The organism is Sorlinia euscelidii (genome assembly GCF_036452135.1).
GTDB classification, from domain to species: domain Bacteria; phylum Pseudomonadota; class Alphaproteobacteria; order Acetobacterales; family Acetobacteraceae; genus Sorlinia; species Sorlinia euscelidii.
The window spans coordinates 230,686-286,023 of the sequence record NZ_JAWJZZ010000003.1; the positions used below are offsets into that span (position 1 = coordinate 230,686).

General features: G+C 56.8%; 55 protein-coding genes and 3 tRNA genes (1 of these 58 only partly in view). 29 read left to right on the top strand and 29 right to left on the bottom strand.

Annotated features, from left to right (window positions below; genetic code table 11):
• On the top strand, nt 1–1,056 hold the 3' portion of the coding sequence (gene hisS / locus CGLAMM_RS06720) for a histidine--tRNA ligase (RefSeq protein ID WP_394820364.1). It extends 189 nt beyond the left edge of the window; only the last 1,056 of its 1,245 coding nucleotides appear in the window; the start codon falls outside the window, past its left edge; the stop codon is at nt 1,054–1,056.
• A gap of 3 nt (nt 1,057–1,059) precedes the next feature.
• Complete coding sequence (gene prfA, locus CGLAMM_RS06725; protein ID WP_418115499.1) at nt 1,060–2,121, top strand: peptide chain release factor 1; 1,062 nt, start codon at nt 1,060–1,062, stop codon at nt 2,119–2,121.
• A gap of 25 nt (nt 2,122–2,146) precedes the next feature.
• Here the strand turns inward: prfA and CGLAMM_RS06730 are convergent, their stop codons facing one another.
• A complete protein-coding gene (locus tag CGLAMM_RS06730; protein ID WP_394820365.1) occupies nt 2,147–2,554 on the bottom strand; it encodes a hypothetical protein in 408 nt (135 codons plus the stop codon).
• A gap of 85 nt (nt 2,555–2,639) precedes the next feature.
• Here CGLAMM_RS06730 and prmC point away from each other — a divergent pair, with 85 nt between their 5' ends.
• Both prmC and CGLAMM_RS06740 read left to right on the top strand, forming a co-directional pair.
• The gene (prmC, locus tag CGLAMM_RS06735) at nt 2,640–3,485 is read left to right on the top strand and encodes a peptide chain release factor N(5)-glutamine methyltransferase (protein ID WP_418115500.1); all 846 of its coding nucleotides are present in this window, start codon (nt 2,640–2,642) and stop codon (nt 3,483–3,485) included.
• Between the two features lie 108 nt (nt 3,486–3,593).
• Nucleotides 3,594–4,157 carry a DUF4167 domain-containing protein gene (locus CGLAMM_RS06740; RefSeq protein ID WP_394820367.1) on the top strand — a complete coding sequence of 188 codons (564 nt, stop codon included), beginning with the start codon at nt 3,594–3,596 and terminating at the stop codon, nt 4,155–4,157.
• Nucleotides 4,158–4,276: 119 nt separating this feature from the next.
• Here CGLAMM_RS06740 and CGLAMM_RS06745 read toward each other — a convergent pair.
• Nucleotides 4,277–4,351, bottom strand: a tRNA-Met gene (locus CGLAMM_RS06745).
• Nucleotides 4,352–4,562: 211 nt separating this feature from the next.
• Here CGLAMM_RS06745 and CGLAMM_RS06750 point away from each other — a divergent pair.
• The 3 genes from CGLAMM_RS06750 to CGLAMM_RS06760 all read left to right on the top strand — a co-directional run bounded on the left by CGLAMM_RS06750 (nt 4,563) and on the right by CGLAMM_RS06760 (nt 8,131).
• Nucleotides 4,563–5,774: a mechanosensitive ion channel family protein gene (locus CGLAMM_RS06750; RefSeq protein ID WP_394820368.1), complete on the top strand. Its 1,212-nt coding sequence runs from the start codon at nt 4,563–4,565 to the stop codon at nt 5,772–5,774.
• Nucleotides 5,775–5,866: 92 nt separating this feature from the next.
• Nucleotides 5,867–5,941, top strand: a tRNA-Val gene (locus tag CGLAMM_RS06755).
• Between the two features lie 642 nt (nt 5,942–6,583).
• The gene (locus CGLAMM_RS06760) at nt 6,584–8,131 is read left to right on the top strand and encodes a hypothetical protein (protein WP_418115501.1); all 1,548 of its coding nucleotides are present in this window, start codon (nt 6,584–6,586) and stop codon (nt 8,129–8,131) included.
• A gap of 205 nt (nt 8,132–8,336) precedes the next feature.
• Here CGLAMM_RS06760 and CGLAMM_RS06765 read toward each other — a convergent pair whose 3' ends face one another.
• Together CGLAMM_RS06765 and CGLAMM_RS06770 are read right to left on the bottom strand one after the other, a co-directional pair.
• Entirely contained in the window at nt 8,337–8,900 is a 564-nt protein-coding gene (locus tag CGLAMM_RS06765) for an SIS domain-containing protein (protein ID WP_394820370.1), read from the bottom strand.
• Nucleotides 8,897–9,127, bottom strand: a complete 231-nt coding sequence (locus tag CGLAMM_RS06770) for an MDR/zinc-dependent alcohol dehydrogenase-like family protein (RefSeq protein ID WP_394820371.1) — start codon at nt 9,125–9,127, stop codon at nt 8,897–8,899. Before CGLAMM_RS06770 ends, CGLAMM_RS06765 begins: the two co-directional genes overlap by 4 nt.
• 10 nt (nt 9,128–9,137) lie before the next feature.
• Between CGLAMM_RS06770 and CGLAMM_RS06775 the strand changes: the two genes are divergently transcribed.
• Nucleotides 9,138–9,383 carry a sugar-binding domain-containing protein gene (locus CGLAMM_RS06775; RefSeq protein ID WP_394820372.1) on the top strand — a complete coding sequence of 82 codons (246 nt, stop codon included), beginning with the start codon at nt 9,138–9,140 and terminating at the stop codon, nt 9,381–9,383.
• A gap of 260 nt (nt 9,384–9,643) precedes the next feature.
• Here CGLAMM_RS06775 and CGLAMM_RS06780 read toward each other — a convergent pair.
• From CGLAMM_RS06780 to gatC, 4 genes are all read right to left on the bottom strand, one after another.
• Nucleotides 9,644–9,736: transfer RNA gene (locus CGLAMM_RS06780), tRNA-Ser, on the bottom strand.
• Between the two features lie 92 nt (nt 9,737–9,828).
• Entirely contained in the window at nt 9,829–11,286 is a 1,458-nt protein-coding gene (gatB, locus tag CGLAMM_RS06785; protein WP_394820373.1) for an Asp-tRNA(Asn)/Glu-tRNA(Gln) amidotransferase subunit GatB, read from the bottom strand.
• A complete protein-coding gene (gene gatA / locus CGLAMM_RS06790; protein ID WP_394820374.1) occupies nt 11,283–12,761 on the bottom strand; it encodes an Asp-tRNA(Asn)/Glu-tRNA(Gln) amidotransferase subunit GatA in 1,479 nt (492 codons plus the stop codon). Before gatA ends, gatB begins: the two co-directional genes overlap by 4 nt.
• The gene (gene gatC, locus CGLAMM_RS06795) at nt 12,761–13,048 is read right to left on the bottom strand and encodes an Asp-tRNA(Asn)/Glu-tRNA(Gln) amidotransferase subunit GatC (protein WP_394820375.1); all 288 of its coding nucleotides are present in this window, start codon (nt 13,046–13,048) and stop codon (nt 12,761–12,763) included. The genes gatA and gatC overlap by 1 nt, the downstream gene beginning before the upstream one ends.
• A 72-nt stretch (nt 13,049–13,120) precedes the next feature.
• Between gatC and ruvX the strand changes: the two genes are divergently transcribed.
• Nucleotides 13,121–13,588, top strand: a complete 468-nt coding sequence (gene ruvX, locus CGLAMM_RS06800; RefSeq protein ID WP_394820376.1) for a Holliday junction resolvase RuvX — start codon at nt 13,121–13,123, stop codon at nt 13,586–13,588.
• 37 nt (nt 13,589–13,625) lie between these two features.
• Here ruvX and CGLAMM_RS06805 read toward each other — a convergent pair whose 3' ends face one another.
• From CGLAMM_RS06805 to CGLAMM_RS06825, 5 genes are read right to left on the bottom strand one after another with little or no spacing between them, the layout of a single operon-like run.
• Nucleotides 13,626–14,648: an isocitrate/isopropylmalate dehydrogenase family protein gene (locus tag CGLAMM_RS06805; RefSeq protein ID WP_394820377.1), complete on the bottom strand. Its 1,023-nt coding sequence runs from the start codon at nt 14,646–14,648 to the stop codon at nt 13,626–13,628.
• A 12-nt stretch (nt 14,649–14,660) separates the two neighbouring features.
• Nucleotides 14,661–16,436, bottom strand: coding sequence for an aminopeptidase P family protein (locus tag CGLAMM_RS06810; protein ID WP_394820378.1), 1,776 nt, complete (start codon nt 16,434–16,436; stop codon nt 14,661–14,663).
• A gap of 14 nt (nt 16,437–16,450) precedes the next feature.
• Nucleotides 16,451–16,960 (bottom strand): GNAT family N-acetyltransferase, encoded by a 510-nt coding sequence (locus CGLAMM_RS06815; protein ID WP_394820379.1) that lies wholly within the window; start codon nt 16,958–16,960, stop codon nt 16,451–16,453.
• Nucleotides 16,957–17,850 (bottom strand): 50S ribosomal protein L11 methyltransferase, encoded by an 894-nt coding sequence (locus tag CGLAMM_RS06820; RefSeq protein WP_394820380.1) that lies wholly within the window; start codon nt 17,848–17,850, stop codon nt 16,957–16,959. The genes CGLAMM_RS06815 and CGLAMM_RS06820 overlap by 4 nt, the downstream gene beginning before the upstream one ends.
• Nucleotides 17,847–20,057: an ATP-dependent helicase gene (locus CGLAMM_RS06825; protein WP_394820381.1), complete on the bottom strand. Its 2,211-nt coding sequence runs from the start codon at nt 20,055–20,057 to the stop codon at nt 17,847–17,849. The genes CGLAMM_RS06820 and CGLAMM_RS06825 overlap by 4 nt, the downstream gene beginning before the upstream one ends.
• Before the next feature lie 50 nt (nt 20,058–20,107).
• Here CGLAMM_RS06825 and CGLAMM_RS06830 point away from each other — a divergent pair, with 50 nt between their 5' ends.
• Together CGLAMM_RS06830 and CGLAMM_RS06835 are read left to right on the top strand one after the other, a co-directional pair.
• Nucleotides 20,108–20,788, top strand: coding sequence for a JAB domain-containing protein (locus tag CGLAMM_RS06830; RefSeq protein WP_418115502.1), 681 nt, complete (start codon nt 20,108–20,110; stop codon nt 20,786–20,788).
• A 346-nt stretch (nt 20,789–21,134) separates the two neighbouring features.
• Complete coding sequence (locus CGLAMM_RS06835; RefSeq protein ID WP_394820383.1) at nt 21,135–21,740, top strand: JAB domain-containing protein; 606 nt, start codon at nt 21,135–21,137, stop codon at nt 21,738–21,740.
• Here the strand turns inward: CGLAMM_RS06835 and CGLAMM_RS06840 are convergent.
• The 5 genes from CGLAMM_RS06840 to rpmE all read right to left on the bottom strand — a co-directional run bounded on the left by CGLAMM_RS06840 (nt 21,678) and on the right by rpmE (nt 25,263).
• The gene (locus CGLAMM_RS06840) at nt 21,678–22,817 is read right to left on the bottom strand and encodes a 5-(carboxyamino)imidazole ribonucleotide synthase (RefSeq protein WP_394820384.1); all 1,140 of its coding nucleotides are present in this window, start codon (nt 22,815–22,817) and stop codon (nt 21,678–21,680) included. The two genes, CGLAMM_RS06835 and CGLAMM_RS06840, sit on opposite strands and share 63 nt — an antisense overlap.
• Nucleotides 22,818–22,820: 3 nt before the next feature.
• The gene (gene purE, locus CGLAMM_RS06845; protein WP_394820424.1) at nt 22,821–23,279 is read right to left on the bottom strand and encodes a 5-(carboxyamino)imidazole ribonucleotide mutase; all 459 of its coding nucleotides are present in this window, start codon (nt 23,277–23,279) and stop codon (nt 22,821–22,823) included.
• 268 nt (nt 23,280–23,547) lie between these two features.
• Nucleotides 23,548–24,189, bottom strand: coding sequence for a DUF1013 domain-containing protein (locus tag CGLAMM_RS06850; protein ID WP_394820385.1), 642 nt, complete (start codon nt 24,187–24,189; stop codon nt 23,548–23,550).
• 206 nt (nt 24,190–24,395) lie between these two features.
• Nucleotides 24,396–24,875 carry an Hsp20 family protein gene (locus CGLAMM_RS06855; RefSeq protein ID WP_394820386.1) on the bottom strand — a complete coding sequence of 160 codons (480 nt, stop codon included), beginning with the start codon at nt 24,873–24,875 and terminating at the stop codon, nt 24,396–24,398.
• 154 nt (nt 24,876–25,029) lie between these two features.
• Complete coding sequence (rpmE, locus tag CGLAMM_RS06860; RefSeq protein WP_394820387.1) at nt 25,030–25,263, bottom strand: 50S ribosomal protein L31; 234 nt, start codon at nt 25,261–25,263, stop codon at nt 25,030–25,032.
• Nucleotides 25,264–25,450: 187 nt separating this feature from the next.
• Here rpmE and mscL point away from each other — a divergent pair, with 187 nt between their 5' ends.
• Nucleotides 25,451–25,891 carry a large-conductance mechanosensitive channel protein MscL gene (gene mscL / locus CGLAMM_RS06865; protein ID WP_394820388.1) on the top strand — a complete coding sequence of 147 codons (441 nt, stop codon included), beginning with the start codon at nt 25,451–25,453 and terminating at the stop codon, nt 25,889–25,891.
• 80 nt (nt 25,892–25,971) lie between these two features.
• Here the strand turns inward: mscL and secF are convergent, their stop codons facing one another.
• Nucleotides 25,972–26,907 carry a protein translocase subunit SecF gene (gene secF / locus CGLAMM_RS06870; RefSeq protein WP_394820389.1) on the bottom strand — a complete coding sequence of 312 codons (936 nt, stop codon included), beginning with the start codon at nt 26,905–26,907 and terminating at the stop codon, nt 25,972–25,974.
• Between the two features lie 6 nt (nt 26,908–26,913).
• Nucleotides 26,914–28,461, bottom strand: a complete 1,548-nt coding sequence (secD, locus tag CGLAMM_RS06875) for a protein translocase subunit SecD (protein ID WP_418115503.1) — start codon at nt 28,459–28,461, stop codon at nt 26,914–26,916.
• Between the two features lie 166 nt (nt 28,462–28,627).
• Here secD and CGLAMM_RS06880 point away from each other — a divergent pair, with 166 nt between their 5' ends.
• Nucleotides 28,628–29,632 carry a Gfo/Idh/MocA family protein gene (locus CGLAMM_RS06880; RefSeq protein WP_394820390.1) on the top strand — a complete coding sequence of 335 codons (1,005 nt, stop codon included), beginning with the start codon at nt 28,628–28,630 and terminating at the stop codon, nt 29,630–29,632.
• Here the strand turns inward: CGLAMM_RS06880 and CGLAMM_RS06885 are convergent.
• The gene (locus CGLAMM_RS06885; RefSeq protein ID WP_394820391.1) at nt 29,629–31,440 is read right to left on the bottom strand and encodes an ATP-binding cassette domain-containing protein; all 1,812 of its coding nucleotides are present in this window, start codon (nt 31,438–31,440) and stop codon (nt 29,629–29,631) included. The genes CGLAMM_RS06880 and CGLAMM_RS06885 overlap by 4 nt on opposite strands.
• Nucleotides 31,441–31,477: 37 nt before the next feature.
• The gene (locus CGLAMM_RS06890) at nt 31,478–32,230 is read right to left on the bottom strand and encodes a PhyR family response regulator anti-anti-sigma factor (RefSeq protein WP_394820392.1); all 753 of its coding nucleotides are present in this window, start codon (nt 32,228–32,230) and stop codon (nt 31,478–31,480) included.
• 156 nt (nt 32,231–32,386) lie between these two features.
• On the opposite strand from CGLAMM_RS06890, the gene CGLAMM_RS06895 reads away from it, so the two are divergent.
• The 9 genes from CGLAMM_RS06895 (at nt 32,387) to recQ (ending at nt 41,606) form a co-directional block, all read left to right on the top strand.
• The gene (locus CGLAMM_RS06895) at nt 32,387–32,884 is read left to right on the top strand and encodes a sigma-70 family RNA polymerase sigma factor (protein WP_394820393.1); all 498 of its coding nucleotides are present in this window, start codon (nt 32,387–32,389) and stop codon (nt 32,882–32,884) included.
• A 100-nt stretch (nt 32,885–32,984) separates the two neighbouring features.
• A complete protein-coding gene (locus CGLAMM_RS06900) occupies nt 32,985–33,563 on the top strand; it encodes a sigma-70 family RNA polymerase sigma factor (RefSeq protein WP_319807406.1) in 579 nt (192 codons plus the stop codon).
• A gap of 200 nt (nt 33,564–33,763) precedes the next feature.
• Nucleotides 33,764–33,943, top strand: coding sequence for a NepR family anti-sigma factor (locus tag CGLAMM_RS06905; protein WP_319807407.1), 180 nt, complete (start codon nt 33,764–33,766; stop codon nt 33,941–33,943).
• Nucleotides 33,944–34,003: 60 nt separating this feature from the next.
• Nucleotides 34,004–35,758 carry a sensor histidine kinase gene (locus CGLAMM_RS06910; RefSeq protein ID WP_394820394.1) on the top strand — a complete coding sequence of 585 codons (1,755 nt, stop codon included), beginning with the start codon at nt 34,004–34,006 and terminating at the stop codon, nt 35,756–35,758.
• A 94-nt stretch (nt 35,759–35,852) separates the two neighbouring features.
• Complete coding sequence (locus tag CGLAMM_RS06915; protein WP_394820395.1) at nt 35,853–37,532, top strand: ABC transporter ATP-binding protein/permease; 1,680 nt, start codon at nt 35,853–35,855, stop codon at nt 37,530–37,532.
• Nucleotides 37,529–38,248 carry an ABC transporter domain-containing protein gene (locus tag CGLAMM_RS06920; RefSeq protein WP_394820396.1) on the top strand — a complete coding sequence of 240 codons (720 nt, stop codon included), beginning with the start codon at nt 37,529–37,531 and terminating at the stop codon, nt 38,246–38,248. The genes CGLAMM_RS06915 and CGLAMM_RS06920 overlap by 4 nt, the downstream gene beginning before the upstream one ends.
• A gap of 107 nt (nt 38,249–38,355) precedes the next feature.
• Nucleotides 38,356–39,219 carry an amino acid ABC transporter ATP-binding/permease protein gene (locus tag CGLAMM_RS06925; RefSeq protein WP_408906689.1) on the top strand — a complete coding sequence of 288 codons (864 nt, stop codon included), beginning with the start codon at nt 38,356–38,358 and terminating at the stop codon, nt 39,217–39,219.
• A gap of 84 nt (nt 39,220–39,303) precedes the next feature.
• Nucleotides 39,304–39,690, top strand: coding sequence for an OmpA family protein (locus CGLAMM_RS06930; protein WP_394820398.1), 387 nt, complete (start codon nt 39,304–39,306; stop codon nt 39,688–39,690).
• 56 nt (nt 39,691–39,746) lie between these two features.
• Nucleotides 39,747–41,606: a DNA helicase RecQ gene (gene recQ / locus CGLAMM_RS06935; protein WP_394820399.1), complete on the top strand. Its 1,860-nt coding sequence runs from the start codon at nt 39,747–39,749 to the stop codon at nt 41,604–41,606.
• Between the two features lie 8 nt (nt 41,607–41,614).
• Here the strand turns inward: recQ and CGLAMM_RS06940 are convergent, their stop codons facing one another.
• The gene (locus tag CGLAMM_RS06940; RefSeq protein ID WP_394820400.1) at nt 41,615–42,109 is read right to left on the bottom strand and encodes a copper chaperone PCu(A)C; all 495 of its coding nucleotides are present in this window, start codon (nt 42,107–42,109) and stop codon (nt 41,615–41,617) included.
• 176 nt (nt 42,110–42,285) lie between these two features.
• Between CGLAMM_RS06940 and nrdR the strand changes: the two genes are divergently transcribed.
• From nrdR to thiL, 3 genes are read left to right on the top strand one after another with little or no spacing between them, the layout of a single operon-like run.
• A complete protein-coding gene (gene nrdR / locus CGLAMM_RS06945) occupies nt 42,286–42,795 on the top strand; it encodes a transcriptional regulator NrdR (protein ID WP_394820401.1) in 510 nt (169 codons plus the stop codon).
• On the top strand, nt 42,796–43,299 hold the full coding sequence (gene nusB, locus CGLAMM_RS06950) for a transcription antitermination factor NusB (protein WP_394820402.1): 504 nt from the start codon (nt 42,796–42,798) through the stop codon (nt 43,297–43,299).
• Nucleotides 43,296–44,276, top strand: coding sequence for a thiamine-phosphate kinase (gene thiL / locus CGLAMM_RS06955; protein ID WP_418115504.1), 981 nt, complete (start codon nt 43,296–43,298; stop codon nt 44,274–44,276). Before nusB ends, thiL begins: the two co-directional genes overlap by 4 nt.
• Here the strand turns inward: thiL and CGLAMM_RS06960 are convergent.
• A complete protein-coding gene (locus CGLAMM_RS06960) occupies nt 44,273–45,517 on the bottom strand; it encodes a hypothetical protein (RefSeq protein WP_418115505.1) in 1,245 nt (414 codons plus the stop codon). The genes thiL and CGLAMM_RS06960 overlap by 4 nt on opposite strands.
• A gap of 83 nt (nt 45,518–45,600) precedes the next feature.
• On the opposite strand from CGLAMM_RS06960, the gene CGLAMM_RS06965 reads away from it, so the two are divergent.
• Nucleotides 45,601–46,389: an SDR family NAD(P)-dependent oxidoreductase gene (locus tag CGLAMM_RS06965; RefSeq protein ID WP_418115506.1), complete on the top strand. Its 789-nt coding sequence runs from the start codon at nt 45,601–45,603 to the stop codon at nt 46,387–46,389.
• 98 nt (nt 46,390–46,487) lie between these two features.
• Nucleotides 46,488–47,459, top strand: a complete 972-nt coding sequence (gene glk / locus CGLAMM_RS06970; protein WP_418115555.1) for a glucokinase — start codon at nt 46,488–46,490, stop codon at nt 47,457–47,459.
• 172 nt (nt 47,460–47,631) lie between these two features.
• On the opposite strand, the gene CGLAMM_RS06975 is transcribed toward glk, so the two are convergent.
• The 5 genes from CGLAMM_RS06975 to CGLAMM_RS06995 form a co-directional block, all read right to left on the bottom strand.
• Nucleotides 47,632–48,414: an N-acetylmuramoyl-L-alanine amidase gene (locus tag CGLAMM_RS06975; RefSeq protein ID WP_394820406.1), complete on the bottom strand. Its 783-nt coding sequence runs from the start codon at nt 48,412–48,414 to the stop codon at nt 47,632–47,634.
• Between the two features lie 714 nt (nt 48,415–49,128).
• Complete coding sequence (locus tag CGLAMM_RS06980; RefSeq protein ID WP_394820407.1) at nt 49,129–50,511, bottom strand: CotH kinase family protein; 1,383 nt, start codon at nt 50,509–50,511, stop codon at nt 49,129–49,131.
• Nucleotides 50,508–50,849 carry a hypothetical protein gene (locus CGLAMM_RS06985; RefSeq protein ID WP_394820408.1) on the bottom strand — a complete coding sequence of 114 codons (342 nt, stop codon included), beginning with the start codon at nt 50,847–50,849 and terminating at the stop codon, nt 50,508–50,510. Before CGLAMM_RS06985 ends, CGLAMM_RS06980 begins: the two co-directional genes overlap by 4 nt.
• Nucleotides 50,839–52,191 carry a tail fiber domain-containing protein gene (locus CGLAMM_RS06990; RefSeq protein WP_418115507.1) on the bottom strand — a complete coding sequence of 451 codons (1,353 nt, stop codon included), beginning with the start codon at nt 52,189–52,191 and terminating at the stop codon, nt 50,839–50,841. The genes CGLAMM_RS06985 and CGLAMM_RS06990 overlap by 11 nt, the downstream gene beginning before the upstream one ends.
• A gap of 225 nt (nt 52,192–52,416) precedes the next feature.
• A complete protein-coding gene (locus CGLAMM_RS06995; RefSeq protein WP_394820410.1) occupies nt 52,417–53,664 on the bottom strand; it encodes a phage tail tube protein in 1,248 nt (415 codons plus the stop codon).
• A gap of 894 nt (nt 53,665–54,558) precedes the next feature.
• Here CGLAMM_RS06995 and CGLAMM_RS07000 point away from each other — a divergent pair.
• Nucleotides 54,559–54,831 carry a BrnT family toxin gene (locus CGLAMM_RS07000; RefSeq protein WP_418115508.1) on the top strand — a complete coding sequence of 91 codons (273 nt, stop codon included), beginning with the start codon at nt 54,559–54,561 and terminating at the stop codon, nt 54,829–54,831.
• On the top strand, nt 54,791–55,048 hold the full coding sequence (locus CGLAMM_RS07005; RefSeq protein ID WP_394820412.1) for a BrnA antitoxin family protein: 258 nt from the start codon (nt 54,791–54,793) through the stop codon (nt 55,046–55,048). Before CGLAMM_RS07000 ends, CGLAMM_RS07005 begins: the two co-directional genes overlap by 41 nt.
• Nucleotides 55,049–55,338: the final 290 nt, after the last annotated feature.

The window sequence follows — 55,338 nt, forward strand, 5'->3', positions numbered from 1 at the left end:
AAGGAAATGTATTCCTTCGAGGATCGCGGTGGGGAAAGCCTGACTCTGCGGCCCGAGGGCACGGCCGCGATATGTCGCGCCTTCGTCTCAAACGGTCTGACGCAGAAATTACCGCAACGTGTTTTCTATAATGGCCCGATGTTCCGTTATGAGCGCCCGCAAAAGGGGCGGTTCCGTCAGTTTCATCAGATTGGCGCGGAATATCTCGGCAGTTCCGACCCGCTGGTCGATGCTGAAACGATCGCCATGGCGCAGATGATCCTCCGTGAATTGGGGCTTGAACAAGATGTGTCGTTACAGATCAACACACTGGGGGATGTCGAGAGCCGTCTCGCATGGCGCAAGGCGCTGATCGCCTATTTTGTTGCGCATCAGGATGCGCTTTCTGATGAAAGTCGGGCGCGGCTGCATCAGAACCCATTGCGCATTATTGACAGCAAATCCAGTCAGGATCGCACATTACTGCAAAGTGCGCCGTCATACTCGGATTACCTCAATCCAGCATCGCGGGAATTTTACGATGGGCTGCGGCGCGGGCTGGACCTCTATGGCGTTGCCTACACCGAGAACCCCCACATCGTCCGCGGACTCGATTATTACAGCCACACCGCCTTCGAATTTGTGACGGAAAAACTGGGCGCGCAGGGCACGGTGCTTGCGGGCGGACGCTATGAGGGGCTTGTGGCCGAAATGGGCGGCCCGTCGATTCCCGCCATCGGCTGGGCAGGCGGGATCGAACGCCTCGCCCTCCTCATCGCGCCGCCGGAAAGTCACGGCAAATATGTTGTCGTCCTCCCCATGGGCGACGCCGGCCTGCCCGAGGCGATCTCCCTGTTGCAGAAACTGCGTGAAGGCGATGTGCGGGCGGAAATGGCGCATCATGGCGCTTTTAAGAAACGGATGGAGCGCGCCATCAAAGGGGGGGCGACGCACCTCATCCTGATGGGTGAGGATGAGCTGGCGCAAGGCCGCGTCATCCTCAGGGATCTCAGCCTGCGTGCGCAGCGGGACGTGCCGATTGATGAGGCATTGCGCTTCCTGAGTCACGGCGCCTGATCCATGGCGTTGGATGAACGGCTTGATCGCATTCTCGCGCGCCATGAAGAAATCGCTGCGATCATGGCAGAGGGGCAGGTGAATGGCGATGCGTTCTCCCGGCTCTCGCGGGAATATGCGGATCTCGACCCCGTCGTGCAGGCCGTACAGGCTTATCGAGATGCCGCGCAACGCATGGCGCAGGCACGTGAATTGCTGGATGACCCCGAAATGCGGGAGCTTGCTGAAATCGAAATCCAGGAAGCAGAAGCGAAATGTGATGAGCTGAAGCTTCAATTGCGGCTGGCGCTGCTTCCCAGAGATGAAGCCGATGCACGAAGCGCCATCCTCGAAATCCGGCCCGCAGCCGGGGGGGATGAGGCGGCGCTTTTCGCGGCGGAGCTTTTCGGCGCTTATAAACGCTATGCGGAGCTGAATCACTGGCGCTTCGAAATTGATGAATATGATGAAAGCGACCTTGCCGGGCTGAGAAGTGGTGTGGCGACGATCTCCGGGCGCGGTGTTTTTTCCAAACTCAAATTCGAATCCGGCGTGCATCGTGTCCAGCGCGTGCCGACGACGGAAACGCAGGGACGCATCCATACCTCGACCGTGACGGTCGCGGTCCTTCCCGAGGCGGAGGAGGTGGATGTCGATATTGATGAGACGGACCTGCGCATCGATGTTTATCGCGCCTCAGGTGCGGGCGGGCAGCACGTTAATAAAACCGAAAGCGCCGTGCGAATCACCCATCTCCCCTCCGGCGTCGTCGTCGCGATGCAGGAGGAAAAAAGTCAGCATAAGAACAAAGCCAAGGCGATGAAAATCCTACGTGCGCGCCTATATGAACAACAACGCGCCCAGGCTCATGCCGCCCGCTCCGCCGATCGTAAATCCCAGGTCGGGACGGGTGACAGGTCGGAGCGAATCCGCACTTATAATTTCCCGCAAGGTCGCGTCACCGATCACCGCATCAATCTCAGCCTGCATAAAATTGACCGCGTCATGCTCGGTGAATTCAACGAAATTATTGATGCGCTGGTGCAGGATGAGCAAACCGCTTTGCTCGCCGCGGAAGGGCTGTGATAGGATGGCGCGGCCCCGAAATGACTTAGCTGATCGGGCCTGAGCAGATCCCGGCTTTGCCTTTTTCATGCCGGGTTGCACCGGGTTCGGAGGCATCCATCAGATAGAAATCCCCCAGATCATCATCAGCGGCTGCGATGATGACATGGCCATCGGGCCGGAGGAGGATGCCTTCACTCTCCACCTGATGCACGACCCGCGCGCCTTCATGATCGATGACGATCATCTCACCGCAAAGCGCGTAATGATGGGCGCGGGGCGCATCTTTCACCGGGATGATTTTCTCATAAGAATCGAGACCGTCATGCAGGTGAATCACGGCGGCAAGCCTGCCATCAATATAAAGCCGCGTCGTCTCGGATATCTCATTCGGCGCGCGAGGATCCTGCAATTTGAAGGCGCCAGCCTGCGCGGCTGATGTTGCGATCAGCATCAAACAGGCGCAGAAAAGTAGAGTGCGAAATCGGGCAGGCATCATCTCCTTATAAAATGCGATCTACGGGAAAGTGTTAAATAAAATGCGCGTGCGTGACATTCTGGCAAGGGCGACCCTTCGATTGACGCAGGCAGGCGTTGAGGACGCGCGGGCGGAGGCGAGGCGTCTGCTGTGCTGGGCGGCGGGGATCGACCTCACCGCGATCGTCACCCTCCTGCGTCTTGATGACACGGCGCAGGCGCGGTTTGAGGACGTCATTGCCCGCCGCGCGCGACGGGAGCCCTACGCCTATATCACGGGCTCACGCGGTTTCTGGACGCAGGATTTCCTCACGAATGAATACACACTGATCCCGCGGGCGGATAGCGAGACGTTGATTGAAGCGCTGCGTCATCACAAGCCGCAGAGGGATAGACCTTACCGTATTCTGGATCTCGGCACGGGGACGGGTTGCCTCCTTCTGGCGGCGCTCAGCCATTACCCGAATGCGCGGGGCGTTGGCGTTGATATCGTGCCAGAAGCGACACAGCTCGCGCGGGAAAACGCGAAACTGAACCAGCTTGAGCGCCGCGCCCGGTTTGTCACCAGCCATTGGGGTGACGCTTTGACAGGGCGCTATGACATTATCCTGAGCAACCCGCCTTATATCAGAACCGGGGATCTGGCAGAGCTGATGCCGGAAGTGCGTTATTATGAACCGGCTTCTGCCCTTGATGGCGGGGCGTCGGGCTTGGACGCCTACGCCGCCATCCTGTCTGACCTTCCGCGCCTGATGCGCCGCGACGGGATTGCGGTGCTGGAGCTGGGCAAGGGGCAGGACCAGGAGGTGCGGCATCTGGCGGCGGAAAACGGGCTGGAAATGCGCGCTTGTTACAACGACCTTAACGGCATTGCGCGCGCCATGATTCTCGGTTTGGGCGCATATTAAAACTTGGCAGAGGTGAGGGGAGCTGCTAAACTCGCCTGCGAGGCTTTGTTCGATTGCGCTTTTAATGCGCATTTCGCTCTGCTGGAGACGGTATCGCGGTTATCGGTTATGACATTGTCAAACCTACGCGCTGTTTCCTCGCCCGACCTTCGACTTTGGAAAGCAAGGCAGGACATTTTCCACACTGCTTTGCCGATCATGAACCAGGCAGGGCTGAGCCTTGCCAGCAGGAAAGTCCCATTTAAATCCATGAACATCAAACGTATCAGAGGCCGTCATCATCGCTCCAACGGTGGGATGAGCGCGCGTCAGGGTAATAATCAGACGCCGCTTAACCGCAACCACGTGTTTGACAGTAACGGGCCTGAAATGCGTGTCCGCGGCACGGCGCAACAGCTTTTTGAGAAATATCTTCAGCTGGGTCGGGACGCGACCGGTGCGGGTGACCGAATCCTTGCGGAGGCGTATTTCCAGCATGCTGAACATTATTTTCGTATCATCAATGCCATGACGCAGGCGGCCCAGCAATCTCAGGCAGAACGTCAGGAGCGCCATCAGAAGCGCATGAAGGCGCAGCAGGCTGAGTCGGGGGAGGAGCGTCGCGGGCCTGAGGAAGCGGAGGGTGAGTCAGAAGGCGAGACCGCCCATGTTGCTGAGGATAACGCTGAATAAGAAAAGATCGATCGCGACCTCCGCCGAGGTCGCGTCTCGCCCGGGCTGGATAACATGATGCTTCATGCGGGGGAGGTCGCGCAGGGTCGATACGGCTATGATGGCTGACCCAGTCGGGATGGTAGCGGCGGACGGATTTGAACCGCCGACCAAGGGATTATGATTCCCCTGCTCTACCGCTGAGCTACGCCGCCATCGCGACTGGTGGGATGCAATTAAAGCCCCGGTGATATCGTGTCAACCACGTGCGCAATGATTTTGTGCGTGATATCAAAAAACTGCAATGGTGCCCGGCTGACGAAAAAAGGAAGCCGACCGGTCGTTGACCCGTTTCAATGAAAGCCTGTCTCCTGACCATCTACTGCTTTCGCTGGCCGCGGTCGTCCTGAATGGGTTGATGCCGACATGAGTTTCAAAACCTACTTTATCGCCTCCCTCCTCCAGTTTCGTGCGTATTTCGGGTGGTTGCCCGCATCGGTCGTGACGGTCATCATGCTCGTCACACTGGCATTGGTCGCGTTTTATGCCAGCCATTGGATGACGCGCTTCCTGCTCCGCCTGCTCAGTCGGGAGGGTAGCACGGTCGCGCGCAAAATCGTGCTGTCGACGCGTCGCTCCGTGCGGCTGATCATCGTGCTGGTTGTGGTGATTTCAGCCTTGCCCGCGGCTTCCGGACTTTCCTGGCGGACGACGCAGATTCTGCAGAAATCTTTCGTCTTCATCGCGATATTAATGGTGGGTTATAGTGCGATCAAAGCATTCCGTATTATGACGGAGGCTTATCTCAGTCGCATTTCGCTGAGTGAGCATCACGATGACATCATCGTCCGCTCGCACCAGACGCAAATCAAAGTTCTGCAACGCCTTCTTGAGATCCTCGTCGGTATCATCACCGTCGGGGTCGCATTGATGACGTTTGATTCCGTCCGCAATTATGGTGTGTCTCTCTTCGCCTCGGCTGGTGCTGCATCACTGATCGTCGGCTTGTCGGCACGCGGCCTGCTGACGAATCTTCTGGCAGGTGTGCAGATCGCCATTACCCAGCCGATCCGGATGGAAGATCTCATCATCATTAATGGCGACTGGGCGTGGGTGGAGGAAATCACGGCGACTTACGTCGTGCTACGCGTCTGGGACTGGCGGCGACACATCGTGCCGATCTCCTATTTTCTTGAAAACCGGTTTGAGAACTGGACACATAACTCAGCCGCCATCATCGGCATCGTCTATCTGTATCTCGATTACGAAGCCCCGATCGACGCGCTTCGGGAGGAATTACAGGAGATCGCGAAGACATGTCCTCTCTGGGATGGAAAGGTGCTCGATTTTCAGGTTGCGGATTGTGACGCTGTGACAATCAAGATCCGAATCATCGCCAGCGCCCGAAGCGCGCTCAAAAGCTGGGATCTCCGCTGCGACATTCGCGAGAAGATGATTAAACGCATTCGGGAGGATTATCCTGAAGCATTGCCGCGCCATCGGCTGGGGATGGTGACGGCGCATATGGTAAGGGAGGTCACTTCCATGGGGGAGGAAGAGATTTCGCCCCCGATTGACCGTCCGCCGCCACGCCCCCCTTCGAAACTGGCCAAACCATCCGGGCCAAAAGGCGGATGATGATGCTTGGAGCAGCGCGTGCGGCATTTTTTTTAAATTCCAGTCTTGTCAGTCGCGCTGATGAAGGTTAGAAGCACGCCCACGGACCAGATGGGCGCATAGCTCAGCGGTAGAGCACTACCTTGACATGGTAGGGGTCACAGGTTCAATCCCTGTTGCGCCCACCATTTGGTCCGTCACAGATTCCCCGATTTCAAGCTGATCGACGCGCGGCCCGCACCGCCTTATCGCCTGCGGGCACGGTGAATGCGAGATGCGCCTCTCTCAGCGAAGATGATGAAGCTCTCGATAGAGCGCCAGGCCGGATATCAGCGAGGCTCGTGACGTAAGTTTCAGTCCTCGATAAGCGGTGCCGTATGAGAAATCATGCAGCAACGTCGATCTCATCTTCCTGATGATTCGTGACCCGCAATGTTCCCGCGCATGACGGCGCGGACGGGGCGTTACCATGCGGGACAATCACATTCTCCTCCAGTGTCGCCGCTACTTGAAGCGGCGTGATGCTCCCATTTTGCGGCCGAGCGATGCACAGGCCGAACCCCGTACCACAATCTCCACCAAGATTATGTGAAACGATGGGTTGACGTCGCCCACGACAAAAAATTTTTCCACAGAGAAACAGGATTTCTCGACAATAAAATAAATTGAACTATTTAAATAAAAATTTATCAAGCCAAGATAATCTGACTTTTGCGCGAGTTATTGGTGGATCGTCGGTCCGGCTACCTCGCAGCTCGGAAATAAACATGTCTTCTCGACTTCCTCAAAGCTGAACGAGAAGGATTCATCGAAAAAGGAATCGTAGAACGATGGCAACGATCACCGTCCCGGGTATCACCGGTCAGAATTACCAGTTTGACGCGCCGGAGACGGCCACAAGCGCTTTGGCGCAGCAATATGCGGACGCAATCACTGCGGCCATCGCAGACGGTACGTTCGTCGCCGTCCCTCCCAATGTCTCAGCGTCGGATGTTTTTACCGTTGTTGAGGCGGACTGGATCGTCCAGTCCTTTGGGACGACCCTGGATAATCTGGCAGACGGCGTCACGCACCTTCTTGTCCATCAAGGTAATGCGACGGTGCCGTCAAGTTTTTCGATCGATGCCACGGAATCACGTCAGCTCTCCATCCTCGATGCATCAACTTCTCCGGGGAATTACATGATCTCCGGGGCAATTGGCGGGGCGATTTCCGTCCTGGAGGGCTCACGCTTTTCTGACTTCGGTAACGCGACGGGGGATTGGACGATTGCCGTCAATGCGGGCGGCGTTCCCAACTCACCTGTTGGCCCGTCCAGTCAGGAAGGCCTCAATGAACTTGTCAGCACGGCTTTGAATGTGGGCGGCAACGTCATCAACACGTCGAGTGGTGAAAATTATGTAACGGTAACAGGTGCGAGAAACCTCATTGGTCTCGGCCAAGGCAATAATTATCTCGTCTCTCAGGGCAATGACACTGTTTACGGTCAGGGTTTCGACGTCAACTACCTCACGGGCGCCGGGGGGTTGGATTACATCGTCACGGCAGGGACGACATATGGCAGGGATTTTGTGACGATCAATGGCGGTCGTGGGCAGTATGATCTCGGCGAAAACGCCGACGTCATCGATACGGCGACGGTAGGCAGTGTCATCAAGGTGAAGGCAAACAGCTCCATCTCGGGCGGTACCGGGTCAACCGTGACATTTGATAATGCAGGTGGGTCAGGGACGATTACCGGCGCTGTCGGTGACACGATTTCCGCGGCGGGAAATCTCTCCGTCTTTCAGGGGCAGGATCATGTCGTCAGTGTGGCCGGCGCATTGACCTTCCTCAACGGAACTGGAAACTCGACGATTTCAGGCGGTGAGAACAGCACGATCTGGGGAGGTGCGGGCCTCGATGCCATTGCGACGATGACGGGCTATTCCATCATCACCCTGAATCAACCGGGCTCCACCGGTAACCAGACGATCGACGCATCAAATTCAACCGGCAATATCGACTTCTGGTCAGGCGCGGGAGAGTCTCTCTTTACTGGCGGGACGGGTGACGATCACATGGTCTTCGGCACGGCGTTTTCAGGCGCGTCCGGTGACTCAATTGTCACGGTGACAGGCGGAGAGGGTGCAAATTCCTTCGGCGTCCTGGCAGGTCACAGTGGCGGCAATATCACCATCACGGATTTCGATGCCTCGAAGGGTGATTATTTCTTCCAATATTTCTACAACCCTGTGGATTCGGCGCTGGCGGTCCAGGATCTGCTGGCCACCGCCACGGTCTCAGGGGGGAATACGATTCTGCAGCTGGATAATAATATGCAGGTCACGTTCCTCGGGGTCGAGCATCTCGACGCCTCCGCCATCCATATCAGCTGATCCGACGGATAGGATTTGAGCTGGAAGGGTCAGTTTCGAACTGTAGATACGGGCCCTTCCATCCTCTTGCCTTATTCGTATCGTCGAAATTCCATGATTCGCCCGTGCTTCCGCCGCGTGCCGATCGACTTGATGTCGCAAATTGGACGACCGATGGGACAATGTTCGGGACGTTCGTGAAACGCCATCCCGCCGCGCAGACCCTTTACTGGAAATTCGTGTGACGGTGCGCCATTTCGGCCTCGGACACCTCGAATTCCTTTACGAGCTCTGCGAAAAGCGCATCGCAGGTCAGCAGAACGCCTTGCTCAAAAAGGCTGCCCGCAAATTGACGCGAGTCAGATGCGGGGATTTCAAGGGTGATGTCAGATAATTTCTGTAATGCATTTTCCCCCGCACAGGTGATCGCGATGATCTTCGCACCGACATCACGCGCGATCTCTCCGTAATGGAGCGTCACATGCGTGGCACCGGAGCCGGAAATTAATATCAGCACGTCTTCCGGCTGGATGGAGGGTGCTGAAGCTTCACCGATAAAATGCGTGTTAAGGCCAAGATGCATGAAGCGCATGGCCACCATCTGCGCGACCAGACCGGACCGCCCCTGACCGGAGAAAAACCACCGCGTTCCCGTCTTCCCGCCTTTGGAAATGGCAAGGCAGAGCGCGGCGACGGCCTCAAGCTGGGAGGGCGCGCTATCTCGCATGAGACGCGACGTCTCGTCCATGACGATCTGGAGACTGGCCTTGGCCGGGTTAACGGATCTCATAATGTCACCATTGGCTTGATCGAATGCGGGTCGCGCGATGCCTCAAGCGTATCCTGAACATGCACCAGGTCATAACGCGCCGTCACCATCGATGTCAGATCCACCTGATGGCGCGCGACCATCGAAATCGCGATTGGCCAGGTGCCGGTATAGCGGAAAACACCTGTCAGCCAGATTTCCCGCGTCTGAAGCTTAGTGAAGGGGATCGGCAGTTCGTCCGCGCCCATCCCAACGAGCATGAAGAAAGAGGAATGCCAACGATACGATGTTTCCAAGGCGGCGAACAGTCCCGAAATCGATTCGGCGAAATTCGTCTGTGAAATCTGCGCCATCCCCTTGGACGCGGCGGGCCAGCCATTGCAGACAGGCTTCAGCCGTCGGACAATGGGGGTCTCCTTCGACAGTTTGCGCAACATCCCCTCACGTTATCGCCGCAACTGGCGGCCCCGGCAAACAAAACGCCATCCTCGCCGCCCTTTGTAGTGGCGCCATAACGTCACGCGTTACGGATCAGCCAGCGGCCCGGTATTTGATGGGGGTGGGGTGAGGGAATGGAGGCTTGAAAGGGCGCAGATCGTGAAGACGAGGCAATGCCCCCACCCCTTTTTTGTGACTCCCAAAAAAACCCCCAATTTCGTGCGCTTGCATGACAAGGGGTGAGAAGCCGTGAGAGAAGTTTATGGCGGGAAACCGGGGAAAATCAAGGGTCGTGAGTGGGGATGAGAAGCCGTGATAACGGTTGCTGGCGGAGGGGATGGGATTCGAACCCACGGTACGGCTTGACACCGTACAACGGTTTAGCAAACCGCCGCCTTCAGCCACTCGGCCACCCCTCCGCCGTGAGGGACGTTGTTTACACGACGTTTGCAACTGTGCTTCTAGGGGGAATTGGCATGGACGTCAAACCCCCTTTGATGCTGAAACGTGATTATACCGCGAGTATTTTTTTCAGCAGCTCATTGACAAGGGCGGGGTTGGCTTTTCCCTTCATCGCCTTCATGACCTGCCCGACAAAAAACCCGAAAAGCTTGTCTTTTCCGCTGCGATATTGGGCCAGCATGTCCGGATTTGCCTCCAGCACCGCCGTGATCGCGGCTTCAATCGCGCCCGTATCTGTGACCTGCTTCAGCCCGCGCTTATCGACGATGTCGCTTGCGGAAGCCTCTGACGTGAACATCTCCTCCAGAACTTCCTTCGCGATCTTGCCATTAATCGTCGAATCCTGAATCAGCTTGAGCAGACCCGCGAGGCGTTGCGCCGAGATCGGGGAGCGGTCAATTCCGACGCCGAGTTTATTCAGGCCGGCGAAAAAGTCGCCCAACATCCAGTTGGCTGCCAGACGCGGCTCCGTTTCTTTCGCGAGGGTCTCATAGAAATCCGCCACGGCCTGCTCCGTGGTCAGAATACCGGATTCGTAACGGCTGACGCCATATTGCGCCTCCAACCGGGCACGTTTCGGCTCGGGGAGTTCCGGCAGGTGATCACGCAGCGATTCGACCCATTTTGCGTCGAGAACCAGCGGCAAAAGGTCCGGGTCCGGAAAATAACGGTAGTCATGCGCATTTTCTTTGCTGCGCATGGAACGCGTCTCACCGCGCGTGTGGTCGAAAAGCCGCGTCTCCTGCTGCACCTCGCCACCCGATTCCCAGACTTCCACCTGGCGTTGCGCTTCAGCCTGAATCGCCTGCATGACGAAGCGGATCGAATTGACGTTTTTGACCTCACAGCGTGTGCGATAGGCTTCCCCCGTCTTACGCACGGAGACATTGACATCCGCACGCATGGAGCCTTCTTCCATATTGCCGTCGCACGTGCCGAGGTAACGCAGAATCTGCCGAAGCTTCCGCAGATAGGCCCCGGCTTCCTCCGGGGAGCGCAAGTCGGGCTCACTGACGATTTCCATCAGCCCGACACCGGCGCGGTTGAGGTCAATCAAAGTAAGTTCCGGGTCCTGATCATGGATGGACTTGCCCGCATCCTGCTCAACATGCAGGCGCGTGACGCCGATTTTCCGCGTCTGCCCATCGGCAAGCTCAATCTCGATCTCGCCTTTCCCGACAATAGGGTGCTCAAACTGGCTGATCTGATATCCCTGCGGCAAATCGGCGTAAAAGTAATTTTTGCGGTCAAAACGGCTGAAAAGATTGATCTGCGCATTGAGTCCGAGGCCCGTTCGCACAGCTTGCGCGACGCATTCCTCATTCAAGACCGGCAACATCCCGGGGAAGGCAGCGTCAACCAGACTGACCTGCGTATTGGCCTCAGCCCCGAATGCTGTCGGCGCGCCGGAGAAAAGTTTGCTCTGACTGACGATCTGGGCATGGACTTCCAGCCCGATCACGACTTCCCAGGCGCCGGTCGCGCCCTCAATAGCATAAGTGCTCATGACAGCCCCTCCGCAAAATGAGCAGGGCGATGCGCAAATGACGCCGCGTCCTCCAGCACCCGACCGGCTGCAAACATGGTTTCCTCCTCAAAGGCGCGGCCGATCAGTTGCAGCCCGAGCGGCAAACCTTCTCCATTGAGACCTGCCGGCAGGGAAAGGGCCGGCAGGCCGGCCAGACTGGCGGGCACCGTGAAAATATCGTTCAGATAGACCTGCACCGGGTCGCTTGGCTTCTCATCCTGTGCGAAGGCGGCGCTGGGTGCTGTTGGCGTCAGAAGCACATCAACATCCGCGAAAACAGCATCAAAATCGCGTTGGATCAGCGTGCGCACTTTTTGCGCGTGCAGATAATATGCGTCGTAATAACCGGATGAAAGCACATGCGTCCCCATCAGGATGCGGCGGCGGACCTCCTCCCCGAAACCCGCGCGCCGCGACGCTTCATAAAGCCCGTCCAATGAGTCAGCGGTGACTCGTGTCCCGAAGCGCACCCCGTCATAGCGCGCAAGATTGGAGGAGGCCTCGGCAAGGGCGACGATATAATAAACGGGCAAGCCATATTGCGTGTGGGGCAGGGAGACATCGATGATGTGCGCCCCGGCTTCTCGCAGCCAGGCGATCCCCTGGTCCCAAAGCGCCTGGATTTCCGCGGGCAATGTGTCGGGGCGATATTCTTCGGGGATGCCGACGCGCAGCCCCTTCACGCCGCGATTTAACGCGTCTGCGTAAACAGGTACGTCGCGCTGCGCGGAGGTGCTGTCATGCGGGTCGAAACCAGCCATGGATTGCAGCAGCAACGCGCAATCCGCAAGATTGGCGGCCATGGGGCCCGCCTGATCGAGTGAACTCGCGAAGGCGATCGTCCCGAAGCGAGAGCATCGACCGTAACTTGGTTTGACACCGGTAATGCCGCAGAAGGCCGCGGGCTGCCGGATGGAGCCGCCTGTATCCGTGCCCGTGGCGCCCAGTGCCATCCCCGCCGCAACCGCGGCCGCTGACCCACCGGATGAACCACCCGGCACGAGGCGCTGTTCGGACGAAGCGCGTTTCCAAGGATTGGTCACGGGGCCGAAATGGGAGGTCATGTTCGTTGACCCCATCGCGAATTCGTCCAGATTGGCCTTGCCTAGAAAAACAGCGCCGTCCTGCAGAAGATTTTTTGTGACCGTACTTTCATAAGGTGGCACGAAGTCTTTCAAAATCGCACTTGCTGCCGTGGTCCTGACCCCTTTCGTGCAGAAGAGATCCTTGACAGCCAAAGGTAAACCATCAAGCGGCAGGGCCTCACCCTTTGCGCGACGCGCGTCGGAAGCTTTTGCCTGGGCCCGCGCGCCCTCCGGGTCAAGCGTGATATAGGCGTTGATCTCAGGGTTCAGCTGTTCCGCGGCGGCGAGGAAATGATCCGTCACTTCCAGCGCTGAAATCTTTTTGGCGCGGAGGGCGTCGCGTGTGGCGGTAAGGGTCATGCGGGACATTATTCAACCACCTTCGGCACAGCGTAAAACGGGCCGCGCCGCAGGGGCGCATTGCCTAAAACATCTTCCTCGTTATTTTCCAGCGCGACTTTATCCTGACGCGTGCGTAGGGTTGCGACACCCGCGCCGGTCATGGGGGGCACGTCGGTGACATCGACATTTTTAAGTTGCTCGACCCATCCGAGAATATGATCAAGTTCCGACCCGACTTCAGCGCATTCCTGAGGCGTCAGGCCGATGCGGGCCAATTTGGCGATCCGCATGACGGATTCTGTGTCCAGCGACATAAATTCTCGACTTTCCTGCTGAGGGGCGGGTAGGGAAGAGTGTTAATTTTGGTCGGGTTATAACGCTTAATCATGTCGCTATTCAATCCATACAAGCTGCGCGCCACGCTCGGACGAGATCAACGTGTGCTGGGCATTGATCCGGGAAGCGTTTCCGTCGGTCTTGCTTTGAGTGACGTCAGTTTGATGCTGGCCTCACCCTACCGCGTCATTAAGCGGCGGAAGTTGGGGCAGATGGCGGCTGAAATCTCCGCCATGATCGCCGCGGAGGGCGTGGGCGCGCTGGTTTGCGGCCTGCCCCTCAGCATGAACGGGGAGAGGGGACCGGCGGCGCAGGCGGCTGAAGACTGGCTGCGTGACCTCTCCTCACGTCTTGACCTCCCTGCTTGCTGTTGGGATGAGCGTCTTTCCTCCTCCGCGGTTAATCGCTTCCTGATTGAGGAAGCCGACATGACCCGCAAAAGAAGGGCGGCGGTCGTAGATAAAATGGCCGCGTCCTACATGCTGCAAGGCTGGCTTGACGCGACACGCGACAGATAAAATCCACGCGTGTCGTGCCCGGGTCAGGGCAGGGGGTTTACAATGCGTCGAGCAGGGCTGTGGTGATCTCACTTGTGTTGGATGTGCCGCCAAGGTCACGGGTGCGCACGCCGCCTGTGGTGACGACGCGGGTGATGGCGTCATCCAGACGTTGCTTCAGATCATGACGCCCCACATGGGCCAGCATCAACCCGCCTGCCATCAACAGGGCCAAGGGGTTGGCGACATTTTTACCGGCAATATCCGGCGCTGAACCATGGACGGCCTCAAAGATGGCGGCTTTCTCACCGATATTCGCCCCCGGCGCCATGCCCAGCCCCCCGACAAGTCCAGCTGTGAGGTCAGAGAGAATATCACCGAAAAGATTCGTCGTGACGATGACATCGAACTGCCAGGGATCGGTGACGAGCTGCATGGCGCATGCATCGACAATCCGCTCGTCGATGGTGATCTTCCCGTCATATTCCTGCGCAATATCGCGGCCCGTCTCCAGGAAAAGCCCACTGAAGATTTTCAGAATATTGGCTTTATGGACAAGCGTGACTTTTTTGCGGCCATTCGCGACGGCGTAATCACAGGCGAAGCGGATGATCCGCGCACATTCTTCGCGGGAATTAAAGCCGCCACCGCAGGCGATGGCGCGTGGGTCATCCCCCAAGGGGAGGTAATATTCATTTGCGGCGTAAAGCCCCTCGATATTTTCACGCACCACGACGAGGTCGATATGATCAAACCGTTCGCCGGGGATGATTGTCCGCGTCGGGCGCAGATTGGCATAGAGTCCGAAGCGCTGGCGCAAAGTGACATTGACGGACTTGAACCCCTTGCCGACCGGGGTCGTCAGCGGGCCTTTCAGGGCCAGACCGGTGCGGGAAATGCTTTCGAGCGTCGCTTCCGGCAGGGGCACACCGTTGGATTCGATCGCGCCGAGCCCGCCCGCACATTTCTCCCAGATAAAGGGGGCGCCCAGTTTTTCGAGAATTCTCACGGTTGAGTCCGTGATTTCCGGGCCGATCCCATCGCCTTCAATGAGGGTCGCCCGATATGTTTTGCTGGTCATAAAAAGCCTCAATCAACAGTTCAGGGGTGCACATGCCTCCATGAGCCACGCCCGTGCATCTCCCTCCAGAAGCGGGGAAATTTCCGCCCGCGTTTTGGCGTGATAGGCGTTGATCCAATCGATCTCCTCCGTAGAGAGAAGGGCGGGGCGGATCATTTTGCGGTCAAAAGGTGCGTAATTCAGCGTTTCGAACGTCAGAAATTCCCGCGGACCCGTCCGGGGTGCGACTTTGACGATCAGCAGATTTTCCGAGCGTATGCCGAAATGTCCCGGCTCGTAATATCCGGGTTCGTTCGAGACGATCATGCCCGGCATAAGCGGGGTGGGACGCGGGGCCGCGCCGATATTTTGCGGTCCCTCATGCACGGAAAGGTAACTCCCAACGCCATGGCCCGTCCCGTGATCATAATCGAGCCCCGCCTGCCATAAAGCATAACGGGCGAGCGGGTCCAGACGATAACCCGGTGAGCCGACGGGGAAAATCGCCCGGGCGATGGCGATATGCCCTTTCAGCACGCGCGTGAACGCGTCACAAATGGCGTCATCCGGCGCGTTCGGCCCGATCCAGATTGTGCGCGTCACGTCCGTCGTGCCGGCCTCATACTGCCCGCCACTATCAATGAGGTAAATCTGGTTCGCCGTGAGTTCACGATCCTGTCCCTCGATCGCGCGGTAATGGGGCAGGGCGGCATTTGGTCCCGCGGCGGAAATTGCGGGGAAGCTCTCCTCCCGGAATTCGGCCGACCCAGAGCGGAACCGCAGGAGGTGATCGGCGAGTTCTGACTCGCGGCGTCCAACGCCCGACCCGGTGACGAAATGCAGGAATTTGCATAGAGCGGCTGAGTCGATTCTCTGGATGCGACGGGCGCCATCAAGCTCGACGTCGTTCTTCTGCGCCTTCAAAAGGTGGCAGGGATCGGCATCATGCACTGGCTTTGCCCCGATTGCATCGAGATGCTGCCGGAACCACACGGATGCGCTTTCCGGGTCCAGCCGCACGATCTTGCCTCGGAGATTTTCCAGAGACTGGGGCAAGGCTTCAGGTGGGGCGAAGGTGACGCCAGGCCCGAAATGGGCGGCGGCGTTCTCAGGCAGGCGGGCCTCATCGATAAAGGCCGTTACCGCGCCATCCGGTGTGATCCGTCCGAAGCCCAGTACCACCGGCGTATACGGCACGTCATCACCGCGCATATTGAGCAGCCAGGCAAGGCAGGTCGGGTCCGTGATCATGGCGGCGTCATGTCCATGCTCTGCCAATATCTGCCCGATATGCGTGCGTTTCTGTAAAGAGTTTTGCCCGGAAAATTGCCGGTCCAGAAGCTGGACCTTGCCATCAGGCTTTTCCGGTTGCGTCACCCAGGCTGCATCGATCGGGTTTTGCGCACATGGGACCAGCGTCACGGACGACATGGCGTCGAAATTTTTGAAAAGCGCCTTGGAGGTCAAGCGCGGGTCATAGCCGAGTTTCAAGGGCTTCTGACGCGCCGCCACCCATTTTTGCGGACCACCCGCCACAAGGCTTTGCGCGGACCAGATGGACGGATCAAGCTGGTTGCGGAGCTGCTCGGTATACCGACCATCTGAAAAGACGGCCCCTTCATCCTGCAGCAGGATCGCCAGCCCGGCACTGCCGGTAAAACCGGTCAGCCAGGCGAGGCGCTCCGCATAAGGGGCGACATATTCACCGAGAAATTCATCGCCCCGCGGCAGGATAAATCCGTCCAGACCCTCTGCGGAGAGCTGTGCACGTATATGGCGGATGGAATCGCGGCTTGCGGATAATGTCACCTTTAACCCCTGCTTCAGGAATCGAGTATCCGATACATAAAGACGAGGTTAAGCCATCGGTCAAATTTGCGCCCCACTTCCGGGATCGCAGGCATGGCGGTGAAGCCGAATTTCTCATGTAATTGGATGGAAGCCGTATTTGTGTCAGTGATGGCGCCGATCATCACGTGGCGCCCGGCCTCCGTCGCATGGGTAATCAGCGCAGTCAGGAGCATCTGGCCGATCCCGAGGCGGCTCATTCCCGGTTTGACGTAAATGGAGTGCTCGACCGTCTGCGCATAACCTTCATAGGGGCGGAAGGGGCCGTAACTGCCATAGCCGAAAAACGTACCCTCGCATATCACGACGAAAACGGGCATGTCGTTTTCCTGCTGCTGTTTCAGCCAGGCCGCACGTTGTGTGAGTGTTTGCGGCGTGTTGTTCCAGAGCGCGTCAGAATGCGCGATATTGTGATTGACGATCTCAAGTATTTCCGGGAGGTCTTCTTCCCGCGCGAGGCGAAGCTGACAATCACGTGTGGTCATGCGGGTTTCCTTAGAATAAGGGTGCACCATTCCCCTTCATAAATGCGGCGCTCCAGCACGAGGCCCTGACGACGATAGGCTGCCAGAACCATATTGGCTTGCGACGTCAGCAATCCGGCCAATATGGTCGTTCCACCGCGTTTGAGTTTGGCGGCAAGGTCCCGGGCCATGAGGCAGAGGGGGCGTGCCAGAATATTGGCGAATATCAGGTCGAAATTCCGGCTGCGCCGCACGGCGGGCGTGGACCAGCCCTGGCCCTGCACCGCATGAATCATGTTCTTGAGGCCGTTAAGCCGCGCATTGCTTCGGGTGACTCGCACAGACCATGGGTCAATATCCGCAGCGAGGGCCGGGCGGTGAAGGTGCTTTACCGCGGCCATCGCCAGAATGCCCGAGCCGCAACCCATATCCAGAATGCGGCGCGGGCGGCGATAAGCGACTTTCTCAAAGCCCCGTAGGCAACCCCGGGTTGAGCCATGCTCCCCCGAGCCGAAGGCGATCCCCGCATCGAGCGTGATAACGTGCCGCCCCGGCGCGCGCTGCGCATCCAGATGCGTGCCGCAGATCATAAAACGCCGTCCGATTTCCTGCGGCGGGAAGGCTTCATAAATACGCGCCAGCCAGCCATCACTATGGGTTACCTGCTGATGAAGCGGCGCATCATGGCCCGAAAGAAGGCGCGCCACCTCAAGGGCGCTTTGCAACTCATCCTCCCGATGGCCCTGATCACGCACCCCTTCGACGCGCCAGTTCCGATGGTCGTCATCTGCCTCGAAAATGCCGACAGTTGTGCATACTGTGGCGAGCGCGCTTTCAAATAAGGGGACAGCGCTTTCCGCAACCGTGACGGAGAGCGTTTCAAGTTGTGTCGCGTGGCGCGGGCGGATCATGATGAGATCAGATCGACGTAACTGGCATGAACGGCTTTGTCGCCCGCTTTCTCGAAGGCGACGGATAAAGTCTCTCCATTGACGACCATAATTATACCATATCCATATTTCTGATGGAAAACGCGGTGACCCGCCTCAAATTCTTCCATCGGGGGCGACATTGACGCTTTGCCCCTATCACGTCGCGCGAGTATTGGCCAATGGCTGGCAGGGCGCGGGAAGGGTGTTTCCTGCACGCGCAAACCACCATAGGGGTTGATTTCATTCCGCCACTCTTCCGGGATTTCCCCGACAAACCGGCTCGGGATGCTGTCCTGCCAGTTGGCGTAAATGCGCCGACGCGCAGCGTGGCAGATAATGGCCCGCGCTCTGGCGCGTGTCAGCCCGACATAGGCCAGGCGTCGTTCCTCCTCAAGGCTGCGTTCTCCGCCTTCATCAAGGCTGCGTTGAGAGGGGAAAATACCTTCCTCCCACCCTGGCAGAAACACCGTGTCAAATTCCAGCCCCTTGGCGCCATGAAGCGTCATGACATTGACCTTGTCATCCCCCTGGACAGCATCAGCATCCATCACAAGGGCGATATGCTCCAGAAACGCATCCAAAGACGGGAATTCCGCCATGGCGCGGAGGAGTTCCTTGATATTATCAAGCTTGCCGGGCGCTTCGATCGACTTATCGTCACGCCACATCTGGAGATAGCCAGCCTCTTCCAGCACGGCTTCCAGCGCGACAACATGGCCTTCCCCATTCAGCTTTTCCCGCCCCTGCGCCAACGTATCGGATAAAGCCGTCAGAGCTTCCTGCCCCTTGCGCGTCAATAATCTGGGACCGTCTTCAGCCAGGGCGGCGACCATGAGGGGACAATGCTGCGCACGGGCAGCTGCATGGATTTTCTGCATCGCGGTGGCGCCGATCCCGCGGCGGGGCGTATTGGCGATGCGTTCAAACGCGAGATCATCACCCGGGCGCGCCAGAAGACGTGCATAAGCCAGCGCGTCCCGGATTTCAGCGCGTTCATAAAACCGGATGCCGCCAATAATGCGGTAGGGGATGTTTTTCGCCAGCATACGATCTTCAAATGCGCGCGTCTGGAAAGAGGCGCGCACCAAGATCGCCATCTGCGCGTAATCATGGCCCTCATGATGCAGCGTTTCAATCCGTGCGGTGATGAGATGCGCCTCACCATCCGAATCCGGTGCGGCCAGGATGGTGACTTTCTCCCCCCGGCGATCATCCGTCCCGGGGCGAAGTGTTTTACCCAAACGGTCATGATTATGCGCGATCAGCCCGGAGGCGGCCGAAAGAATTTCCTGCGTTGAGCGGTAATTCTGTTCAAGCCTGATGATCTTCGCCTTTGGGAAGTCACGCTCAAAGCGAAGGATGTTCTCAATTTCAGCGCCGCGCCAGGAATATATGGACTGATCGTCATCACCGACGCAGGCGATGTTGGCGTCTTCATCCGGGCGTTGTGACAAAAGACGTAGCCAAAGATATTGGGTTGTGTTCGTATCCTGATACTCGTCGACCATGATATATCTGAATAAATGATGATAAAGTTTGAGAACCTCAGGATGCAGGCGCAGGATTTCATAAACGTGCAGGATAAGGTCGCCAAAGTCGCAAGCATCGAGACTGCGCAACCTCTCCTGATAGGCGAGATAAATGTCGCGCGCCTTGCCTTGCGCGAAGTCAGTATCCTCAGCAGGCGTGATACTTGTCGGGGTAAGGGCGCGGTCTTTCCAGCGTTGAATGACGCCGAGCATGGCGGCCGGCGCCCAACGTTTCACGTCGATTCCGGCCGGTTCCATCACTTGTTTGATGAGGCGGATCTGGTCATCTGTATCGAGAATGGTAAATTGATTGCTGAGACCAACCAGCGCGGCATGTCGACGCAGCATCCGCACGCAGATCGCGTGGAACGTGCCCAGCCACAACCCATCGACTGTGTGCCCGACAAGCGTCTCAATGCGGTCTTTCATTTCCCGCGCTGCTTTATTCGTGAAAGTCACGGCGAGAATTTGATGGGGTCGTGCTTTACCCGTCAGAAGAAGATGCGCGAAGCGTGTCGTCAAAACGCGGGTTTTACCTGTCCCCGCGCCAGCGAGGATCAATAATGGCCCTTCGATTGACTCGGCAGCGGCGCGCTGCTCAAGGTTTAAGCGTTTCAGGTATCCATGTGCTTCAGGGGATGGTACAGAATGATTCACATTTACCGCACGACGTTGCAGAATTTTATGACACTATATCCTTTTAAAGAATGAGCAGGCGGTCTTCCAGTCAAAAGAACAGCGTGCTCGGCCATCGTGCCCGTATGCGTGAGCGTGTCCTGCGCAATGGCGTCGAATCTCTGGCGGATTACGAAATAATTGAAATGCTGTTGTTTCTGTCCGTCCCCAGGCAGGACACGAAGCCGCGTGCGAAGGAGCTGATGGCGACGTTCGGTTCCATCGGCGGCGTTGTAAATGCACCCGTGACTCGCCTGCGTGAGATTGGCCTCAACGACAAGGCGATTAAAATCATGCGCCTCCCGCAAGCAGCGGCATCCTTGCTGGCCGTGTCTGAGCCACAGGCGGAGATCGTCGTTGGCGCATGGGAGGAACTCGTTGATTATCTACATGATACAATGGAGATTATGCCGGAGGATAGCTCTCGGGTGCTTTTCCTCAATAATAAGAACCGGCTTCTGGCTGACGAGGCTTTCAATGTAGGTCGCGACACGCAGGATATGTTCCGCCGGGCCTTATCTCTCCACGCAACGGCGCTTATATGTTTGCACTCTGTGCAGTTCAACGTGCAAGGCGAGGCGCGTCGACTTCGAACTGTTGCAATCAAACTACAGAAAGAGACAGAACATCTCGCAATTACGCTGCATGACTATATTTTGATTGATAAGCAATTCGAATTGTTCAGTTTCCGGCAACAAGGAATTATCGTCTGAAAGCAATTATGCGGTGCGGTAAAAAAAGAGTTTTGATTAGGATCACCTTTCGCTAAGTTTGAAGCGCGACTTTCATCATTCGTCAACTGTTTGACGCTGTAGACTTATCCCGTTTCCCTCCGATCCTCACCAGTGTTTGTCCCAACGAGAGGCTACTCTGCCAAGAATAAATCGAAAAAATAGAACGAGGAAGAGGCCAACCGGGTCGAACGATCTCTTTGACGTCATCGGCTCCGGGTGGTCGCGGATCGCCCTGAGTGAAATTGAAGCGGCGGAAAGCCTGCCGGTCAAAGATGACTATGACCAGATTCGACATTTCCTACGGGTTTTGCAAATCCCGGAGGACGTGGCAGCTGCGGTGTCCGTCAATCTCAAGGCGCGTTTCGGTTCCTTCTCCGGTTTACTTTGCGCACCGAATGAAGCGCTTACCTCTGTCCCGAATTTCCCGACCGGCGCTATCATCGCCGTGCGCCTCGTTCAGGAAGCAGCCATCCGCATCAATCGTGAGCGGATTAACAAGAAGAACGTCCTCGCGGATAAGCAATTTCTTCTGGATTATCTGACCAGTCGATTAGCGCGGGAGGCTGTGGAGCAGTTCCGTGTCATTTTCCTGTCCGATGATGGTGGTTTTCTGGCGGATGAAGCCCAGGCGCAGGGCACGGTCAATCACACACCCGTCTATCCTCGGGAAGTTGCGCGTCGCGCAATGGAGCTGAGGGCTGCCAACCTCATCCTCGTCCATAATCATCCGAGTGGAGACCCGACACCATCCGGCAGCGACATCCACATGACACATCAGATCATGTATGCAACGCGCCTGATCGGTGTCGATATTCTCGACCATCTGGTGATTGGTAAAGGGCGTTACGCCAGTCTTAAAGAACTCGGCTTACTCGAGCCCGTCATTGAGGATCGGCCCAAGCGCGGCGGCAAGCCCAAGATCCCCGGGTAGCGCCCCTTTGGGGAAAAGCGCATTGACGTGACCCATTTTGCGCCCAGGCCGCGCCTCCGCCTTGCCATAGAGATGCAGGCGCGTGCCAAGTGTTTCGAGCGCTCTGCGGGCCGCGACTTCCGTGCCGGGACCAACCAGGTTTTTCATGACCGCATCGCTGTGCCGGGTGAGGGGTTGCGCGCGCAGCCCCGCCACCATGCGTATATGCGCTTCAAACTGACTGATCAGGCAGGCATCCTGCGTCCAATGGCCGGAATTATGGGGGCGCGGCGCGATTTCATTCACGCGTAATTCCCCCTTTGCGTCCAGGAACAACTCGACGGCGAGGATGCCGACAAGCGCCAATCCATGGGCAATGCGGCACGCCATATCCTGCGCTGACGCCGCCAGCTCAGGGCTGATGCGGGCCGGGGCGAGGCTGATATCGAGGATGCCGTGATGATGGCGATTTTCTGTCACGTCAAAGCAGGAAGCTTCACCGTAAAGATCCCGCGCGACGATGACGCTGAGCTCCCGATCAAAATCAACGAGGCCTTCGGCGATAAGCGGGTAGGGCAGCGTCTCCTGAATCGCCTCAAGGTCCTGAGGGCTATTGACCCGCCATTGTCCCTTCCCATCATAGCCGAAACGCGTCTGTTTCAGGATGAACGGAAAGCCGAGTGCCGCCTCTATCGAGGCAAGCGCATCAGGGTCCGTCACGGCGACCCAGGGTGCCGTCTTCAGGCCGAATGCGTTGAGCCGGGATTTCTCAGTGATGCGGTCCTGACTGATTTCCAATATTTTGCGTGAAGGATGCACGGGCTTGAGTGATTCAAGCAATGCAATGCTTTCTGCGGGAATATTTTCAAACTCGAAGGTGATGACATCGACATTCTCCGCGAAGCGCCGCAGGGCTGCGGCATCATCATAAGCGCCGATTGTTGCGGAAGGGGCCACGTCAAGCGCGGGCTCATCGTCGCGAGGCGAGAAGATATGGCAGTGGAAGCCCATTTCCGCCGCCGCCATGGCGGACATGCGGCCAAGTTGCCCGCCACCGATGATGCCGATTCGCCCCCCAGGCTTCAAAATATCCGGCATGGCCTAGCCCTCAGGTGCGTCTTTGACGTTATCCGTCTGGGCCTGGCGCCATTTTTCGAGGCGGATGCGCACGTCATCATCATCAAGAGACAGGATCGACGCGGCGGTCAGGGCGGCGTTAATGGCCCCCGCGCGGCCAATGGCGAATGTCGCCACCGGCACACCGCCAGGCATCTGCACGATGGAGAGAAGGGAATCCATGCCTTTCAACGCGCGGCTTTCAACCGGCACACCGAGGACAGGGAGCGTTGTCCAGGCTGACACCATTCCAGGCAGATGTGCGGCACCGCCCGCGCCGGCAATGATGACTCTAAGCCCCGCATCCCGTGCTGAAACAGCATATTGTCGCAGGCGGTCCGGTGTGCGGTGTGCTGAGACGATTTTAGTCTGATGCGGGATCATCAATTGGTCCAGCGTCTGGGAGGCGTGCTGCATCGTTTCCCAGTCACTCTGACTTCCCATGATGATGCCGACATGGGCGAGTAGGTCTCGATTTCGGTTCACGCTTTACTGTCCTGTATTCGGTCGTCTCTCATCTGACACCTCAAACCGGCTTTGGTTCGGGTGAAGGGGCGGGCAGGCGGGTTTATCGTGCCATCCTCACCTCTGCAGTGCTCGTTTCCAAGCGCAATCGGTAAAATGGCGCCGTGGCGTGACAGTGAGACGCTGATCCCCTTTCGGGCCACACAAGCTTAACGCACTTCACCGCTGTAACCGTCAGCAACCCGGTTCAGGCGACATCATCCTCATGCGACGCATTATCGTCGGCCGTCGGCGCGTCTCCCGGCACGTCATTGACGTCATCCGCCGGTGGGGCCGTGAAACGCATATCCTGCGCGCCGCCTTCCTTCTCAAGGCGCTGATCGGCGATATGCACAGCGGCATTAAGGTCGGTCTGGCTGCATAAACCGATAATGACAGGGTCACGCGGTTTGATATTGGCGCTGTTCCAATGCTGACGGTCCCGCACTTTGGCGATCGTGTCTTTTGTGGTGCCCAGAAGCTTGATGATCTGCGCTTCGGATAATTGCGGAAATTGCCGAAGGAGAAACGCAATCGCGTCCGGACGGTCGTTTCGGCGGGCGATCGGGGTGTATCGGGCACCCTTGGCGCGACGCGGAATCGGATTGGCAGCGGAGGAGAGCTTCAGAGTCGCGTTTGAGTCACGCTCGCAGCGGGCAATTTCCTCAGAGGTCAACTGGTTGTTTTTGACGGGGTCATATCCATTAATGCCGGAAGCAACTTCACCATCCGCTATAGCCTGCACCTCTAAAGGGTGCATTCCGCAAAAAGCCGCGATCTGTGAAAATGTGAGCGCCGTTTTGTCGATAAGCCACACCGCAGTGGCTTTTGGCATAAGTGGAAGAGTCATTCTCGGTCACCCCGGGTCAAGATTATGCCGCGCCAGGCACCGAAAAGAGTTGTCGTATCGAGATACGGTCCGCATGGTGCCTGGAAATGCATTGCGAAGTTGTCATCGTATGACGGTGTGCGCGATAAAACGTCAAGTGTTTTCCGGCCTCTGGATAAGAAAAAAGGGCGCATTTGCACCCTTTTCTCTCTTAAAAGCGCGTCAATTTAAGCGGCGTTGCGCTGCCCCTTTGTCCCTTCCGCTTTCGCAGAGGTGGAAAGGCCCTCGACGCTTTTGATTTCAATACGGCGCGGTGCCAAAGCCTCCGGCACAACCCGTTTGATCGTGACCGTCAACAGACCATTGACCAGTTCAGCTTCACCGATTTCGATATGATCGGCGAGGACGAAACGACGCTCAAAGGTACGGGCCGCAATGCCGCGATGCAATATTTCACCTTCCGTGAAATGTGCGGGCGGCGTGCCCTTGATGACAAGATTATTATCGGCAAGCGTGATGTCGATATCAGCCGGGCCGAACCCGGCAACCGCCATCGTCAGCCGATAAGTATCGGCATCCTGCTTATCGATATTATAAGGGGGGTAACCATTATTGGGCGCCGCCATATTTGCAGCGTTATCCATCAAGCGGGCAAAACGGTCAAAACCAATCGCTGTCCGCATAAGCGGGGAAAAATCGTACGTCATAAGAACCTCCTTTAAGGCAGATCCGGCTAAACCCTCCCCAACGGGCGGAGGGCTGAGCCATTAAGGTTGTTGCGGCCCAATGGCACCGCAACAACCTTAAAATGGGGATCGGAAAAGGAGGTTTCAAGAGATCGCAGGGCGGTCCCCAGCGCGTTTATTTCTTCGCGTTGCGCGCGCCGATCCCGGCAAAACGCTTATTGAACTTGGCGACCTGACCGCCCGTATCCAGAATACGTTGCACGCCTGTCCAGGCGGGGTGAGACTTCGGGTCAACGTCAAGGCGCAATGTCGCGCCGGGCTCACCATAGCATGAACGCGTGGTGAATTCGGTCCCGTCCGTCATCACAATTTTGATTTCGTGATATTCAGGGTGGATGCCAGATTTCATGATTGCCAAACTCTCCAGATAACCATGCCCCGATGCCGACCGGGACTTATAAGCGATGCGTCTTATCGCAATCGGGCGTGAAAGGGAACGCTTATTTGCGGGAACTTTCAGAATCACCGGGTTTTTCGGATAAGAGAAGCGTTTCCCGCTTAGGGAAGAGGCGCGCTGGAAGATAAAGAGAGAGAAAATGGATAATAAATTTTCGTTACATAAGCCCGGCTGGGTCGGTGAATTTCAAAAATTCATCATGCGCGGCAATGTCATTGATATGGCTGTCGGGATCATTATCGGCGCGGCCTTCACGGCCATTGTCAGCAGCCTCGTTAAGGATGTGATGACGCCTTGTATCGGTCTGCTGACCGGTGGCATCGATTTCTCAAATATTTTCATCACCCTCAAAGGCCCCGTCCTGCCAACTTTGGCGGAAGCCACGAAGGCAGGGGCGGTAACCATCAATGTCGGCGTTTTTCTAAATGCGCTGATTCAGTTTCTCATCGTTGCCTTCGCCGTCTTCTGGCTGGTGAAGCTCGTTTCAAGCCTCTATAAAAAGCAGGAAGAGGTGGCGGAACCCACGATTTCAGAAAAGCTTCTGACCGAAATTCGTGATCTGCTTGAGCGCAAACCGTAAGTAAAGCGGCCCTGTGGCGCGAAGAGCCTGACCGGACCTTGAGAGCGGTCAGGCCTTACGCCGCATCACCGACAGACATCTCACGATGCGTCGCGGCGCAGTCTTTTTGCCCCCAGAAGCAAAAGGATGGGGCAGGCGATAAATATAGATGAGGAGGTGCCGATGACAATACCGAACAACATCACGGTCGCGAAGCCGGACAGGCTGTGACCCCCGAAAATCGCCAAAGGCAGCGCGGCAAGAAACACGGTGGATGACGTGCCCAAAGTACGGTTCAGCGTTTCATTGATGGAAAGGTCGAGCAATTCGCGCAAATTCATTTTGCGATATTTGCGCAGATTTTCCCGCACGCGGTCATAAACCACGACCTTATCATTGGTGGAATAGCCGAGGATCGTCAAAATCGCCGCGACCATCACCAGGTCAAACTGAATGCGCGTGATGGCGAGGAAGCCGATCGTCTTGGTGAGATCAAGCACAAGGGTCAGCACGGCGCTGATCGCGAATTCCCACTCAAACCGCACCCAGATATAAATGAGGATCATGCCGAGGCTGAGAAGCAGCGCTAAAATGCCGTTGCGGAAAAGCTCCTGCGAGACGGAAGCTCCGACCGCATCCGCACGCAAAATCTGCGCGCCGGGCTGGGCGGCCTCGACCGTCTGACGCACCCGGTCAACGAGGCGTTGCGTCTCCTGATTATTATCCGCCCCTGCTTTCGGTGTTTCGAGCTGGATCAGCACATCGTCCGGCGCCCCGAATGTAATGATGCCGGCGGCGGTGATCCCTTTTTTATTTAATGCCTCCCGAAGCACGGGCACGTCGGCCGGGCCTTTCGTGCGCGCTTCCACAACGATACCGCCGCGGAAATCCAGCCCCAATTCCAGCCCCGGTTTGAAGAACAGGGCAATGGAAAGGAGAGACAAAGCGGCCGACGCGATCAGCCCGGCATAACGTCCCCGCATGAAGGGGATTTTTTTGTCATCACGGAAAAAGCGCAAAAGGGGGCGAGAAAACATGATTCTTTACACCGGTAAGGTCGCAGGGCGCGTTTTGGCATACCATCGTATGATAAGCAGCCGGGAGAGCACCATGGTCGTGAACAGGGTGGTGAGAATGCCGATGGTGATCGTCAGGGCGAAACCGCGCACCGGCCCAGTCCCGAAAGCAAAAAGCATGACATGCGCGAGGAAAGCTGTCGCATTACTATCCACAATCGTTGATTGGGCGCGCTCAAAACCATTCTGCAATGCGGCGAGGGCGGAGCGGCCGTTGCGCACTTCCTCCCGGATACGCTCATTGATCAGAATATTGGCGTCGACGGCCATCCCGAGCGTAAGCAGCATCCCCGCCATACCCGGCAAAGTCAGTGTCGCCTGAAAAAGACTGAGTATGGCGATCATCAAAACGAGATTGGCCATGAGGGCGAGATTGGCGTAAAGGCCGAATAGCCCGTAAAAAAGCTGCATAAACACAATGACCAGCAGCAGCCCCACTAACAGGCTGATGGCGCCGGCCCGAATGGAATCAGTACCGAGAGAAGGGCCGATCGATCGTTGTTCAACGACATTGAGCGGGACGGGTAATGCACCGGCGCGCAGCATCAGGGCGAGATCCGTCGCCGTGCGCGCATCAAAATTGCCGGTAATCTGCCCGTTACCCCCTGTGATGGGAGTGCGGATCACCGGGGCTTCAATGACCTTGTTATCGAGGATGATGGCAAACATCTTGCCGACATTTTCAGTCGTTGTTTTGGCAAATGCCGTGGCCCCGCGATGATCAAAAGAGAAGGAGACCGCCCACTGCCCGGTCTGCTGATCAATGACCGGCGCGGCATTGGTGAGGGCGGCCCCATCCACTTCAACATGGTTTAAAACGGGCCATTGCCGCGAATTATCTGCGGCCGGTATCATCGTGATACCGCCCACATTACTTGCGCTGCCCGCCGTTGCGACGAGCTGGAATGTCATTTTTGCCGTCGTGCCCAGAAGCGCTTTGATCCGCTCCGGGTCACTCACGCCGGGCAACTCCACCACGATCCGATCTTCCCCCTGACGCGTGATTTGCGGGTCGACGGCGCCTGTGCCGTCTATGCGGCGGCGAACGATCTCGATCGTCTGCGCCATCGCCTCATGCGCGCGTCTCTGCAAAACCTGGTGGTCGAGGGCGACCTCAATCCGGGCCTGTGCACGTTGCACGCTGAATTCATCCGGTGAAGCACGCGGGATATCATTGACGACTTTGAAAGCGGCATCGGCCTCCTGCTCATCCCGAGGATAAAAACGGAGTGTCCGCGTTTTTGCGTCGATCGAGAACTGTCGGTATCCAAGCCCCGCATCGGTCAGATTATGCTTGATATCATCCTCGAGCGCGGTCAGGCGATCGCTGGAGAGTGTTTCGGTATTGACCTGGAGCAGGAGGTAGGACCCCCCTTGGAGGTCCAGCCCGAGATGCACCTGACGCCAGGGGAGGTGATAGGGCGCCTGACGCACAAAATTCGGGACGCAAAGCAGAAGCCCGGCGAAGCATATGGCGAGCACGCCGAGGAGTGTGAAGCGATTATAACGGATCATCGGCCGTCGCAGTATCCTTATTGCCTGAGCGGGAGTATAGCAGATAACGCAGATTTGTCCTAGCGCCTGAGGATGGCGTGTGCCTTGGCGCGATGCAACTCCCTTTATGGGTGATAAAGGCTTTGTAAAAGCCGCCACTTTCTGAATTGTTTTTTAGGGTGATGACATGAGTTTCCGTTCCCGCGCATCAGCGATGCGGCCCCTGCATGTAGGATTGATCGGGGCGGGGCATTTCGGGCGGTTTCATGCCCTGAAATCGCATGCATCCACCCGCGAAACGCTTGAAATCCTTTACGACCCCGACCCATCACGTGCGCAGAGCGTCGCGCGTGAAGTGGGGTGCGACGTGGCTGAAGATATTCCGGCCCTGCTGGCGCGTGTTGAGGCCGTCATCATCGCGGCCCCGGCGGAGCACCATTATGCGCTGGCCGCCACATGTCTGGAAGCCGGGAAACATGTCCTGATCGAGAAACCCATCGCCGCAACGCGTGAGGAAGGGGAGAAGCTCGGTGCGCTCGCCGCGGCGCAGAATTGCGTGCTGCAGGTCGGCCACCTCCTCCGTTATTCTGCGGAGCATAAGGCGATTTCCACGCGCGTGACGAAACCCATTTATATTGAGGCCACGCGCATTGCGCCTTTCAAGGATCGTGGTACGGATGTCTCGGTCATCCTTGATCTGATGATACATGATCTCGACCTCGTCCTCTCCTTCGTGCGCAGCCCGATCCGCGATATTGATGCGTTGGGTGTCGCGGTCTCCAGCGCGCATGAGGACATTGCCAATGCGCGTGTCCGGTTTGAAAATGGGTGCGTGGCCACGATTACCGCCAGCCGGATTTCCCTGAAGACTGAGCGGAAAATGCGGATTTTCGGCGCAGAAGGTTATCTCTCCGCTGACTTCATGAAGCGCGAGCTGACTTTTATCGGTCGGGAGAGGGGACTTCCCCTTCCCGGAACAGGCGGCTTCCGGCAGGAGGCGATTCATTGGAAGGATCACGATAATATTGAAGCCGAACACGCGGCTTTTGTCGCCTCCTGCCAGGATGGCGCGCCCGTCCTCGTCAATGCGGAAGCAGGGATACGCGCACTTGATGCGGCGCTTCGGATCACCGCCTGCATTGAGGAATCGCGCGCCCGCGTGCTCGCCTCCGGATTGGGGCAACTCCCTTAAGCGTCGGGAGGCGCGGACAAAGCGCTTTTTTTGAGTTCAAGCGTAAGCCATTGCTCTTCCGCAGCTTCAAGCGCCTTTTCACTTTGCGCAAGTTTTTCGGTGAGGGTGCTGAAGCGGGTCGGGTCTTTCTGATAAAGGTCAGGTTGTGCAAGTTCCGCCGTCATGTGGGAAATCGCTCCCTCTAATTTGCTGATGCGGTCCGGCAGTTGATCCAGGGCCCGTTGATCATTGTAACTCAATTTACGATGACGCGAGGAGGGCTTGCTGGAAGGGGCTTTGCGATCCGCCGTTACATCTTCCCGCGATGCCGGGCTTTTCAGATCAGGGGAAAGCGCGGCGATATCGGCATAACCGCCCGCATATTCCGTCCAGCGTCCTTCTCCCTCAGCCACCAGCGTCGACGTGACGATGCGGTCAAGGAAGTCGCGATCATGGCTGACCAGCAGGACGGTGCCCTCATACTTCTCCAGCCATTCCAGCAAAACTTCCAGCGTATCAAGGTCGAGATCATTGGTCGGCTCATCAAGTATGAGGAAGTTCGTCGGGGTCAGGAGGGCTTTTGCGAGGGCCAGGCGGCCGCGTTCACCCCCTGAAAGGGCGCTGACCGGTGTCCGTGCCTGCTCCGGGCGGAAGAGAAAATCCTTCATGTAACCTATGACGTGGCGCGTCTGGCCGGCACATTGCACCATGTCGCCCTTGCCATCCGTCAGGCTCTCGACCAGCGTGCGCGATGGGTCGAGCGTCTCACGTCGCTGGTCAATCACGATGGGCTGGATGGAAGGGCCCAACGCGACACGTCCGTGATCCGGCGTCAGCGCGCCAGTGATAAGCTTGAGCAGCGTTGTTTTGCCCGATCCGTTCGGCCCGATAATGCCGATTCGGTCGCCGCGCAAAATTTTGAGGCTGAGGTTCTGAACAAGGCAGCGCTCACCGAAAGATTTGCCGAGTGTTTCGATATCGGCAGCGAGTTTACCGCCAGCGAGGGTGGTGCGGGCTTCGAGGGACATCGCGCCGCGTCGGCGTGAGAGAAGTTCCGAACGCTCTCTTCTCAGCGCGCCGAGTTCCGCCACCCGGCGCATATTGCGTTTCCGGCGGGCTGTGACGCCGTAGCGCATCCAGTCTTCCTCACGCGCGATCTGCCGGTCGAGCTTATGGGCGCTGAGCTCCGCCTCTTCGAGAAAATCATCACGCCAGCTTTCGAATTTCTCAAACCCTTCATTCAGGCGATGGGTCTGCCCCTGATGAATCCATAACACCCCACGCGACATGTTTTTGAGAAATTGCCGGTCGTGACTGATAAAGATGACAGCGGCATTAAGACGGCGGAGGGCCGTTTCCAGCCATAAGATTGTGGGGAGATCCAGATGGTTGGTGGGCTCATCCAGCAAAAGGAGGTCAGGCTCCGCCGCGAAAGCGCGCGCGAGGGCGGCACGGCGCATTTCACCGCCGGAGAGCGCGGCGGTGTCCTTATCCGGCGTGAGACCGACTTCCGCCATCAGGCTGCGCGCGAGGAAATGGCGCGCTGGCGGCAACGCGGCCACAACATAATCAAAGACGGTCTTCGCATTACCCGGGGTCGGTTCCTGCGGGACGTAGATCACCCGCGTGCCAGGTTGCAGAAATCTCTGCCCCCCATCCGGCAATATATCCCCGGACGCGATTTTAAGGAGAGTCGATTTGCCGCAGCCATTGCGCCCGACGACGCATATACGGTCCCGCTCATGGACGGACAGAGCGGCGTTCTGCAGGAGTGGGGGGCCACCGAGAAAGAATGAAATATTCTGAAGTGTTAAAAGAGGCGCATCCATGCGTCATCCGTGGCGAAACGCATGGGTTTTGACAAGGTCAAATCGTCGATAACCCACCTGTAACGGTCTGATAAGTCGTGATGGCGAGCGTCATCGGCTCAAAAGGTTTGGTGATGACGAAAGGTGGCTCCTCGGATTCACCTGTAAGAAGTCGCTCAGGATAGGCGGTGACGAAAATCACGGGGATGTCCTGATTCTGGCCGATACGGCGCACGGCCGACATGCCATCTCCGCCGGCACCCAGGTTGATATCGGCAAGAATAAGGTCCGGTTGCGTCTCCCGCGCGAGGCGGACAGCATCGGCCTCCGTATGGGCGACACCGACGCATCGGTGCCCGCTTTGCTCAACGATATTCTGAATGTCAAAAGCGATGATCGGCTCATCCTCAATAATAAGGACGCTGGTTTCCGCCATGGAACGCAGGCCTTTATGCGCTTCCATCACCTTGTGCATCGCCGTGCGCTCATCCAGGCCGATAATCTCCGCGGCTTTGCCGATCGGGACTTCCTCCAATGCTGTCAGGAGCAGAAGGAAGCGTTGATCCAGCGACAGGCCAGGCACGTCATCCGGCGCGATTTTGACAATCTGGCGGAAGGTTTCCGCGACGATGCGGTAAAGCCGATGCCGGGCGCTGAGGGAGGTCTCCTCATCAGGCAATATGGGAAAACGCTTCAACGCCTCCGTTACAAGCTTATCCCCGGATTGCTGTCCGCGGGTCAGGGCACGTGCGAACCGCCGGGCAAACGGGAGTGCACGGTAAAGCTCCTGTCGCGGCAAATCTGATACCATGGGTCGATCCTCATTTAAACGCGGTCCGAACGGAACAAGAAACGAAGCTTACTCACCATTTTTATGGTAAACCTCTTGACGAAACAACTATATTGTATCTGCCTTCGAGATTTCTATACCCATCATTGATGGCAGGCCGAGAAGGGTCGATGAAACGTGGATGGTGAACTGAGACGTGGATTGGCGGCGATTTTACCTGCGATGCGTAGCTTCGCCAGGTTCCTGACGCATGATGTTTCATCGGCGGATGACCTTGTGCAGGAGACGGTCCTGCGCGTCCTTCGGGCGCATGACCAATATAAGGAAGGTACAAATCTGAAGGCCTGGATCCTGAAAGTGCAGCGCAACCTATTTTATGAGGGCCTGCGCAGCTCCAGGCGGGAGCAGGAAGTGATGGCGGATTTTGAGGATCACGCCCGAACCGACCCGCATGGACCGCCCCGATATCAGGATCAGGTCATGGATTTGAGTGTTCTGATCTGGCGACTTCCCGTCGTGATGCGGGAAGCACTTATATTAGTAGGGGCGCAGGGCTTCAGTTATGAGGAGGCCGCGCAGATCTGTGACTGCTCGGTCGGAACGATGAAAGCCCGTGTCTCCCGCGCGCGGGACAGGCTGGCAGAAATGCGGGAGGGCGATGTCGCGCGAATTTGACAAAAAACTTCACTTTTTTTGTGAACCTTTCGCGCAACTGCAACCTTTTTTAATTCCCATCCATTATGCCGGTAGAGGACAACCGGGAAAGGGTGGTTTTATGTCCAGCTTCCACGACCAAGTGATAAAAATTCTGCCAAAACTTCGTGTCCAGGCGCTTTCTCTGACGCGTAACCGTTCGGCCGCTGAAGATCTTGTGCAGGATGCGGTGTGCAATGCTTTGGCCGCGCAGGACAGTTTTATCCCCGGAACCAATTTTTCCGCCTGGATGCATCGTATTCTCAGAAACCGCTTCATCTCCGACCTGCGGAAGAAGCGTGACACGACGGATATTGATGACGTGCCGGCATCGTCTTTTGCGACCAATGCGACACATGACGATAATCTCGCCCTCAAAGACCTGTCCCTTGCCTTATCCCGCCTCCCGGCAGATCAACGTGAGGCGCTGGTGATGGTCGTGGTGCAGGGCCTCAGTTATGAGGCACTGGCGGAGGCGACCGGATGCGCAGTTGGGACAGCAAAGAGCCGCGTATTTCGGGCGCGTCGCCAGCTTGAAGCATGGCTTACAGGCGAATTACCCTCTAACGACAAGTTACGCCTGAAGGTGAGTGCTTTAAAAGCGGCTATTGATGAGCGCCGACGTCACGGCAAAGCTTACGACGACTTGTTTAATAATTGAAAAAAAATGGCGACTCCGCGGAGTCGCCATGCTTCAAGAAGAATTATAAGTTGAGAAAGCATTCGTAAACCTATGAAATTAAATAATCTGTCGGCGATAATGTCGAACGGGTCGACCGCGCGTCGTTGCAACTCGACGGCGGTCGTGCTGTTTATTAATGAAATTCTTGTCGGTCAGGATCTTATTTTCGAGGTGATGTTATGGGCGCGGGAAAGGAGATCAAACCGCAAACTGCCCGCCCAAATGACGACGCGGAGCCGGAAAACGCGTTCGATCTTTGGCTCAAGCGAGGTCTGCATGCTTTGTATGACGATATTGCAAATGAGCCGATCCCTGAGGAGCTTCTTCGCCTCATTCAGGACGATCGCGAAAAATCCTGAAACTGCGGGGATCAGAATTTGGCAGGTGGACGGTTTCAGATTGCATGAGGGAGGCCCAGATTGCGCCATTTGAGACTCAATTGTCTCTCCTCGGCCGGCGCCCGGGTCATCACATTCATCGTCCTCGCGACGCTGCCGCTTGCTGCCGTTTCAGCCGTGCTGGCCTGGCACGCTTACCGCACCTCCGTCAATGGTGGCTTTGACCGCAGTCAGGCTGATCTCTTCTTCGCCCGATCCCTGATCATTGATCAGGTCTATCGTGTGCGCCTCGGGCTGGAGGCGCTCTCCTCCCGCATTGTGACGAATGGCACGGTTCAGCTGCCTGACGTGCATATGCAGATGCCTTTAGGCACGATGTGCCGCCTTATGTTGCTGGATGAGACGGAAAAGATCATTCACCGCTTCCCGACGCCGGATGAGTCGTCACCGGATTGCGCGCCGGGGCAACATGTCTTTTCAAGCCATAGCTGGCTGAAAACGCCGGGAGGGGAGGATCCAGCCATCTCGCCTTTTGTCGGCGTGGCGGATCAGAAAGTTTATATTAAAGTCACGCTCAGGACGCCTTATCCGCGCGCCAATCAAAGCTTTGGGCGCGGCTTTCTCGTCGGGATCAAATATTTTCCGATTGCGGAAGCTCTGAATTACAGCCACGCCATTCGCGGAGTAACAGCGCCCAGCTTTGAGGATCTCTGGCTCTACTCGTCCCCGTCATCCGCGCCGCTTCCCCTTGTCTCCGGAGGTCACGCCCAGACGGCATGGAAACCTTACGCGCTGGCACGCATCGCCCGGGATGCGAGAAAAAAGTTGGAGTTGGATCACTTTCAGGATGCCCGCATATCCTACTCATATGTGCCTGTATTTGAGGGACGAAGCCTGGTTGCCACGCGGCACCAGCAACCCAAAGAGGCGCGCGCGCTTGACCTCTTCCTCGCCCGGGTCGCGTTTATTGCGTTGATGCTGATCATCGAGCTCGCGCTCGTCGCGATCGCCGCTCATTTTTATCTTGTCTCACCGCTTCAGAGACTGGCCCAGTCCGTCAATGTCTGGCGTCGGACGGGGCATTTCAACCCGAATTTCCCGAGGTCCATCCCGTCGGAAGTCGCCTTCATGCTGCGGGCCTTCCGCCGTGCCACGCGCGAGTTGGATCGCCATGAGGCGGAGCTGAAACGCGCCATGCGGGAGCAGGATGTCCTGATCAAGGAGATCCATCACCGCGTCAAAAATAATCTGCAGATTGTGGCCTCGCTGCTGAACCTTCAGGCCAAGCGGATCAGCCAGCCTGAAGCGCGGCGCGAATTTCAGGAGATCCGCGAGCGCGTCCGCGCCTTGGCGACCCTGCATCGACATCTTTACCCCGATGGTGGGGCGGCCATCCTGCAATTGGAGAATTTCCTCGGTGAGTTGGCGCGACAGCTTTACGCTGTTTATGCGCCCAATCTGCTGGGCCGTGTGGAGCTTGACCTCAAGCTTGATTCTGTCACGGTCACGGCGGATCAGGCCGTCCCTGTGGCGCTGATCGTGACAGAAGTCATGACAAATGCCTTCGCCCATGCCTTCCCGGGGGAACGATCCGGCGCCGTCAAACTCTCCCTCACGCGGGATGAGGAAGTTTGCACCCTGACAATTCAGGATGACGGCATTGGCTTTGACCCGCAAAATGTTGAAAAAGAGGGCGGGCGTGAAAAGTTGGGTCTCAAGCTGATCGCGGGCTTCACCAAACAGCTCGGCGGTGAAATGACGCTGTCGACTAAGGACGGAACGCAATTTGTCCTGACCTTCATCGTCAAGCCTGTGCGTCGGATGACATTGTCGTAAGCAACCGCGCCAGAGGCTTGAAAAACGGTAAATTTTTCTTCTTCCGCTTAAAAATGACTATTTTTGCCATGATCAGACGCTTATATGGCGGCATATGAATCGGGACGACAAAAACCAGGCGAGGTTGTGGCTTCGGCAGCAGCAACGTCGTGTACGGGCGCAGATTTTGCCCCTGATCATCATGACGTGTGTCGATAGCGTAATTGGCGTCGCGATGGCGGCGTTGATTGCCTGGGTGATCACGGCGGCAATCGGTGGGATTGATATCCATGTCACATCCTGCGTCATGGCATTTGCGGCGCTGGTGGCGGTGCGCGCGCTTCTTTCATATTCCCGGGAGATTGTCGCACATCGCTGCGGCGCCCGCGCCCGCCAGAATTTGCGGCACTATGTGATGCGCGCCATCTCAGCTGAAGGGCCCTCATTGCTTCGCCGTCTTCACAGCTCTGAAATCTCAGCGATGATCGTCGATCACATTGAGGCCATGGACGGTTACTTCGCGCGTTATCTGCCGATCAAGGCGTCATGGCTCATGACCCCCGCCATTGTTCTGGGTGCGGTGGCTTATATCAAACCCGCCGCGGCCCTTATCCTGCTGATTTCCGCTTTCATCGCCATGATGGCGCAGGCCGTGTTCGGCATCTGGACGGGGGTTGAGGCGAGGAAGCAGTTTGTTGCCATGCTCCGTTTACAAACGCGGTTTCTGGACAGGACGCGGGGCATCGCAACATTGGTGCTTGCCGGCGCCGTGCCGCATGAGGCCGCTCAGTTACAGATTTCAGGCGATGCGCTCCGCCAGCGGACGATGCGCGTCCTGCGCACGGCGTTCCTGTCCTCAACAGCGACGGACCTCGCTTCCGTCATCGCGCTGGTCAGTGTGGTGATCGTCCATAATGGGCAGATCCACCACATGCTCGCCCGGCCCGGTCACTATTCCTACGATATTTTTGCTGTCTTTTTCACAATCATCTGCGTGCCGGAGTTTTACAGTTCTTTCCGCGCCAAAGGGCTGACCTATCAGGATGTCGCTCAGGCGGAGGCCGCCGCAGCTGAACTCGCCAGGCTACCCGCGATCGAAGCGCCGTCTGAGGCTTATGCCGCCGAGAGCCCGCAAGCCGTGACGCTGGGCTTTCATGATGTTTCCTATCGCTGGCAAAGCGATCGGCCCCGCATCATCGAGGCTTTGAGCTTTGAAGTCAGGCCCGGGGAAATCCTGGTAACAGATGGGCCTTCCGGGGCTGGCAAATCGACGATCATGGAGTTGATCCTCGGCTTCATCACGCCGGAAGCTGGCAGGATCACTTTCAATGGGACCGATGCTACGGAAATTCCCGCTGAGGCGCGGGCACGGATGATGGCCTGGATCGACCAGAAGCCCGTCATTTTCGCGGGCACATTGCGGGACAATATCCTCTTCGCGAAACCGGATGCGACGGAGGAGTCGCTCCTTCAGGCTGTCAGAAGCGCGGCTCTGGAGGGCGTGATCCGGCAATTACCGCATGGGCTCGATACATTGATGGGGGAGGGCGGATATGGTCTTTCAGGCGGGCAGGCGCAACGCGTTGCCATCGCCCGGGCCTTCCTTAAAAATGCCCCGATCCTTCTTCTGGATGAACCAACGGCCCATCTCGACCCGGAAAGTGAGCAGGAAATCATCGCTGCCATCGCCGCCCTCGCGGTCGGGAAGACGGTGATCCTCGCCAGCCATGCGGAAAAAGTGCGCGCCCTGGCAACGCAGAAACTGACGATCGGGCGCGGACGGGCAACATCATGATGCAGGAAAACGTAACGCACCTGGAACAACCGGCCAGGGAAACGTTGAGCGTCTTCAGGCCGATCCTGCGCGTCTGGCAGCCCTATAAATGGCGTCTTATTTTCGGCGTGATATTGGCAATCTTTTCCGCCCTTATCGGCCTGACCCTGATGGGAAGCGCCGCTGCCCGTGTCGGTGTCGTCGGCGCAACGGCGATTGTGAGTCTCCTGACCCTCCGACTCCTGGGCGCGGGGCGTGTCATTCTCCGTTATTTTGAGCGCCTCTGCGCGCATGACGCGATGTTCAGGGCGCTGACCGCGACGCGGGTCTGGTTTTTCCGCCATCTTGCACGGGTTTCTGACCACGGGATGGGCTTTATGCGCAGCGGGGATATGCTCTCCCGGCTGGTCCATGATGTTGACGCGTTGGACGCGATCTATTTGCGGCTGATCACGCCTTTCTGTGCGGCGATTGTGACAATTCTGGCCATCATCTTTTTTGCCGGGGCTTTAAGCTTCACTCTTGCCGTGACATTGGGCCTTGTCGCCTTGGGCATGGTTGTTGGCCTGCCTGTATTATCCGCTCTGTGGACGTCGCGTTCCGGGGGGACGTGTTACGGGCACAGGGGCAATTGCGCTCTTCCGGGCTTGATTTTGCGATCGGGCTGCGGGAAGCCCAGATTTACGGTGCCCAATCCTTACTGGCGGGGCGGGTACAGCAGGCGGCGTCGCATCTGATCAAGGCTGAAGCCATGCAGGCTCGCCGTCAGGCCGCATCCGGGATGATGTCGTATCTCCTGGGCCAGGCTATGGTCGCACTTTGCCTCATTGGGGTCGGGTCCTGTATGGCTCATGGCAGCAGACTGACGGGTTTCGTCGCCTTGATCTTCATCCTCATCGCTGGATTGGAACTGCTCCAGGGTTTCGCCCGAACGGGCGTTCTGCTCGGCAAGTTGCGTCATGCGGCGGCGCGGGTGACGGTTTTCGTGACGCAGAAACAGGCGCAGCTTCATGGACGGAGGAACATCGACCCCGATTTTGGCGAAATCCGCTTTGACCATGTCGATTTTACGTGGCACGCGGAAAGACCGCCGGTTTTGCGTGATTGCGACCTCGTAATAGGACGAGGCCAACATATTGCCATAATCGGTCCTTCAGGTGCCGGTAAATCAAGTCTTGTTTCCCTGCTTCTCAAAGTCGTCTCGCCGACACGTGGGCGCCTGATGATCGATGATCACGGCTACGAGGAGTTTGACACGAAGGCGCTGCGTCGCCAGGTCGCCTGGCTATCGCAGACGACACATATTTTTACGGACACGATCAGAAATAATCTCTGCCTCGACGGTCTCGCGCATTCGGACGATAAACTCTGGCGTGTCTTGACGCAGGCGGGCCTGGCGGACACTGTCAAAGCCCTGCCGGAGGGACTCGATGACTGGGTGGGTGAGGGCGGACGGACTTTATCCGGTGGAGAGGGGCGTCGCCTTGCTCTGGCGCGCATCCTCCTCTCTGACGCGCCGATCGTCCTGCTGGATGAACCAACAGCGGGTCTTGACGCTGAAACAGAGCAACAGTTCTTCCGCACGCTGAATGACGTTACGGCAGGGCGGACACTCATCATGGTGCTTCATCGCCTGACAGGTGTCGAAAAGCTTGATTCGGTGTGGAAACTGAGTGATGGTCAATTATCGGCGATTTCGACCTTCTGAGGATCATTGAGGGCGAAGCTGATGATTCCATCCGCTCCATCGCAGGCGGTGAATCGCATCGCCCCAAGCAAAGGAAGACAATAAATGCGCGCTTATCTTCGCCAAATGCCGTTTGTTGCTGTTCTCGGCCTCGCTGCCTGTCAAAGCGGGTCGGATCGCGACCGTTATCCGGTATTTTTTGCGCCGAGATCGGTGAAATTATCGAGCACGGCCGACGCCGTTATTGCGCGTGCCGCAAGTGATGCCATCAAGGAACATGCGCGCAAAGTCGCCGTCATCGGCCATGCCGAAGCCGGGCGCAACCTGTCAGCGGATGAGCTCCTGGCGATGAAACGCGCCGCAAATGTCGCTGAAGCCCTCGCACGTCAAGGTGTTGATGCGCGGATCATCCAGCAGAAATCCCGCGCCCCACGCAATGCGAAGAACGCCGTTGTGGCGTCACGGACCGTCACGATCGAGATCGACCCCTGAAGCAGGCGGCATCGTGCGCGATGCGCATCGACGCCATTTAAGGCGGGGTCAAGTTCATGGACGATGAAAAACGCCATGACCCCTATGGCGTGCTTGAGAGCGTTTTCGGTTATAACAGTTTCCGAGGGTTGCAGGAGGAGGTTGTCTCTGCCGCCATGCAGGGGCAGGATCTCCTCGTCGTCATGCCGACAGGCAGCGGCAAAAGCCTGTGCTATCAATTGCCGATATTGTGCCGGGAGGGGATGGGACTTGTCGTTTCCCCGCTGATCGCTTTGATGAATGATCAGGTGGCGGCGATGCGACAACTCGGCATCGAGGCGGCGGCGCTGCATTCCGAGTTGGAGGCGGATGAGCTGGGGAAATTGCGGGACCAGCTTCGACGCGACGAAATCAAAATCCTTTATATCTCGCCGGAGCGCCTTCTGGCCCCCGGTGTGGCGTCATGGCTCGGCAGACGTCAGATTTCCCTCATCGCGATTGATGAGGCCCATTGCGTCTCCGTCTGGGGTCATGATTTTCGGCCGGATTACCGGGAGCTCGCGCGCTTGCCGGGCTATTTCCCCGGCGTGCCGCGCCTCGCTCTCACCGCGACGGCGGACCCGAATTCCCAGAAGGACATTCTCGCATCTCTCGACATGCGTGACGCGCGTGAATTTGTTTCGAGCTTCCATCGCCCCAATCTTCACCTCGCGGCGCGCCCTAAAAACGCTGAGATCGCCGACCTGCTCGCCATCCTCAAGGCTCATGAGAAACATGCGAGTATCGTCTATTGCGGCACGCGGAATAAGACGGAAGCAATCGCAGAAAAGCTTCAAAAACAAGGTTTTGTTGCGTTACCTTTCCATGCGGGTTTATCATCTCAGGAGAAGCGCGCCGTTTTGACGCGTTTCAGAAGCGGGGAGCCTCTGGTTGTCGTCGCCACAATTGCCTTCGGCATGGGCATTGATCGGCCCGATGTGCGCTGTGTCGTGCATCTTGATATGCCAGCATCGCCGGAGGCCTATTACCAACAGATCGGTCGCGCCGGGCGTGATGGGGAGCGTTCTCAAACCTACCTGCTTTACGGCATGGAGGATATTGCACGCGCGCGATATTGGCTTGAGCAGTCCGCTGCGCCGGAAGAAGCCCGTTCAATCGCGCGGAACCGCCTGGATGCGATGATCGCCTTTGCAGAGACAACGAAATGCCGCACCCAGCAATTACTCGCCTGTTTCGGCGAGGATTTTGAGGGAAATTGCGGGCACTGCGATAATTGTCAGCGGCCGCTCAAGCTTTTCGATGCGTCTATCCCCGTGCAGAAAGCGCTTTCCGCCATTTATCGTATGGGACAGCGCTTCGGCACGACGCAGGTCGTGTCCGTTTTGCGGGGGCGCTTGACCACCGCCGTTGCAGCCCATGCGCATCAGCACCTGACAGTGTTTGGCACGGGGAAGGATGAGACCGAGAAATGGTGGCGCAGCCTTCTGCGCCAGCTCGTCGCGCATAATATTATCATGCTGGATGGTGAGCATAAGGTCCTGAAGCTGAACGGCCATGAAGTGCGGCCCATATTGCGTGGTGAGCGTGCTGTCATGCTGAAGGATGAGCGGGACCTTCATAAAGCCGCCAGCCGTGCCGCCATGTCAGAGCGCGTCCTGACGGAGCTGACGGTCGCGGAAGAGGATGCGCCGATTTTTGAAGCGCTGCGCAGTTTACGCAAAGAGGAGGCGCGACGTCAGAACATCCCGCCATACCTCGTTTTTCATGACAGCGTCATCGCGGCGCTTTGCGCAGAAAAGCCACCTGATTTATCGGCGCTCGAGCACATCAGGGGGTTGGGGAATAATAAAATTGCGCGTTACGGCCAGCAGATCCTGGATATTCTGCGTGCGCAAGGGCGCGCTCTTCCACGAGAGCTGGAAGCCGAGGCGGGCTAGGCGTCGGCTTAAAACCCTTTATCATTCATATTCAGCACAACATGTTTTTTCCCGCCCGTCAGAAAGCTGAAATCCAGCGTGACCTGACGCGGCGCGCCGTTTTCCGGCCGGAAGCCGCGGCAGATGAAGTGATACCCCCCTCGGGGAAAGACGAGGGTCATTTTACGTGGGATCGTGAAATGCGTGAACATTTCTGCCGCCTGCTCCGTGTCATCCTGGTCAAAATTGACCCCATATATGGATGGGCAGGAAGTCGAGCGTATCCCGGTGATGAGAAACGCGTCCTTTCCCTCATTCGTGATTTCCAGATAAATATTGATGACTTCCGGATTTTGGCGTGAAAGTCGCATCCATCCACGAATATTCAGGTCGCGAGCCGCGTTGAGATTGCCGGATGCGGCATTGTCATTCCCGTCATCCATATTATCCGCGTAGCAGGGCGTTGAAATCATCAGGAACACATAAAGAAGCGTGCTGACGATAATATGAGACCATGTGCGCATCGTGATGCCTTGAGCCTTTTCCGAAATAAAATGACGGTCGAAGCGTAAAAAAACGCCTGTCCGGACCCGTCTGAATAAAATCATAAGGTCGAAACGGTGTGACCGGTTTAAAACGCGTGCAAAAGCGGCTGCATGACCGCATAATATTACCCCCATCACAGGTACGAGGACCGGCAATGCGCTGCCCATTCTGCGGTCACATGGATACCCAGGTTAAAGATAGTCGGCCTGCGGATGATGGTGCCTCCATCAGGCGGCGGCGTATCTGCCCGTCCTGCACCAATCGCTTCACCACGGTTGAACGTTTTCAATTGCGGGAACTGGTCGTTGTTAAAAACGACAAACGCCGCGTTCCGTTTGATCGCGACAAGCTCAGCAAATCCATTCGCGTCGCCCTGCGTAAGCGCCCCGTCGATGAGGAGCAGCAGGAGCGCCTGGTGAATAAGGTCGTGCGTCAGCTTGAGGCGATGGGGGAGGGTGAGGTCTCCTCCTCTCAGATTGGTGAGGCGGCGATGAATGCCCTCAAGACTGTTGATGAGGTGGCGTTCGTGCGGTTTGCGAGCGTCTATCTTGATTTCCGGGAGTTGGAAGCGTTTTCAAAACTGTTGACGGTCATGCAGCAAAAGACGTTTAAGGAGCCCGAACTTATGGATTCCGAAACAGATCGACCAAAGGATCAGGATTAAATGACTGGCGCGTCCGCCCCAGAACCAACAAGATCACGCACGATCGCCCGCGTGGCCGCCATTCAGGCACTTTATCAATGTGAGCAAAATGGTGAGCGCGCCGAACTTGTTATTACGCAATTCACCGATCATCGCCTTTCAATGCGTGAAACGGGCTCATTTGAGGACGGTCAGGTCCCGATGGCTGATCGCAAATTATTTGAGAGCATCGTGCGCGGCGTCGTCAAAGAGGATGCGCGATTTGACGCATTGATCACTGGCGCCCTGCCGCCGACCTGGCCGCTCACGCGATTGGACCCGGTTCTGCGTTGTTTGATGCGCGCTGGCACTTACGAGATCTGCACCGGGGTGCCGATCCGGATCGTCATTAACGAGTATCTCGATGTAGCGCATGGGTTCTTCTCGGGGGATGAGCCAAAACTCGTGCATGGTGTGCTGGACGCGATCGGCCGCACTCAGGGAAGTGACTCTCAGGAGTCGGAGGGCGCCCCCCTGGCATCATGATGACCGAGAAAGACGATCATCCAGGCGGTGAGTTTGACTTGATCGCAAGGTATTTCACGTCACTGGCCGGACCAGGCGCCTACGGGCTCGCAGATGATGCGGCCTGTCTCACCCCGGCTTCAGACGGGAAAAGACAGGTCATTTCGACGGATACAATCGTCGAAAATGTCCATTTCCTGCCGGATGATCCGCCCGACCTTATTGCGCGCAAGGCATTGCGCGTTAATATCTCCGACTGTGCGGCGATGGGCGCGCGTCCTGTTTCATATCTGCTTAACCTGACCCTGCCGCCTCAACGCGGAAAAATGTTTCTTGAAAAATTTTCCGCGGGTCTCGCAGCGGATCAACGGGCCTATAATCTCAACCTGATCGGCGGCGACACCACGCGAACAAATGGTCCTCTCGTTATTTCAGTGACGATGATCGGGGAAGTGCCTGCCGACCATCTCCTGACGCGGGGTGGCGCACGCCCGGGCGATGCCATCTGGGTAACGGGCGCGATCGGAAGCTCCTGGTTGGGCCTTCAGGCGCTGACCGGCAAAATCGATCACCTTGATGACGTTTTTGCGGCGCGTTACCGCTGCCCCGAGCCGCGCCCGCATGTGATCCCTCCCGGCGTAGCGACTTCCTGCCTCGATATTTCAGACGGCCTCATTCAGGATGCCGGCCATATCGCTTCGCAAAGCCAGGTCATCATGGCGCTTTCAGCGGCGGATATTCCCCTTCCCGGAAAACTTCCTCCCCCATTGCAGCGAAAATATTTTGAGGCGCTTGTGACGGGGGGGGATGATTATGAACTGCTTTTCACCGCCCCTGAAACCGCCACCGCCACCGCCACGATCCTCGACGCATCGCAGCGCGCCGCTGTGCCGATCACCCGCATCGGGACCGTCAAACCCGGTCCCGCGGCGACGCAATTGCTCGATGAGATGGGCGCGCCCTACCAGCTGACCCGAGGCGGCTGGCAGCATTTCTAACTTCGCGGCGGTCCCGCGAGGCTTTCCGCGTAGATACGGTGCGTCTTATTGGGTTGCGTGACGAAACGCTCCACCAGGTTCAGCATGGGCGTGTTTGTCTCCAAAATCCAGCCGAGCTCGACATATCGATACGGTAATTTATTGCGTCGAGACAATAATTCTGAAATCGCCAATGGTGGCAGGAGTGCACCAAGCATCGTGCCACGCACGAGATGCGACACGCCCAGAAGGATGACACGTGCCGATTCGCAGCGATGCGTCATGATTCGTGCTGCGAGCTTGACCCAGCCAAGGGGTGAGGGTTGGGGGCCTATATCCCGGGTGAGATCAAAAATATTGGGCACGACAAGCGCCATGGCCACCGGCGCGCCATTCTGATCGATCTGAACGTAATGTTCAGGGCGTAGAACGGGGCGTAAAGCCTTGATCATGGTGCGCATCTCATGCGCCTGCATGGGGACAAAATTATAGGTGTCCGCCCAGGCATCATTGTAAAGTGCCCGTAAAACCTCCCCTTGTGCGGCGATCTGCCTTTTAGAGAGTCGGGAGATCGAGATATCCTCATACCGACCCGATCCCGGGGCAAATCCCTGCGGAAACAGGGAGGAAAAATCGTAATCCTGTTTGAGGTCGAGGCGGAATGTCAGAAGGTCCATTTCCTTCTTCAGGCCGATCCGCTCCATCATGCGATGCAGGTGCGGCGGGTGCCATGGCGTGGCGATCATGGGGGCTTCATCCTGCCCGGAGACCATCACCCCCGATTCTCCATGGCAGTTCAGCGTGACGGGGCCGCGCATCTGCACCATCCCATTCTCCCGAAGCCAGGCGCGGGCTGCGTCCAGCAGGGCGCGAATCACGCTCTCATCCGCTTCAGCATCCAACGCCCCGAAGAGGCCGATCCTCTCCTCCCAACGGGCCGTCGCGACGTAATCGACGATGGCGGCAATGCGTCCTACGGGCCGCGCACCCCGCCAGGCAATAAAATATCGCACAGAAGCATGACGGAAGATGGGGGCCTTACCCGGGTCGAGGAGGTCCCTTTGCTCGATATCCAGCGGCGGAGTATAGGATGCCATCCCCTGGTAAAGCAGGCGGGGCAGTTTTATGAACAACGCGCGGTCCTTGCGGGTTGTGACTGACCGGATCGTTACGGCCTGCGTCCTGTCGCTTGAAATTCCCGCAGGATGATTGGCGGGATGCGCTTCACGCTGGGCAACCGGCGTTACCGATTTTTCAAACAAAGTTTCTCCCTTTTCAGCAAGCTGGTGTAAACCGGTCCGCGTTTTAAACATCAAGAGCCTGTTCAATGTCACGTTCATCCGAAATGTCAAAGTGTTTGCAGTTATATGACCACGTCTTAATAACTGGTGCATCGGGCGGCATTGGCGCGGCGCTTGCCCAACATTATGCGGCACGGGCGCAACGCATTTCCCTATGGGGGCGTGACCTCCAGCGTCTCGAATCTCTCGCGAAAATCTGCACGGCGGCGGGTGCCGAAACCGATATCGTCGTCGTTGATCTCAGCAATATGCATGAATCTCTCGAAGCTTTCTCACGAGCTGAGGCCCAGGCGCCGATCGACCTCCTTTTTCTTAATGCGGGGGTTTCGGATATGCGTCAGCCGGGGCGGGTTGTCGAGACGCCTGACATTCTTCTAGAAACGGCGTTGGTCAATTACGCGGTCCCGACCGGGCTCGCGAGCGTCGCGGCCGAGCTTATGGTGAAGCGCCGTCGCGGTCACATCGTCTTTACCGGTTCCGTCGCGGCTTGGCATGACTTGCCTTTCTCGGCCGCTTATTGCGCGTCAAAAGCGGGGATAGAACGGTTCGCAGGGGCTTTGCGGGCGGCGGTGACCCCTTATAACGTAAATGTGACTTTGGTTTCTTTCGGGTTTATCGACACCCGTATGAGCCGCCGCATTAACGGGTTTAAACCCTTTCTGGCCAAGCCGGAGAAGGCTGTTTCCGTGATCAATAAAGCGTTAAAACAACGACGTGGGCATGTTACTTTTCCCAAAATCTTCAATCTGTTACGCATGATCGAAGCTGTTACGCCACGAAATCTTGCCCATATGTTATTGCGTTCGATTCGGGTATCACAGGGCCCTCGTTAAAGGGTAAACAGACAAATTTGAATATTCAGCCTGGCATGACCGCGTGCCTGTTTGTGCGTCGTCACGGGCTGAAAACAGGAAAAGATAAAGGCAGTTTGATGCAGGAAGTAGTTGCGGTCGATATCGGCGGAACCCACGCGCGTTTTGCGGTCGCGAAGATTGCTGACGGGCGGGTGACGGAACTCGCGCCTGGAGTCAAATTGCGCACATCAGATCATGCCAGCCTGGCGCTGGCATGGCGGAAATTCGCGCAGACCCAGAAAAATCCGTTGCCGCGCCGGGCGGGCATTGCGATTGCATGCCCCATCCAGGGCAATATCCTCAAAATGACGAATAACCCTTGGGTTATCCAGCCGGATAATCTCAAGCACAGTCTCGGGCTTGATGATTTTGTGCTGATCAATGATTTCGGCGCTGTCGCCCACGCCGTCGCTCAGGTGGATGACGCGCATCTGAAACATCTCTGCGGCTCCGATGGGCCATTGCCGGAGACAGGGTCCATCACGGTTGTCGGGCCAGGGACAGGTTTTGGTGCGGCCTGCCTTCTGCGTCAGTCAGGACGTTATGACGTGATTGAGACGGAGGGGGGGCATATTGATTTTGCGCCGCTCGACAGCGTGGAAGACCGCATCCTGACGGAGTTGCGTGGACGTTTCACGCGCGTATCGGCAGAGCGCGTTGTGTCAGGTCCGGGCCTTAGCAATCTCTATGAAGTTATTGCCGAGATGCACGGCGCGCCCGTATCCATACGCCATAATCGGGAATTATGGGATCAGGCCATTTTCGGCAATGATGACATCGCCGCCGCCGCGCTTGAGCGCTTCTGCCTTTCACTGGGCTCAATTTCCGGGGATCTCGCCCTGGCCCATGGTGCGCAGGGTGTTGTGATTGCGGGTGGGATCGGGTTGCGACTTGCGGACCACCTCCCACACTCCGGCTTTGCGGAGCGCTTTATCGCAAAGGGTCGTTTTGAAACGATGATGAGCCGTATCCCCGTCAAAATTATTACTCACGAAGAGCCCGGCCTCCTCGGGGCAGCTGCGGCTTACGCCAATCGACACCCTGCCTGACCGCTCAGCGACGGAACATGGCGATGCGGAAGAGGCATCGCCATTCAGGTGACTTCACCCGACGGCGCGAAAGGGACGACACGGCCTTTTCGGAACATTGAGTTTATCATGCAAACGCATGATGGTTCCTGGCATCGACACAGGGCCGTGCGCCCCGACAAGCTAGCTGAGCTTATGACCCCGGATATTTTTCAGCGAGGGAGAGGATGATCGCGATCGTCTCATCATCGAGAACGCCATCATAATTTTCGGGGCGATAATGGAGTTGCACGGCGCGTATTAAACTTGTGAAGCCCGCTGACGTCGACGCGCCGGAAACGTCATATCCGAACCGGTTCAGAAGTTCGAGGATCATGCAGCGACTTGGCCGCAACATTCCCAATCCGGAGGTGGAGAGCACGTTAAGGAATTTCTGCTTGTCTTCCGCATCATACCATGTGCCAATACCCTCATCATAAAGCTCTTTCCACGGAAATTTCGGCCCCGGGTCACTTTTGCGGCCGGGTGCGATGTCAGAGTGGGCGACGATATTGCGCGGACTAATGTCAGGGTAACGTTGCAAAATACTTTTTACGAGCTCCTTCACCGCCGCGATCTGCTTCTCCGGGAAGGGGGGGAAGGTGAAGACACCATGATCATCCGACGCCAGATTGACGATTTCTATGCCGATAGATGAGTCATTAAGGTTATTGCGGCCACGCCAATAGCTGATTCCGGCATGCCAGGCGCGGTCCTTTTCATCCACGAGATTGAAAATTTGAGTGTCTGTGTAACCGGCAGCCCGGTAAGACGGGTCCGTCTCATCCGGGACAAGGTAATGCACACTGACGCTGGGACCGGTGAGCGCCGCGATGGAGTCCAAAAAATTTGCGGCAGTGTAGTGAAGAACGAGAAAACGCTGCCGGTTATTGAAACCAGAGACAGATCGGAAATCATTATAAATAATTTTGTGCATTTTATTATTCTTTCTTCTATTTTTCTGGAAAAGAAGTCGCGCGCAATGCGTTATCCGGCCTGGCGAGCCGGACATGATTCACCTGACAAACGCGTAGGAATTTAACTTTTTTTTGGGATGATTGATGCGCGAAGGCTCAACCGGCAATGAGGTCGGCGCTCTGCATGTGCGGCGATCAGCCCTTTACCGGTGCTTTTGCGGCATCGGAGACAGGGCGTAGCGGAGATCAGGATGAAACCGGACAAAATTGCGGACATTAACTGTCTCTTCCAATTTCTTGAAATCGATATTTTTACCGACGCTTCATTATAATTTGATTTCAATGCCCTGGCAATATCGATGCGGAACATCCGGCGCACGTCGCTCCACCCATTGATAAATCCTGGCTGCGAGATAATTACCCTGCACCATGTGCAAAGTGAACGCGCCGAAAAAGAATGACGCGCTTCATGAAGGATGTATCGCGCCTGCTCGCCCGGCAGCACCGATTTTAAAGGGATGTCATGATGACGCACCCGATGTCCAGCCCGGGCACCGCCCCTCAGCATGTTACGTTAAGTCGATCATCGCCATTTTCTGCGAAATCTTCCGTCCGGATACTCAAACGTCAGGTGAACGACGCATCGGATATTGTCTGCATGTCGACAGGCGGGACGGGCACCGCATGATGACCGCACTGCCCACCCATTGGTTAAGGGGAGAGGGTCAGCCGGATTACTCCTCTTCCTGCGGGTATCCCCACGCCTGATCCATCCAGGCAACACGCCTTTTAAACCAGTCAATGACGTAGGAGACCGTCCAGCGCCCGTCGTAAGGGATGTCCACCCGAACCGTGTTATTGCCCCAAAGCGGCCAGTTCTTCAGGTCATCCACCATGGAATCCCGGTCGATCAAGGCAATCTGGCCCAGAATGATTTTCTTCAGATTGTTTGTTGAGATGATCCCGTTCCCGCGCAGTTCCGCCCATCGTGCCCGCAATTCAGGACGGAGGCGGCGGGTGAGGATATCCAGAAAGCCCGGGTCCTGATCGGCGGGGTAACCTCGCTGCGTGATCCACCCGATTTTGTCCGGCGCGGCCTGGTTGATGTCCTGCCATGCCGACACCCCGAAAGTGCGGTCATGATCAAATGGCCAGATGCTCCACTTTTTGGCGTCCCACGTGCCGAGGAAGAAATTATTCTGAAACGAATCATAGGACCCGGTCACATTGACGAGCAAAATATAATCGAGCCATGATTTCAGGTGCAGATATTGATGCATTTCCTTCCGCAGCCAGGTCTCATCGGCGCGGCAGGCCTGAAACCATCTGAATAGCCTTGCGCACGCCGCCTGTACGTCTGGCGCTTTTTGCGAGATGTCGTCCTGATCCTCATACCCGTCGATCTTGGGAGACTGGATTGACCATCCCGTGCTGTCAAAATCGCGATCCCAGAGTTCAAGCGTGTGCTCGGCCTGCATCAGGATGTGGTTGCGATGGGCGTCATCCATCAAATAATCATCGTTTGTCGAGCGTGATCGCCAGACAACGAGTTGCTGGAATTTCCCGTTCCACCATAATTCGCAGGGCAGGCCATCTGTGCTGAAGGACGCCGTCAGATGCATGCCCAAATCATGCTTGTCCCAATATCTGTAAGCGGATACCGGCGCCAATAGACGATCAGGGTGGGAATGCATCTGACGCCACAGCTCGGTCGTGGTGGTTTCACGCACCATTGTCCGATCCGTGCCATAGCCTTTTAGCGTGATCGTCGAGACCGGCGACCAGTCGCCCATTTTCACATAGAGCTTCTTGCCATTAGAGGGACGCCGCAATTTGAGATTGAAGTTTTTTTTCATGGCGTCCTGGCTCGATTGACCCTGCACGTTGCGCAGGCCAACCGCACTGAAAAGCGGAAGGGTCCCGTCATAAAAGGATATGGAAATTGGTATATTGGATGCGTTCGGGTCGGAAAAATCCCCGTCGATCAAAAAACGCATGACGCGGCGGGGGCGGTCAATGGTGACGGTTTTGACATCGTTGATGGCGGCTGGTCCCCAGGCTAAAACACCGTCATGCTCAACATATCCCGTCGTCGGAATTTTGATATCGTTGCTCAAAATCCCAACCTCCCGAATATCAGGCCGGACTCATCAAATCGCGTCATTGTCACGACGATGATGGACCCGGGGCGGCTATCGATAAACGGTATCCGCCCTTCCACCCAACGCACATCGGAAGGCCATGTCGTTTCACACCCGCCATAAACGGGTTGCTGAATGACGAGTGTCATGGACTGGCGTTCAGCCGGGCGGCCTTTCCCGATGGTGAGGGCAATATCTCCGGACAGGACGAGGCAGTAGATAATGTCACCTGAGAGCGCTTGCGGCAGATTTTGCGGGCCCGAAACATTCAGGCGCGTCTTGACGGGCACGCCGTAACCGGAACTACCCGCCATGAGCCGCCTCCAACGCCTCGAGGCGTTTTTCCAGCTCGGCCTGCTTCCGTTCCACGGCCTCCCTTTTCAGGCGCTCACATACGCTCAAAAGCATTTGCAGTTCTGAATAAATCAGCGCCTGCATCCAGATGGGCTGCCCATTTTCATCCAGGACAGGCCGGGTTTCATAACGATATTTCTGCACCGGGGGGGTGAAGGATTTTTTCTCACCCGTTTCCGGGTCGATTGTCAGCTCCTGCGCTTCTGCTTCTTCCGGGATTTGGACCTGCTCATATCGCTGCTGCTGGCTCCAGAGCGCCCAGTCCGCAGGGTCGAGGCCTGCATGGCGCAGGGCGGCTTCGACGTCCTGAGCGACAACGCCCACATGCAGGCGTGCTTCCCGCGGGCCTTCTGCGACGTCGGCTTTGTAGCGGAAAAGCTTTGGGTGCAAAGTGTCATAAAATGCCAATAGCTTGTCCCGGTAGCCGGCATCGAGATCGAGCAGGTCATCAATGACGCGCTTTACCTTGATGTCTGACGTCAATTGCACATTGCCGGACAGGTAAATATCCCGGAAGCGATGATTGGCCGTCCCGAGATCTGTAAAATCATTGACATCCGGGCCAAGCATACTGCCACGGAAGCTCAGCGTGCCATCTGTCGCCTCCCCGGAGCCGCCACGCGCAACCCAACCGACATCGACGGAGTTCTGGTGCGTGACGTCGTTATTCCAGATGAAGGATGTCGGGGCGCAAAAGTAACTGAGATATTGCCAGTTGCCGGAATTCGGCCTGCCGATCCAAACCGAAGTTGACCTTTCTGGTTTCCCGAAATGTGCGTATCCCCAGCCGGAATAAAGCGCAGCACCCCATGACTCTGTGTCGAGCGAAGCCGTGTATGTTTCAAGATCGTAAAACCAGTGCCCCCCGACGCCGGTGGGCTTGATGTTGATATGAGACGTGCCGGCGCGACCAGGTGGGTCATTCCAGGTCTGCTGATAACCCTGACCGATAATGGGCCGCGTAAAACGACCTGTCGCGCCTTGTACCATGCCTTTCACCATGCCGGGCACCGCATCATGGTCCGGGATATAGACGTCGGAAGATTTGAGGGCCCTGTCGACCTCCGCCAAGGCGGACCCGGCAGCTTCCACCGCGTCATAGGCGTTGGTGGCGGCATCCTGCGCTTTCTCCTGCGTCTCCGCAGCAAGCTGTGTCATGGAGGCGACGGCGCTGGCCAGCCCGTCAATATTCTTCATGACATCCGCCATGGTTGAACGTGTGCGGCCACCATCGCCGGACACTGTATATTCATCGAGGATGCGGTTTTCAGGGGCACAATTTTGAGAATCAGAATTGGACATGATTTGCCTCTCTCGGCTTTTACGTCACCGATTTTGTTGCTTATTTGTGGGAGGAACGCCTCAACGCGGCTGCTACGACGATGAATGCGCCGCCGGGCCGCCATTTTCGACGAGAGCTGCCAATGCGACGAAAGGCTCCGGGCAGCACGTCACGGCGTGCGTGAGGTTAAACTGAGTCAACGGCTTCGGTCGCGGTCGAATGTCGCAATCGAAACCTAATATTACCTACCCGATACGGCGCACGGCGATTGTGCCGCCGCCAGGGTAGGGATGCGCGGTGAAGGGCAGGCGCAGGACCATCGTCTTGTTTTTCTGATCAATCGGCGCTGTGAAATTGAAAAGCTGGGCATTGAGTAATGTGAACTGGTAGCCCTTGCCTTGATCATCGACAATGCTGAACGAAATCTGCACCTTCTTTCCGGATTGCCAAAGTTGGATGAGCGCGTCATTGCGGAAATAAATCTGCGCCTCCAGCGTGACCTTCAGTGCGCCGAACTGGATGCCCGCAGCGCCCATCCTGCCAAGAGCCTGATCCTGCGCGGCGCCATTGCGGGTAAGGGTGAGGATCGCGGATTGAACCGCACCGTCATATGACGTCCCATCAATGGAGAAGGCGTTGAAGTTCCCGGCCTCCATGATACGCGTGGTCGTGGCGGCGGCGACATATTCCAGGTTCGACACATCTGTCAGCTCAAGATTCGCCCCGATAAAATCGATCTGAATTGTCGGCGTTTGCTGCGCCTGGAAGTTCATCTGGATCTGCGAGACCATATTGCCGGAAAATAAATGATGACGGTCCGCGATCTTTTTACGAAGGGCGAAGGTTTTCCCCACGGATCCGTTGACGATCCCGACAGGGGTATAGGTAAAGCCCTGAGGACAGATAATCCTTTCCGTGAGCGCGTGATCCGGGAAAAACTGCTTGAAAAACGCCTCACCTGCCGGACGGAATAAGGATAATGTGTCAATCGACGATCCTTGTTTCCCAATGATTTTAGTCGTGTAAGGCAGGATGAGCGACGAGTCTCCAAGTGAAATCTTGACCAGCCCGTTAACGGGCCAGTTCGACAGGACGGAATAATCTTCGTAGGTCGAAAATTCGAAGGCTTCGTAGGTCAGTAATATTGCCGGGAGATGGGCATCATCCGTCGCCTGGTAGGGTGTGCCTTCCGACCATTCCATCCCCATGATGGCTGCAATGAATTCATCATAGGTTTCGTAGGACAATAAACCGGAAATGGAACCACTTGTGCTTCGACCGGTGAGGACGGTCTCAGCCTCCTCCGGTATGGCATTGATTTCATCAGGGGTTACTGTCATGTCCTGCACGGCGAGCGTTTCACCAGCGTGGCGCAGACGTCTGAAACCGTCCGATGGGGCGATGCCGAAACTGACTTCCTGCGCATAATCGACATGGGTAAGATTGGTCTGTTCACCCGCTGAAAAACCGGATGTCGGGCCTGTGACTGCCATGATTATTTTCCTTTTGCGATAGACCAGAATTCACGATCATCGCGGTTTGTTCGAGGGGGAAGGGATGTGCTGCGTGCGTCGGGGAAAACCTACCGGTTCGCCGTTTAATCGGTCGTCATAAACTGAATTCTGGACAATTTCCGCCACGTGCATCTCGTGATGACAGTGAGGATGAGTTTTTTGGAAGGTAAAGCGGCGCTTGAATGTGCCGTGGGGACTGACTTGAATTGAACAATGAAAAAACGCCCGCAACGGGCGGAATATGATGCGAAACCAGCTGGGCGGAAATCCCGAAAACGCACGTTCGGCGTTGAAGCCTGACATGTTGCAGACGTTCACCATCGGGGGCACTGGCTACTCGGCCAATTTTATACCGGCCTCATCTGAACTTACAGTGGCTTTAACGCGAAGGCCCTCCGAGAGACGTGGTGGCCTCATTCAATGAAGAGCATGACCATATTCTGGAGTTTTCACGCGCGCGCGGCGTCAGACGCGGCCGTGACGGCGTCATGGTTTCATAATAAATTACTGATGAAAGTGATTTGCTTACGCTGTAACGGTAAAGGCTGCCTCTGCAACGGCTTTGATTGTGGATGATGCGAAGCAAACCTATTCTGCCATAGAGTACTTCGAAGTTGGACCAGCGTCAACTCTGCTGTAACCAGAAAAATCGACAGATCTGTTTTGAAAACTACAAGATGTCAGTTCGCCTGACGCAAAGTGGAGGTCCGCGCGGGGATGACTTGATTCAATGTTTTTTAGAGCTGATGAAGATAGTGGTCCAGAGTCGCCCGCGTGCTCAAAGCGTCATCACACTGACCCGAGTCAGGCGGCAAATCTTTTTTTTTCTACAAGAAATATTGACTTTTGCATTAAATGTAGCTACATAAAATAATGCGCATCACATTCGATCCCGCAAAGCGAGAAAAGACCTTGAGCGAACGAGGCCTCGATTTCCGTGATGCCGCGTCGGTGTTCTCGGGGCGGACAGCGACCGTTGAAGACACGCGTTTTGTTTATGTCGAGCCCCGTTTTATCACCGCTGGGCACTTGTCGTCTTGTCTTGTCGTGATCGTATGGACTCAGAGGGGTCAATCGCGGCGCATTATTTCAATGAGGTATGCACATGAGAAAGAAACAAAGCTCTGGTCAGCCCGAATGGCGTGACCCGGACGACGCGCCCGAACTTACGGACGCTTTTTTCGACGCCGCAACCATTCGCGAGGGGTCCCGCATCGTCCGCCGCGGCCGCCCGCGTCAGGAGACAACAAAAACCCAGGTCACGTTGCGCCTGGATGCGGACATCATCGAGACTTATCGCCAGCAAGGCCCGGGCTGGCAGTCACGCATTAACGCCGCATTACGCGCGACGCTGGGGCGTTGAATGGGACGGACAGCAAAGTAATTTTGGTGCGATTTTGTTGAAGTCGGAATGCGTTTGGGAATGCAGATCAGCGTTCAAACTCGCATGGCGCTGGAAAGCGGCATCTTCAGCACAAATTGAAGATGAGGGCAGGAATATTATTTTGCAACAATATCAACCACTTAAATTGTCGAACCGCCTGTCTGAACTCAAACAGAGTCGATGACTAAGTGTCTAACCTTTTCGCTAACTCCATGAAAAACAGAGAGATTTCATGAAAGGTGGAGGTCCGGGCGGGAATGCCCTGATTC

Excerpts from the sequence above, each read along its gene's own strand:
- CGLAMM_RS06765 (WP_394820370.1), bottom strand. The coding sequence starts at position 8,900 with ATGAGATCCGTTAACCCGGCCAAGGCCAGTCTCCAGATCGTCATGGAC.
- CGLAMM_RS06905 (WP_319807407.1), top strand. The coding sequence starts at position 33,764 with ATGGGCGCGGGAAAGGAGATCAAACCGCAAACTGCCCGCCCAAATGAC.
- CGLAMM_RS06880 (WP_394820390.1), top strand. The coding sequence starts at position 28,628 with ATGAGTTTCCGTTCCCGCGCATCAGCGATGCGGCCCCTGCATGTAGGA.
- secF (WP_394820389.1), bottom strand. The coding sequence starts at position 26,907 with ATGTTTTCTCGCCCCCTTTTGCGCTTTTTCCGTGATGACAAAAAAATC.
- CGLAMM_RS06805 (WP_394820377.1), bottom strand. The coding sequence starts at position 14,648 with ATGACCAGCAAAACATATCGGGCGACCCTCATTGAAGGCGATGGGATC.
- CGLAMM_RS06890 (WP_394820392.1), bottom strand. The coding sequence starts at position 32,230 with ATGGTATCAGATTTGCCGCGACAGGAGCTTTACCGTGCACTCCCGTTT.
- CGLAMM_RS06775 (WP_394820372.1), top strand. The coding sequence starts at position 9,138 with ATGAAGAAAGAGGAATGCCAACGATACGATGTTTCCAAGGCGGCGAAC.
- prfA (WP_418115499.1), top strand. The coding sequence starts at position 1,060 with ATGGCGTTGGATGAACGGCTTGATCGCATTCTCGCGCGCCATGAAGAA.
- rpmE (WP_394820387.1), bottom strand. The coding sequence starts at position 25,263 with ATGAAATCTGGCATCCACCCTGAATATCACGAAATCAAAATTGTGATG.
- CGLAMM_RS06820 (WP_394820380.1), bottom strand. The coding sequence starts at position 17,850 with ATGATCCGCCCGCGCCACGCGACACAACTTGAAACGCTCTCCGTCACG.
- CGLAMM_RS06915 (WP_394820395.1), top strand. The coding sequence starts at position 35,853 with ATGAATCGGGACGACAAAAACCAGGCGAGGTTGTGGCTTCGGCAGCAG.
- recQ (WP_394820399.1), top strand. The coding sequence starts at position 39,747 with ATGGACGATGAAAAACGCCATGACCCCTATGGCGTGCTTGAGAGCGTT.
- prmC (WP_418115500.1), top strand. The coding sequence starts at position 2,640 with ATGCGCGTGCGTGACATTCTGGCAAGGGCGACCCTTCGATTGACGCAG.
- CGLAMM_RS06750 (WP_394820368.1), top strand. The coding sequence starts at position 4,563 with ATGAGTTTCAAAACCTACTTTATCGCCTCCCTCCTCCAGTTTCGTGCG.
- CGLAMM_RS06855 (WP_394820386.1), bottom strand. The coding sequence starts at position 24,875 with ATGACGTACGATTTTTCCCCGCTTATGCGGACAGCGATTGGTTTTGAC.
- CGLAMM_RS06990 (WP_418115507.1), bottom strand. The coding sequence starts at position 52,191 with ATGTCCAATTCTGATTCTCAAAATTGTGCCCCTGAAAACCGCATCCTC.
- CGLAMM_RS06840 (WP_394820384.1), bottom strand. The coding sequence starts at position 22,817 with ATGCCGGATATTTTGAAGCCTGGGGGGCGAATCGGCATCATCGGTGGC.
- CGLAMM_RS06900 (WP_319807406.1), top strand. The coding sequence starts at position 32,985 with ATGTCCAGCTTCCACGACCAAGTGATAAAAATTCTGCCAAAACTTCGT.
- gatB (WP_394820373.1), bottom strand. The coding sequence starts at position 11,286 with ATGAGCACTTATGCTATTGAGGGCGCGACCGGCGCCTGGGAAGTCGTG.
- ruvX (WP_394820376.1), top strand. The coding sequence starts at position 13,121 with ATGTCGCTATTCAATCCATACAAGCTGCGCGCCACGCTCGGACGAGAT.
- CGLAMM_RS07000 (WP_418115508.1), top strand. The coding sequence starts at position 54,559 with ATGCGCATCACATTCGATCCCGCAAAGCGAGAAAAGACCTTGAGCGAA.
- CGLAMM_RS06975 (WP_394820406.1), bottom strand. The coding sequence starts at position 48,414 with ATGCACAAAATTATTTATAATGATTTCCGATCTGTCTCTGGTTTCAAT.
- CGLAMM_RS06995 (WP_394820410.1), bottom strand. The coding sequence starts at position 53,664 with ATGGCAGTCACAGGCCCGACATCCGGTTTTTCAGCGGGTGAACAGACC.
- CGLAMM_RS06930 (WP_394820398.1), top strand. The coding sequence starts at position 39,304 with ATGCGCGCTTATCTTCGCCAAATGCCGTTTGTTGCTGTTCTCGGCCTC.
- glk (WP_418115555.1), top strand. The coding sequence starts at position 46,488 with ATGCAGGAAGTAGTTGCGGTCGATATCGGCGGAACCCACGCGCGTTTT.
- CGLAMM_RS07005 (WP_394820412.1), top strand. The coding sequence starts at position 54,791 with ATGAGAAAGAAACAAAGCTCTGGTCAGCCCGAATGGCGTGACCCGGAC.
- CGLAMM_RS06985 (WP_394820408.1), bottom strand. The coding sequence starts at position 50,849 with ATGGCGGGTAGTTCCGGTTACGGCGTGCCCGTCAAGACGCGCCTGAAT.
- CGLAMM_RS06940 (WP_394820400.1), bottom strand. The coding sequence starts at position 42,109 with ATGCGCACATGGTCTCATATTATCGTCAGCACGCTTCTTTATGTGTTC.
- CGLAMM_RS06830 (WP_418115502.1), top strand. The coding sequence starts at position 20,108 with ATGAGCAGGCGGTCTTCCAGTCAAAAGAACAGCGTGCTCGGCCATCGT.
- CGLAMM_RS06770 (WP_394820371.1), bottom strand. The coding sequence starts at position 9,127 with ATGGGCGCGGACGAACTGCCGATCCCCTTCACTAAGCTTCAGACGCGG.
- gatA (WP_394820374.1), bottom strand. The coding sequence starts at position 12,761 with ATGTCCCGCATGACCCTTACCGCCACACGCGACGCCCTCCGCGCCAAA.
- purE (WP_394820424.1), bottom strand. The coding sequence starts at position 23,279 with ATGGGAAGTCAGAGTGACTGGGAAACGATGCAGCACGCCTCCCAGACG.
- CGLAMM_RS06920 (WP_394820396.1), top strand. The coding sequence starts at position 37,529 with ATGATGCAGGAAAACGTAACGCACCTGGAACAACCGGCCAGGGAAACG.
- CGLAMM_RS06730 (WP_394820365.1), bottom strand. The coding sequence starts at position 2,554 with ATGCTGATCGCAACATCAGCCGCGCAGGCTGGCGCCTTCAAATTGCAG.
- CGLAMM_RS06965 (WP_418115506.1), top strand. The coding sequence starts at position 45,601 with ATGTCAAAGTGTTTGCAGTTATATGACCACGTCTTAATAACTGGTGCA.
- secD (WP_418115503.1), bottom strand. The coding sequence starts at position 28,461 with ATGATCCGTTATAATCGCTTCACACTCCTCGGCGTGCTCGCCATATGC.
- CGLAMM_RS06815 (WP_394820379.1), bottom strand. The coding sequence starts at position 16,960 with ATGACCACACGTGATTGTCAGCTTCGCCTCGCGCGGGAAGAAGACCTC.
- thiL (WP_418115504.1), top strand. The coding sequence starts at position 43,296 with ATGATGACCGAGAAAGACGATCATCCAGGCGGTGAGTTTGACTTGATC.
- CGLAMM_RS06740 (WP_394820367.1), top strand. The coding sequence starts at position 3,594 with ATGACATTGTCAAACCTACGCGCTGTTTCCTCGCCCGACCTTCGACTT.
- CGLAMM_RS06885 (WP_394820391.1), bottom strand. The coding sequence starts at position 31,440 with ATGGATGCGCCTCTTTTAACACTTCAGAATATTTCATTCTTTCTCGGT.
- CGLAMM_RS06925 (WP_408906689.1), top strand. The coding sequence starts at position 38,356 with ATGGCTCATGGCAGCAGACTGACGGGTTTCGTCGCCTTGATCTTCATC.
- nusB (WP_394820402.1), top strand. The coding sequence starts at position 42,796 with ATGACTGGCGCGTCCGCCCCAGAACCAACAAGATCACGCACGATCGCC.
- mscL (WP_394820388.1), top strand. The coding sequence starts at position 25,451 with ATGGATAATAAATTTTCGTTACATAAGCCCGGCTGGGTCGGTGAATTT.
- nrdR (WP_394820401.1), top strand. The coding sequence starts at position 42,286 with ATGCGCTGCCCATTCTGCGGTCACATGGATACCCAGGTTAAAGATAGT.
- gatC (WP_394820375.1), bottom strand. The coding sequence starts at position 13,048 with ATGTCGCTGGACACAGAATCCGTCATGCGGATCGCCAAATTGGCCCGC.
- CGLAMM_RS06760 (WP_418115501.1), top strand. The coding sequence starts at position 6,584 with ATGGCAACGATCACCGTCCCGGGTATCACCGGTCAGAATTACCAGTTT.
- CGLAMM_RS06850 (WP_394820385.1), bottom strand. The coding sequence starts at position 24,189 with ATGACTCTTCCACTTATGCCAAAAGCCACTGCGGTGTGGCTTATCGAC.